Raw genomic sequence first — 54233 nt, 5'->3', positions numbered from 1 at the left:
TTTGGCGGCTTCGATCACAACGCCCAGACGCTCCGCGTCGTCGCTTCGCTCGAGCACCGCTATCCCGAGTTCGATGGGCTGAACCTGACCTGGGAGGCGCTGGAAGGAATCGTCAAGCACAACGGTCCGCTCACCGATCGCAGCGGCGCCCCGGCCGGACGCTATCGTGAGCACGGCATTCCCGTCGGGATAGCCGACTACATCAAGACCTATGACCTTGAATTGTGGAGCTTCGCCTCGCTGGAAGCGCAAGTCGCCGCAATCGCGGACGATATCGCTTACGATGCCCACGACATCGATGACGGCCTGCGGGCCGGCCTCTTCAATCTCGACGATCTGAAGGTGATGCCGCTCACCGCGGAGATCATTGCCGAGACTTCGGCGCACTATCCCGATCTCGAAGACGTCAGGCGCGGTGCCGAACTGGTGCGCGAGCTGATCTCGCATCTGATCGGTGCGGTGTTCACCGAGGCCCAGAGGAACCTTGCGGCGCTCAAGCCGCAATCGGCCCAGGATGTCCGGCAGCAGAGCAGGGCGCTGATCGCGTTTCCCGCCGAGGTCGCCGAGGAGGAAGCCGCCATCAAGGGCTTCCTGTATCAGCACATGTATCGCCACGAGCGCGTGATGCGGGTGATGGGGCAAGCGGAGCAGATCCTGTTCGACCTGTTCGCAAGGTATTTGAAGGAGCCGTCCGAACTGCCGCCTGAATGGCTGCTGGGCGCGGAGGCGGACAATGAGGGCGACCGGGCGCGCCGGATCGGCAATTTCATCGCCGGAATGACCGACCGTTTCGCTCTGACCGAGCACCAGCGGCTTTTTGACTCGACCCCGGATTTGCGTTAGGCGGCGCCCATGCCCCAGACCTCCTCATCCCTACATCTGTTCGCCGACGTGCTGGCGCGCGTGCACGCCGCCTGCCGCGCGCTCGCCGCGGAAGCCAATTGGCCCGAGGGCATCGATTTCTCGCGCGTCGTTGTCGAGCCGCCGCGCGATGCCTCACATGGCGACATGGCGACCAACGCAGCCATGGTGCTGGCGAAGGAGGCGAAGGCCAAGCCGCGCGATCTTGCCGAGAATATCGCCGAGCGGCTTCGTGCCGACACGCTGATCGCCAAGGTCGACGTCGCCGGACCCGGCTTCATCAACTTGACGCTGAAGCCAGCAGCCTGGGCCGAGGCGCTGCGGACGGTGCTGCGCGAAGGGGCCGATTATGGCCGTGTCCGCGGCGGCGCCAGAGTCAATGTCGAGTACGTCTCTGCCAATCCGACTGGGCCGATGCATGTCGGCCATTGCCGCGGCGCGGTGTTCGGCGACGCGCTGGCGAGCCTGCTTCAGTTCGCAGGTCACGACGTCACGCGCGAATATTATATCAACGACGCCGGCGCCCAGGTCGACGTGCTCGCGCGCTCAGCGTTCCTGAGGTATCGCGAGGCGCTCGGCGAGAACATCGGCGCCATTCCGGAAGGGCTCTATCCCGGCGACTACCTCAAGCCGGTCGGAGCGGCGCTGGCCAAGGAGCATGGCGACAAGCTCCTGGCGAAGAGCGAGGCCGAATGGTTGCCGACAGTGCGCGCCAAGGCGATCGGGATGATGATGGACGAGATCAAGGACGATCTCGCCGCCCTCAACATCCGCCATGACGTATTCTTCTCCGAGCGCTCCCTGATCGAGACCGGAAACAACAAGGTTGCCGAGACCATCGATTTCCTGAAGGCCAAGGGCGACATCTATGAAGGCCGACTGCCGCCGCCGAAGGGCGCGCCGGTCGAGGATTGGGAAGACCGTGAGCAGCTGTTGTTCAAGGCGACGGCCTACGGCGACGACGTCGATCGTCCGCTGATCAAGTCGGACAATTCCTACACCTACTTCGCTTCCGACATTGCCTATCACAAGAACAAGTTCGACCGCGGCTTTGCCGAGATGATCGACGTCTGGGGCGCCGACCATGGCGGCTACATCAAGCGCATGCAGGCGGCGGTGAAGGCGACGACGTCAGGCAGGGGGGCGCTCGACGTCAAGATCGTGCAGTTGGTGAAGCTGCTGCGCAATGGCGAACCGGTGAAAATGTCCAAGCGAAGCGGGGACTTCGTCACCTTGCGTGAGGTGGTGGATGAGGTCGGCCAGGACGCCGTCCGCTTCATGATGCTCTACCGCAAGAACGATGCGGTGCTCGATTTCGACCTTGCCAAGGTCATGGAACAGTCGCGCGACAACCCGGTTTTCTATGTCCAGTACGGCCACGCCCGCGGCCATTCGATCTTCCGCAACGCGCGCGCCGAGGTGTTCCCGGAGCTGCCTGAGGATACCGGTACTCGGATCGCCTGGCTCGGTGAGTCGGCGGTCGAGCGGCTGTCGGACCCGGTCGAGCTTGAACTTCTCAAGCGCCTCGCAATATATCCACGTGTGCTCGAAGCCGCCGCCGCGGCCCACGAGCCGCACCGAATCGCCTTTTATCTCTATGATTTAGCCAGCGAATTTCATGCACTTTGGACGAAGGGGCGCGATTTGCCCTATTTACGCTTCATTATCAATAATGATGCAGATCTAACGAAGGCGCGGCTGGCCATGGTCCAGGGCGTCGTCTCGGTCCTGGCATCGGGCCTCGCCATCCTCGGCGTCCATGCCCCGGACGAGATGCGGTAGTTTGGGGCGAACTACTTAAGGGGATTCGGGGGTAACCGGCAGAAGCCGGATCGCTTAGACTTGGTTGAAAGCCTTGTGGGTCGAAAGCCGTGCCTTGGTCGAGGGGCGCGCGGCTTTCCCGAAGGGACGCATCATCACGATGGCCGAACGATATCAGGACAGACCGTTTCCTTCCGATGACTATGGTCGCGGTGGCGATCAGTATGGGAAGGCGGAGAGCGATCCCTTGGCCGAGCTCGCCCGTCTGATCGGGCAGACCGATCCGTTTGCGGCGCAGGGACGGCCGGCTGCGCGCTCCCCGGCCGCGCCCACGCAAAGCTATGGGGAAGACGGGTACCGCCAGCACGACGACCGGCAGGACTACGCCGAGCAGGCCTCGCCGCCTGGGCCACCCTCATGGATGCGGCGCGCCAATGTGCAGCCGCAGCCGGCACCCGCGCCGGAGCCTGACTATCCCGTCTCGGTAAGCCCGGTTCATCCGCTACATCGCTATTCGGCCAGGTCCGCCGCGCCCGAACCTGTTCATCAGCCGCAGGCCTATCAGGATCACGGCCAGGAGAATCAGTCTTACCAGGATCAGTCCTACCAGGATCAGGCCTACCAGCAGCACCGTCCGTCTTACCAAGAGCAGTCCTATCAGGAGCCGTACGCGCCGGATCCTTCGCGCTACGATGATGCGCTCTACGGCCGCCTCGAGACAGGTGAGCAGGACTATCAGCGCGATCCGTCCTATCCGGACGATCCTTATGCGTTCCAGAGCGACTATCCCGAAGCCGAACTCGACGAGCCGAAGAAGCAGCGCGGCGGCATGATGACAGTCGCGGCGATCCTGGCGCTTGCCGTGGTGGGCACTGGTGCGGCCTTCGCGTACAAGACCTATATCGGCTCGCCCCGCAGCGGCGAGCCGCCGATCATCAGGGCCGACAATGCGCCGACCAAGATCGTGCCCGCGCCGAGCGATTCCTCGGCCAAGGTGCCGGACCGGATGGTCAGCGGTGACGGCACTGAGAAGATCGTGCCGCGCGAGGAAGCCCCGGTCGACGTCAACGCAAAGGCGGGCGGTCCCCGAGTGGTGTTCCCGCCACTGAACCAGAATGCGAACCCACCGTCTGTGGCGAGCGTCTCGCCGTCTGCAATTCCCGCGCCGAGCTCGGGAGCCGTCCCGAGCAATGGAACGTTGCCAAGCAATTCGCCGCGCCCGATCCGGACCGTGGCCGTGAAGGGAGACCAGACCGACAGCGCGCCACCGCAATCGGCTGCAGTCAAGCCGACGCCAGCGGCGCCGAAGCCTGTTGCTGCACCCGCTGTGCCGGCCACGCCGCGCAATCCGCCGACCTCGGCCAATGCCAGCGTCCATCAGCCGATGTCGCTGGCCCCGCAACCGGCGGCCGAGCCTTCGCAGAGGATGGCTGCGACTAGTCCGACTCCGCTCGCGCCCGCCAGCAGCGGCGGCGGCTACATCGTACAGGTCTCCTCGCAGCAGAGCGAGGACAGTGCCGCCGCGTCCTACCGCGTGCTTCAGAGCAAGTACGGCAACGTACTCGGCTCCCGCTCGCCGGTGATCAAGCGGGTCGACCTCACCGACAAGGGCAAGGGGATCGTCTACCGCGCCTTCGCTGGCCCGTACGCTTCGGCCGAGGAGGCGACGCAGGCTTGCAACAGCCTGAGGGCCGCCGGCTTGTCCGCCTGCTTCGTCCAGAGGAATTAAAGGCCGTTTCCTTGACCCCCTCGCGGGTCAGGGTTAATCGGCCGTCATGAGCACGCGGGCCTTCATTACCGGCGTATCCGGAACGGAACTCACCGCCGCCGAGCGGGAGTTTATCCGTGACCAGCGCCCGTGGGGCTTCATCCTGTTCAAGCGCAATGTCGCGACGCCGACGCAAGTCGCTGCGTTGGTTGCGGAATTGCGCTTTGTCGCGAATGCTCCCGACGCGCCTGTCCTGATCGATCAAGAGGGGGGACGGGTGCAACGGCTGGGCCCGCCGCACTGGCCGGTCTACCCGGCGGGCGCCACGTTCGCGGCCTTGTACGACACTGATTCGGCCCTCGGGCTTACCGCGGCGCGTCTCAGCGCACGGCTTATCGCGGCCGATCTCGCCGATCTCGGCATCACTGTGGACTGCCTGCCGCTGGCCGACGTGCCGGTGCCGGGCGCCGATGCGGTCATTGGCAACCGGGCCTACGGCACTGAGCCGGGCAAGGTCGCGGCTATTGCCCGGGCGGTCACCGAGGGGCTGGAGCAGGGCGGCGTGCTGCCGGTGCTCAAGCACATTCCTGGGCACGGCCGGGCCACCGCCGACACTCATTTCAAGCTGCCGACGGTCGACACGCCTCGGGCCGAACTGGAACGGACCGATTTCGCCGCGTTCAAGCCGCTCGCGGACCTGCCGATGGCCATGACTGCACATGTTGTGTTTAGCGCCGTGGACCCCGCCCATCCGGCGACGACATCTGCGACAATGATTGCTGACGTGATTCGCGGCGCAATCGGGTTCCAGGGTTTGTTAATGAGTGATGACGTGTCGATGAACGCGCTGTCGGGGAATATCGCCGAGCGGACCCGCGCCATCTTCGCGGCCGGCTGCGACGTGGCCCTGCATTGCAACGGCAACATCGAGGAGATGCGCGACGTCGCCGGCCAGGCACCCGAACTGTCCGGCAGGGCGCTGGAGCGCGCGAACGCCGCGCTTGCGGCCCGCAAGCCGCCGCAGCCGTTCGATCGGGCGGCCGCACGCGCGGAACTGGACGCATTGATCGCACGGGCAAACACGGCATCCGCATGACCGCAGAAATCCTATCGTTCGAAACCGGGCGGCCAGCAGAGCTCGCCGAGGGTGAGCCGGCGTTGGTGGTGGATGTCGAGGGCTATGAAGGGCCTCTCGACCTGCTGCTCGCGCTGGCGCGTCAACAGAAGGTCGACCTCGCCAAGATTTCGATCCTGGCGCTCGCCGACCAGTACCTTCACTTCATCGAGGCCGCGCGGAAGATTCGGCTGGAGCTGGCGGCTGACTACCTCGTCATGGCGGCCTGGCTCGCCTTCCTGAAATCGCGGCTATTGCTGCCGGAGCCGCCGAGCGCGGAGGGGCCGAGCGCGGAGCAGATGGCGACGGCGCTGGCCAACCGCCTGCGCCGCCTCGAAGCCATCCGCGAAGCCGCCAACCGGCTGATGAACCGGCCGCAATTGCAGCGCGACATCTTCCCGCGGGGCGAGCCCGAGCAGATCGCCGAGATCAAGCATCCGAAATACACGGCAACGCTCTACGATCTGCTGACCGCCTATGCCGCGCAGCGCCAGTCGCGCGTGCTGGCGAGCGTGCATCTGGCCAAGCGCACGGTGTGGTCACTTGCCGAAGCGCGCGCCACGCTGGAGCGATTGGTTGGCAGCCTCAACGAACAGGATGACTGGGGCGTGCTGGACGATTTCCTGATCCGACACGTCGCCGATCCGACGCAGCGGGCAACAGTGTTCGCCTCGAGCTTCGCCGCCGCGCTTGAGCTGGTGCGCGAAGGCCAGCTCGAGCTGAACCAGAAAGAGGCGTTTGCGCCGATCTATTTCCGGAAAGGGCGCCAAAAACCGGTCCTGGACGCAGCTCCTGCGCCTGATGCGCCGGTCGCCTAAGTGCAAGAAGGAGAATCTGCCATGGCAAGCCTGGCTGAAGTGCGCGTAGAAGAGGCCGAGCCGATGGAGAACGAATCCCAGGCGCGTCCGGAGGAATTGCGGCTGCTGGAAGCGCTGCTGTTTGCGTCGAGTGAGCCGCTGGATACCGCCACGCTGGCCAAGCGGATGCCGGAGGGCGTCGATGTCAAGGCCGCGCTCGAGCAGCTGCAGGCCGACTATGCCCTGCGCGGGGTAAACCTCGTTCGCGTCGCCAACAAATGGACCTTCCGCACTGCCGGCGATCTCGCTTGGCTGATGACCCGGGAGAGTACCGAGACGCGCCGCCTGTCGCGTGCCGCGATCGAGGTGCTGGCGATCATCGCCTACCACCAGCCCGTGACGCGTGCCGAGATCGAGGAGATCCGTGGCGTCGTCACCTCAAAGGGCACGCTCGACGTGCTGCTGGAGACCGGCTGGATCAAGCCGCGTGGCCGCCGCAAGACGCCGGGCCGTCCCTTGACCTTCGGAACCACTGAGGAATTCCTGTCGCAGTTCACCCTTGAACAGCTCGGCGATCTGCCGGGCCTGGAAGAGCTGAAGGGCACGGGTCTGTTGGATTCGCGCCTGCCGACCGGATTTAGCGTACCGACGCCGTCCGATGATCCGGCGCTGCGCGAGGACGAGGATCCGCTGGAACCAGGCGACCTCGATCTTGCGCTGGCGCCAGCGGTCGAGCCCGAGACCTCGCAGGAGCCGCCGGCAAGTGGCGATGAGGGAGCCGGCGAGGGTAGCAGCGAAGGTGGCACCAACGAGTGAGTCCCGGTGCTTTACGGCCCCTGCGACCGGTTAACACTAGCAAGATTGCGTAGTGCCGACAGCGAATTGGCGCCGCCTTGGTCCTTGTTTTTGAGACCTGCCAAGCCTAGGTTTCGGTGAAGATCGGCCGGGTCCCCGGCCATGCGCGTTTGGAGGGTTGCAGGATGGGTTCACTCAGCATTTGGCACTGGATCTTGGTGATCGCAGTGGTCCTGCTGCTGTTCGGCCGCGGCAAGATTTCGGATCTGATGGGCGACGTGGCGCAGGGCATCAAGGCGTTCAAGAAGGGCATGCAGGACGACGACAAGCCCGCAGACAAGCCCGAGCCGGCGAAGTCCATCGAGCACAATGGCGCGCCGACCGCGTCCCGGTCCGACGTCGGCAGCAAGGCCGTCTGAGCCGAAAGAGCACGCGAGACGTGGGTAGCGGCCCCGATCCTGCGCGCGAGGGATTGGGCCGGCTTCGGCTGGCGTGAACGGAAGACCTCATGTTCGACATCGGGTGGAGTGAACTGGTCCTGGTCGGGGTCGTGGCCCTGATCGCCATCGGCCCGAAAGAGCTGCCGGGCGTGCTGCGTATGGTCGGACAGTGGATGGGCAAGGCCCGCAAGATGGCCGCCGAATTCCAGGGCCAGTTCCAGGAAGCTATGCGCGAGGCGGAGATGGCCGACCTCAAGAAGAGCTTCGACGAGGTCAAGGAAGCCGCGACCGGCTTCACCAGCAACAATCCGCTCACCTCGCTCCAGAAGGACGTCAGCGACGCGCTTCGTGTTGATGCGCTGGACAAGCCGGCGGAGACGTCGACGACGACAGCCGTCGATCCGCCTTCGACGCCCACGACCCCGGAAGCGCCGACACCCGCGACCTTCATGGAAGCCGAGGCCCATGCAGCTGCGAACGAGCCGCTCGCGATCACTCGTGAGGTCGAACAGGCGGCGGTTGCGCAGGACACCGCACCATCCGAGGCAATCAAGGACGCCAAAGCGTCATGACCGACGCCGATATCGAGGCCAGCAAAGCCCCGCTGATGGACCATTTGATCGAGCTGCGTTCGCGGCTCATCAAGGCGCTGCTTGGCTTCGGCATTGCCTTCATCTTCTGTTTCTTCTTCGCCAAGCAGATCTACAACGTGCTGGTCTGGCCGTTCGTGTGGGTGGCGGGGCCCGAGAATTCGAAGTTCATCTACACGGCGCTGCTGGAATATTTCATCACGCAGCTGAAGCTCGCGCTGTTTGGGGCAGGCTTCATCTCGTTTCCAATCGTGGCGACGCAGATCTACAAGTTCGTCGCGCCCGGACTCTACAAGCACGAGAAGCAGGCTTTCCTGCCATATCTGGTCGCCACCCCCTTCTTCTTCGTGCTGGGCGCGGCGCTGGTCTACTTCGTCGTGTTGCCGATGCTGGTCCGCTTCTCGCTCGGCATGCAGCAGACCGGCAGCGACGAGACAGCACAGATCCAGTTGCTGCCCAAGGTCGGCGAATACCTGTCGCTGATGATGTCGCTGATCTTCGCCTTCGGCATCGCTTTCCAGCTTCCGGTGATTCTGACGCTGCTCGGGCGGATCGGCATCGTCAGCTCGACGATGCTGCGCGAGAAGCGCCGCTACTTCATCGTCTTGGCCTTCGTGATCGCAGCCGTGCTGACGCCGCCCGACGTGCTCAGCCAGTGCTCCCTCGCGTTTCCGCTAATGGCGCTGTACGAGGGCTCGATCCTCGCGGTGGCGATGGTGGAGAGGAAGGCGGCCGCCGCACAGGCTGCGACCGGTACCGACGTCTCGACGCCGGCCAATCCGGCGGAGTAGGGCGCTTTCGTCCGATCATCGCGCTGCTCCGCCATGATTCGTCATACCCGGGCTTGACCCGGGCATCCACGACTTGATCTAAGGCGGCAGACACGTGGATGGCCGGGATAGACCCGGCCACGACGGGAAAGCAGCCATGCACGACATCAAATCGATCCGCGACAATCCGCAAGCCTTCGACGCCGGCCTCGCACGGCGCGGTTTGAAGCCGATGTCGGCCTCGCTGCTGGCGATCGACGAGAAGCGGCGCGCGGCCATCCTCGCCTCCGAGCAGGCGCAGGCGCGGCGCAATGCGGCCTCCAAGGAGATCGGCGACGCCAAGAAGGCCAAGGACGAGGCGCGCGCAGCGAAGCTGATGGCCGAAGTGGCCGAGCTCAAAACCACGATGCCGCAGCTCGAAGCCGCTGCGAAGGCAGCCGACGAGGAACTGGCGAAAGAGCTGTCGGCAATCCCGAACATTCCTTTCGATGACGTGCCTGATGGGGTCGACGAGCACGGCAACGTCCAGCACCATGTGTTCGGTAAAAAGCGGAACTACAGCTTCGCACCGAAGCTCCATGACGATCTCGGCGCCGCGCTCGGCTACATGGACTTCGAGGCGGCCGCAAAGCTCTCTGGTGCGCGTTTCGTCGTGCTCAAGAAGGCGCTGGCGCGGCTCGAACGCGCCATCGGCCAGTTCATGCTCGACCTGCACACGACAGAGCACGGCTACACCGAGATCAATCCGCCGCTGCTGGTCCGCAATGAGGTGATGTTCGGCACCGGGCAGCTGCCGAAATTCGAGGACGATCAGTTCTGGGCGATCAAGGGCGAACTGCTCGCATCGCCGGACCATGAGCGGCTGAAGACGGAGCGCCTCGGCCTGATCCCCACCGCTGAAGTCTCGCTGACCAATCTTGCGCGCGAATCCATCCTCGACGAGAAGCAGCTGCCGATGCGCCTCACGGCGCTGACGCCGTGCTTCCGCGCCGAGGCGGGCGCTGCGGGACGGGACACTCGTGGCATGATCCGCCAGCATCAGTTCACCAAGGTCGAGCTGGTCTCGATCACGACGCCCGAGACCAGCAAGGACGAGCTGGAGCGGATGCTGTCCTGCGCCGAGCAGGTGCTGCAACGGCTCGGCCTGCATTATCGCGTGATGACGCTGTGCGCAGGGGACATGGGCTTCTCGTCGCAGAAAACCTATGACATCGAGGTCTGGATGCCCGGGCAGGGCGATGGCGGTATGTTCCGCGAGATCTCGAGCTGCTCGGTCTGCGGCGACTTCCAGGCCCGGCGCATGGATGCCCGCTCGCGCGGGCCGGACGGCAAGCCGCGCTTCGTGCACACGCTGAACGGCTCCGGCACCGCCGTCGGTCGGGCACTGATCGCTGTGATGGAGACATATCAGCAGGAGGACGGCTCGATCGCTGTGCCGGACGTGCTCCAACCCTATATGGGCGGCCTAAAGGTGGTCGCGCGCGAGTAGGGTTGCGAAGATTGGCCGGCCGGCTATCCTGCTGGCGCCTCAACGCGAACCCACCGTTCATGCCCTTGCACCGCGACATCTTCTGGGTCGGCCGACAATGGGCGGTGACTGGTGCCGGAATCCAGGCCATCGATCAGCGCCTTCGCGGTGTGCTCGACATCGCGATCGCGCGGCTCTGGGACGATGATCTCGTGCAGAGCCGACGGGCCAAGCCTGGTGTCAATGCTGCCGACTTCGACAAGGCGCTGACGGTGGCACGCGAACGCTTTCCGAAGGCGCCGGTGTCTGGTCCGGTCGTCGCCCAGCGGGGGACGCTCGGCGCGATCGAGACTCCCGTCGTAAGTCCTGTCGTGCCGGCGATGAGCCTGCGCGCGGAAGGCCGGCTCGCGCGCTTCCTGCCGCAATGGCGGATTCGTCGCTAGCGGGGATCGGGGGGAACCTGCCGCCCGGGCTCCGATCAGGCCGGTTTGCCTGATGGGCCACGGCCGGATATGACAGATCAAACGGCTTTTGTGGAAGCGATCTGGCGCATGCGCATTCTCTGCACCAATGACGACGGCATTCACGCCCCAGGGCTCAAGGTCGTGGAGGAGATCGCGCGTGCCTTGTCCGACGATGTCTGGGTGGTGGCGCCCGAGCTCGACCAGTCCGGCGTGTCGCACTCGCTGTCGCTAAACGATCCCTTGCGCCTGCGCGAAGTCGGCCCGCGCCACTTTGCTGTGCGCGGCACGCCGACGGACTGCGTCATCATGGGAGCCCGCCATATCCTGGGGGCCAAGCTGCCCGATGTCGTGCTGTCCGGGGTCAACAAGGGTCGCAACGTGGCCGAGGACGTGGTCTATTCCGGCACCATTGCTGGCGCGCTGGAGGGCACCATCCTGGGGCTGCCGTCGTTTGCGTTGTCGCAAGAGTTCAGCGTTGAGACCCGCGACCGGCCGCCGTGGGACACCGCGCGCAAGTTCGGACCCGACATCGTGCGCAAGGTGATCGCCGCCGGTGTTCCAAAGGACACGGTGATCAACGTCAACTTCCCGTCATGCGCGCCGGAGGATGTGCTGGGCGTCCGCGTCACGCGGCAGGGCAAGCGCAACCTCGGCTTCCTCAGGATCGACGAGCGCAGGGACGGCCGCGGCAATCCGTATTTTTGGATCGGCTTCGAGCGGACAGCAATGCTCGACACGCCCGACGCCGGCACCGATCTGGCGGCGCTGCGGGAGCGCTACGTCTCGGTCACCCCGCTCAGGCTCGACCGCACCAATGAGGCGTTTTCGGAGCAGCTCAGCGCGACGCTGAAATAGGCCTAGCCGCCGCGAAGCGCGGCTTCGATGGTCTTGCCGAGCGCGTCGAGCTGGAACGGCTTCTGAAGCGCCGGCCGGTCGCGGTACTGTTCGGGCAGGCCGGAGGAGCCGTAACCGGTGGCGAAGATGAACGGGCAGCCCTTCGCCATGATGACATCGGCCACCGGCGAGATGACCTTGCCGTTGACGTTGACGTCCAGAATTGCCAGGTCGAAATCAGTGGTCTGCGCCAGCCGCATGGCCTCGGCGATGTCGCCCGCTTCAGCGGCAACCTTGTAGCCGAGCTCCTCCAGCATATCCGCGACCATCATTCTGATCATGACCTCGTCCTCGACGAGGAAAACAGAGCGGCCCGAAAGCCCTGTCGCAGTCATAGGTGAGTCCTTGCCCATTCTCGCGAACGTTCGCAGATAACGATAAGTGACGCAATGCGCGTTTCGGCGAAGGCAAACCCGCAAATGGCTTAGCGCCTTGAAGGCCCGATTGTGGTCAAATGCCGGGCCGAAAGGCTAGCATGAGTTCCTGAGCCGGAACAAGATTCTCGCCTCGGGGTCTTGCGGCGCAGTGCGGCGTTCCGCCAGACGAGATGAGCAGCAGCAATGACGTCCCAGCACCACCCGCCGGAAAAGATGATGTTTCAGCTGACGCTGAGGCGTCGCGGCATCAGCGATCAGGCCGTGCTGCGGACGATGGAGGAGGTGCCCCGCGAGCTTTTCGTCGACGAAGCCGATCGTGACGGCGCCTATCGCGATAGCGCGTTGCCGATCGCCTGCGGGCAAACCATCAGCCAGCCTTTCGTCGTCGCCTATATGACCGAGCAGCTCCAGCTCCAGAAGCAGCACCGGGTGCTCGAGATCGGCACCGGCTCCGGCTACCAGGCTGCGGTGCTGTCGCGGCTCGCCGGCCAGGTGCTGACGGTCGAGCGCTATCGCAAGCTCGCCGATACGGCACGCGCCCGGCTTGAAAAGCTCGATTGTCACAATGTCGAGGTGATGCTCGGCGACGGTCTCAATCTGCCTCCCAACATTGGTCCATTCGATCGCATCATCGTCACCGCCGCGATGGATCAGATCCCGGAGAACCTGGTCGAGCGGCTGGAGGTCGGGGGTATCCTGATTGCTCCCGTCGGCCCGCATCAGGGCGTACAGACGCTGACCCGCCTGACCCGCACCGACACCGGGATCGAGCGCAAGGAACTCGTCGAGGTCCGCTTCGTGCCGGCGCTGCCTGGCGTCGCGCGTGAGCTGTAGAATCCGGGATCGGCTGCGCTGCCAACGTCTTATTGGGAGGGTTAAGCCGTTATTTACTCGGCGGGTGTTTACTTAAAACACCAGTTCTGTTGCGTACGAGTGAGTAACCATGTCCGCTGTCGCCGAGTTGCTTTACTCGCGCCGCGTGCCGCAGGTCGCGGTGCTGGCGCTGATCTCCTTCAGCTTTGCAGGATGCAGCGCCGACATGTCGTCGCGGCTGTCCCAGTCGAACTTCTCCAATCCCTTCGCCTCGGAATCCACGGGCTCGGTGCAGCAGGCCCCGCCGCCGCAGCGTGAGTTGCCGCAATATGCGCGGCCGCAGACGCAGCCTGGCTATCATCAATCGCAGCCTTTGCCAGCGCCGGCCGTAGCTGCGCCGCAATCCTATCCGGTCTCGTCGGGCGGGGGAGTCTCTGGCGGTGGGCGCGGGGTCAGCTCCTATGCGCCTCCGGCGCAGCCGCATCTGGAAACCACGGCCACCGTGCCGCCGCGCTCGGTTGCGGCGGCCCAGCCAGCCGGCGGAACCAAGATCATCGTCGGCACCAGCGATACGCTCGATGTGCTCGCCAAGCGCTACCGCGTCACCCCGCAGGCGATCCTTGCCGCCAATGGCTACAAGGGGCCGCGCGCGCTGTCGCCGGGCCAGCAGCTGATCATCCCGCATCCGGCGACGGCGCCTGCCGCGGCTCCCGTCACCGCCGCAGCCGCTACCAAGCCCGTTGCGGCCGTGGCTGCGCCGTCGAGCACCCATTTCGTCAATCAGGGCGACACACTCGCCAGCATTGCCCGCAAGAACCGTATCTCGACAGCTGAGCTCGCCCGCGTCAACGGCATCGATCCATCGGCAAAACTCAAGCTTGGCACCAGGCTGACCGTGCCCGGTGCCAAGACCGCGGCCGTCGCTGCGCCTGCGGCTCCGGTCGCAGCTGCGCCTGTTGCGGGAACGCTTCAGCCCGTCGCCGCCGCTCCCGCACCTGCCACCAAGATGGCCGCCGTCGCGCCGGTGCAGAGCGCGCGTTTGGCTCAGGCGACGTCCAATGTCGAAGAGAAGCCCGCCGAGACGCCTGCGAAGGCGGCGGAAGCTACCGGCGCGCTGCCGACCTTCCGCTGGCCGGTCCGCGGCAAGGTGGTCACGAGCTACGGCGCCAAGACCAATGGCAAATCCAACGACGGCATCAATCTCGCGGTGCCCGAGGGGACGCCGGTCAAGGCGGCTGAAGACGGCGTCGTCGCCTATTCCGGCAACGAGCTGAAAGGTTACGGCAATCTGGTCCTGGTTCGGCACTCCAACGGCTACGTCACCGCATATGCCCATGCGAGTGAGCTGTTGGTGAAGCGCGGCGATACCATCAAGCGCGGTCAGGTCATTGCCAAGTCGGGTCAATCCGGTGAAGTGGCGTCGCCGCAGCTCCACTTCGAGATCCGCAAGGGATCGAGCCCGGTTGACCCGCTTCAATTCCTGAACGGGGCGTGAGGCGCCGCAGTCTGTGGAGCGGACGATCCAGTGCTCCAGAGACAGTCATTGTGGAGCCGCGAGGCCGCAGCGTACTGGATTCCCGCTTTCGCGGGGAATGACAGTTGCAGGTTGTCGATCGCTGCTGCTAAGTCGCCGTCAGCTTCACGCCAAGCCGGCCCGCCAGCTCCTGCACGAACTGCCAGGCGACGCGGCCCGAGCGCGAGCCGCGCGTGGTGGACCATTCCAGCGCCTCGCGCTCCAGCGCTTCATCGTCAATCTTGATGCCGAAATGGCTGCAATAGCCGCGCACCATGGCGAGATATTCGTCCTGGCTGCAGCGATGAAAGCCGAGCCACAGGCCGAAGCGATCCGACAGTGAGACCTTCTCCTCGACCGCTTCACCGGGATTGATCGCGGTCGACCGCTCGTTCTCGATCATCTCGCGCGCCAGCAGATGGCGGCGGTTCGAAGTGGCATAGAGGATGACGTTCTCGGGCCGGCCTTCGATGCCGCCTTCGAGCACAGCCTTGAGGGACTTGTAGGAGGCATCGTTGCCGTCGAAGGAGAGGTCGTCGCAGAACACGATGAAGCGGAACGGCGAAGCGCGCAATTGGTCCATCAGCGCGGGCAGGCTCTCGATGTCCTCGCGGTGGATCTCGATCAGCTTCAGCCTGTCGGCCTGTTTGCGCTGCGCGTTGATGCTGGCGTGCGCCGCCTTCACCAGCGACGACTTGCCCATGCCGCGAGCGCCCCAGAGCAGCGCATTGTTGGCCGGCAGGCCGTTGGCAAAGCGCTCGGTGTTCTCCATCAGGATGTCGCGCATCCGGTCGACGCCCTTCAGCAGGAACAGCTCGACGCGGCTGACCCGCGGCACGGCAGCAAGCCGCCCGTTGGGATGCCAGACATAAGCATCCGTCCGTTCGAACGACTCGCGCTCGACGGCTGGTTTGCCCTGGGCGGAGAGGTGCGCCGCGATGGTCTCCAGCGCGCGGACGATGCGTTCCTGCGCAAGCTCTGGGGCTGCCTTGATCGCTTTGGAGGCTGCCGTGGGGCGTTTTGCCGCGACGCGGGCGGCCTTTCTGGCAGGGGTGCGGGGGCCTTTGCCGGCCGGGCTTTTGCTAAGGTTTTTGGGCATGTCCGAAGTTCCTGAGAACGCAGCCTTATCGGGCCTGACGGTCCGCCGCAAGGTGGCCCAAAAGGGCAGCCTGGCAGCGTTGCAATTGGGGCAATGGCCGCTATAGTCCGCGCGAATTTGACCGAACCGGTCGCCGTTGAGGGCCTGACCGGCTTTCCCCCGTTCTCACGAGGATCGTCCGAATGCTGATTACTCCTGCGTATGCCCAGGCTGCGGCCGCCGGCGACACCAACAGCATGTTGATGTCGCTGCTGCCGTTCGCCCTGATCTTCGTGATCATGTATTTCCTGATTCTGCGCCCGCAGCAGAAGAAGGTCCGCGATCATGCCGAACTCGTGAAGAACATCCGCCGCGGCGACACCGTCGTGACTTCGGGCGGCCTCGTCGGCAAGGTCACCAAGGTCGTCGATGACGACCAGATCGAGTTCGAGATTTCCGACGGCGTGCGCGTGCGTCAGATGCGCCAGATGATCTCGGGTGTGCGCGCCAAGGGCGAGCCGGCCAAGGAGTCGAAGGACAGCGCGAAGGAAACCGCCAAGGACGACGCCGCGTCGAAGTGAGCGCTTCCGCGAGCATCTCAAGTCTCCCGATCTGACAGGTCCAGTCGATGTTGTATTTCACGCGGTGGAGGGCGCTGGGGGTTATCCTGACGGCGCTGATCGTGTGCCTCTGCGCGGTCCCCAACTTCTTCCCCGAGGAGCAGGTCAAGACCTGGCCCGCCTGGGCGCAGCGCAGGCTCGTGCTTGGCCTCGACCTCCAGGGCGGCTCCTATCTGCTGCTTGAGGTCGACTCGGCCTATGTGAAAAAGGAGCGGCTCGATCAGGTCCGCGACGAGGTTCGCCGGACGCTGCGCGATGCCAAGATCGGCTTCACCGGCGGCGTCACTGTGCGCAACGACGCTGTCGAAGTTCGCATCACCAAGGAAACCGACGTGCAGCCGGCGCTCGCCAAGCTGCGCGAGCTGTCCCAGCCACTCGGCGGACTGATGGGCTCGAGCGGTCAGCGCGACCTCGAGGTGACCGATGCGGGCGGCGGTGTGATCCGCCTGACCGTTCCGCAGCCGGCGACACTTGATCGCCTGCGCAGGACCATCGAGCAGTCGATCCAGATCGTCGAGCGCCGCGTCAACGAACTCGGCACCGTCGAGCCGGTGATCCAACGCCAGGGCAACGATCGCATCCTGGTGCAGGTGCCCGGTCTTCAGGACCCGACGCGCCTAAAGGAGCTGCTGGGCAGGACCGCGAAGATGGAATTCCGGATGGTCGACACCTCCGTGCCGCCGGATCAGGCGCAGCAGGGCAGGGTGCCACCGGAATCCGAGCTCTTGATGAGCGCCTCGCCACCACCGACACCGTACGTGGTCAAGAAGCAGGTATTGGTCGCCGGCGGCGATCTGACCGATGCTCAAGCGAGCTTCGATCAGCGTACGGGTGAGCCGGTCGTCAGCTTCAAATTCAACACGTCGGGCGCCCGCAAGTTCTCGCAGGCTACGACCGAGAATGTCGGACTGCCTTTCGCGATCGTACTTGACAACAAGGTGATCTCGGCGCCCGTGATCCGCGAACCGATCACCGGCGGCCAGGGCCAGATATCCGGCAATTTCACCGTGCAATCGGCCAACGATCTCGCGATCCTCTTGCGCGCCGGCGCGCTGCCGGCACCGCTGACGGTGGTGGAGGAGCGCACGGTCGGTCCGGGCCTGGGCCAGGACTCCATCGAGAAGGGCGAGCTTGCGGCTTACGTCGGCTCGATCCTCGTCATCATTTTCATGCTCCTGACCTATCGGCTCTTCGGCGTGTTCGCCAACATCGCGGTGGCCATCAACGTCGCCATGATCTTCGGCCTGCTGTCGTTGCTCAATGCCACGCTGACGCTGCCCGGCATCGCCGGCATCGTGCTCACCGTCGGCATTGCGGTCGACTCGAACGTGCTGATCTACGAGCGTATCCGCGAGGAGTTGCGCGGTGGCCGCAACGCGATCTCGGCGATCGATGCCGGCTTCAAGCGGGCGCTCGCGACCATCCTCGATTCCAACATCACCACCTTCATCGCTGCCGCGGTGCTGTTCTACATCGGCACCGGACCGGTCCGCGGCTTTGCCGTGACGCTCGGCATCGGCATCATCACCACGGTGTTCACCGCCTTCACCCTGACCCGGCTGATCGTGGCCTGGTGGGTGCGGTGGAAGCGGCCGCAGAGCGTGCCGATCTAGGAGCCTGATCGTGACTCACACCGTTCTCATCGGGCTCGGCGTCCTCATTGCCATTCTCACCGTGGTCTCGGCGCTCGGCCTGCTGCCGTCCCTGCGCATCGTCCCGGACGATACGCATTTCGACTTCACGCGATTCCGTCGCATCAGCTTTCCGATCTCGGCGGCGCTGTCGATCCTCGCGATCGTGTTGTTCTTCACCCACGGGCTGAATTTCGGCATCGACTTCCGCGGAGGAACGCTGCTGGAGGTCAAGGCCAAGTCGGGCGCCGCCGACATCGCGGCGATGCGCACGACACTGGATTCCTTGCGTCTCGGCGAGGTGCAGTTGCAGCAGTTCGGCGGACCCGAGAACGTCTTGATCCGCGTCGCGGAGCAGCCGGGCGGCGACGCCGCCCAGCAGGAGGCCGTGCAGAAGGTGCGCACCGCGCTCGGCGATTCCGTCGAATATCGCCGCGTCGAGGTGGTCGGCCCGCGTGTCTCCGGCGAATTGCTGGCCTTCGGCATGCTCGGCCTGATGCTCGCGATCCTCGGGATCCTGATCTATCTCTGGTTCCGCTTCGAATGGCAGTTCGCGCTGGGCGCCATGATCGCCAACGTGCACGACATCGTGCTGACGATCGGCTTCATGTCGATCAGCCAGGTCGATTTCGACCTGACCAGCATCGCCGCGCTGCTGACCATCCTGGGCTATTCGCTCAACGACACGGTCGTCATCTACGACCGCATCCGTGAGATGCTGCGGCGCTACAAGAAGATGCCGATGCCGCAGCTGCTCAACGAGTCCATCAACTCGACGCTATCGCGCTCGATCATCACTCACGTCACGGTGACGCTGGCGCTGCTCGCATTGCTGTTGTTCGGCGGTCACGCCATCCACAGCTTCACTGCGGTCATGATGTTCGGCGTGGTGCTGGTCGGTACCTACACCTCGATCTTCATCGCGGCCCCGATCCTGATCTATCTCGGCGTCGGCGAGCACCGCGAGGATGCTCCCGACACGGCTGCGCCGGCTAAGAAAAGCAAGGCATGATCCGAACCTCGCGCCCTCGCAGGAGTTTGCGAGGGCAGTAAGCCCATTCGGACGAAGCTCATGGCCGGCGATCCAAACGCTCCGCATTTCCCGCGCTCGGCGCCCATCGAGGCCTACGGCAAGGGCGGTTTCGCTTTCGCCGGCATGTCGCATCGGGGCTCGCTGCTCTGCCTGCCCGACGCGATCTGGGCCTGGGATGTGACGGACCCCGAAAAGATCGACCGCTACTCGCTGGATCGGGTCTTCGCGGCCGCCAACAGCATTGACACGCTCCTGGTCGGCACCGGAACCGGGCTGTGGCTGCCGCCGCCGGAACTGCGTCACGCGCTCAAGGCGGCGAGGGTGGTGCTGGACACGATGCAAACCGGGCCTGCCGTGCGAACCTACAACATCATGATCGGCGAACGGCGGCGGGTGGCCGCCGCGCTGATCGCCGTGCCATGAGCCGCCCGGCACCGCCAGCCGACTCCGCCGCCTTCTGCGCCGATCTCGTGCGCAGCCATGACTTTCCGCACTATGCCGCGACCTTGTTCGCGCCGGCCGCCGAGCGTCGCGCGCTGCTGGCGCTGTACGCCTTCAACGTCGAGATCGTCCGCGTTCGCGACCAGGTGAGCCAACCCCTGCCCGGCGAGATCCGCCTCCAATGGTGGACCGACATGCTGTCGGGCCATGTCCATGGCAGCGCCGAGGGCAATCCCGTCGCAGCCGAGCTGCTCCACGCAATCCACGATTTCGACCTGCCCGTCGAGCCGCTGTCGCTGCTTGCCGACGAGCATCAGTTCGATCTCTACAACGATCCGATGCCGACCATGGCTGCGCTGGAGGGCTATCTGGCCGCGACCTCGTCGGCGCTGTTCGGTCTGGCGGCGCGGGTTTTGGCACCGCCGTCGGAAGTGGTCGAGCATCTCGCCCGTCATGCCGGACTGGCGCAGGGCATCGTGCAGGTCATCGCCAATTTGCCGCGCGATGCCGCGCACCGGCAATTGTTCCTGCCGCAGCAGCTCTTGGAGAAGCACAATTGCAGCATGGAGGATGTGTTCGCCGGCAAGGATACGCCTCAACTCCATGCGGTGCTCACGCAGCTCTCGGGAGAAGCCCGGCAGCACGTGACCACGGCTTCCTCGCTGCTGACGCAGGTGGCGCCGTCCGTGCGGCCGGCGTTCCTGCCGCTGAGCCAGGTGCGGGCCGATCTAAAGCGCCTGTCGCATCCTGGGCGCAATCCGTTTACGCTGCAGCCGCCGTCCCGGTTGCGCACCCTCTGGACCTTGTGGCGCGCCTCGCGATCACGTGAGTTTACCAAATAGCGGCTGGCTTATCGCCTCAGCCTGCCAAATGCTCTATGCTGTCCCATGGCTGAGTTGTCCCAAAGCACGTCATCCGGTCTCAGCGGCTTTCCGGTCGCACCCGGCGACATTCATGCCGCCGCCGAGACGATCCGCGGCGCCGTCGTCGAGACGGCCTGTAGCCATAGCCGCACGCTGAGCAGCATCTGCGGCTGCGACATCTGGCTGAAATTCGAGAACCTCCAGTTCACATCTTCGTTCAAGGAGCGCGGCGCGCTGAATCGACTCACCGCGCTGGCGCCGGAAGAGCGTGCGCGGGGCGTCATCGCGATGTCCGCGGGCAACCATGCGCAGGGCGTCGCCTATCACGCCAGGCGGCTCGGCATTCCCGCCACCATCGTCATGCCGGTCGGCACGCCCATGGTGAAGATCGAGAACACCCGGCATCACGGCGCCGAAGTGGTGGTCACCGGCGCGACGCTGGAAGAGGCGGCCGCCTTTGCGCGAAGCCACGGTGAAGCGCGCAGCATGATCTTCGTCCATCCTTACGACGATCCACTCGTCATTGCCGGGCAGGGCACGGTCGGGCTGGAAATGCTCAAGGCGGTGCCGGAGCTCGACACGCTGGTCGTCCCGATCGGCGGCGGCGGGCTGATCAGCGGCATTGCGATCGCCGCGAAGGCGATCAAGCCGTCGCTGCGGATCTTGGGCGTCGAGGCCTGGCTCTATCCCTCGATGTACAACGCCATCCATGGCGGCAATTTGCCGGTGCGCGGCGACACGCTCGCCGAAGGCATCGCGGTGAAATCGCCGGGTAAGATCACTACGGAAGTGGTCCGCCGCCTCGTCGACGACATTGCGCTCGTCAACGAAGCCGAGCTCGAGCGCGCGGTCGCGACACTGATCTCAATCGAGAAGACAGTGGTCGAAGGCGCCGGAGCCGCCGGCCTCGCCGCGCTGATGTCCGATCCGTCCCGCTTTGCCGGTCAGAAGGTCGGCCTCGTGCTCAGCGGCGGCAATATCGACACGCGGCTGATCGCCTCCGTCCTCACCCGCGAACTGGCGCGCGAAGGGCGGCTGACGCAACTGTCCCTCGATATTCCTGATCGCCCAGGGCAGCTGGCAGCCGTTGCCGCGCTGCTGGCCGAAGCCGGCGCCAACATCATCGAGGTCTCGCACCAGCGGACCTTCTCCGACCTTCCGGCAAAGGCGACGCTGCTTCAACTCGTCATCGAGACCCGCGATGGCGCTCATCTCGATGACGTCATGGCCAGACTCAGCGCGTCCGGATTGAGCGCGCGCTGCACCTGAACCGCTCGCCGGCCATTCACTATCGCGACGCCAGAGCCGCGAGATGACCGATCAGCCGATCGATCTCGGCTTCCGTATTGTAGTAATGCGGGGAAGCGCGCACGAGCGGCGGCAGAGCCCGGTGCTCGGCATCGATGCGGGTGCTTGACGGGTCTGACGCGCCGATCGTGATGCCCGACGCCGCGGCGCTACGAACAATGGTGTCGGCCTCGTACCCCTCCATCGTGAAGCTGACGATGGCACCCGGCGCGCGTCCGAGGTCGCGAATGGTGATGCCGCGGATGGAGGCGAGGCCATCACGAAGGCGGCCCGCCAGCAGGCGACAGCGCTGCTCGACGGGACCCATGCCGATGTCGAGTGCATAATCGACGGCAGCACCGAGGCCAAGCCGGGCCGCGTAATTGTTCTCCCAGGTCTCGAATCGACGGGCATCGTCCCGCAGCCGATAGGCGTCCCGTGCGACCCAGGGCGCCGCAAAGTGGTCGATCATTGGTGGTTCAAGCTGCTGCAGGAGCGCCCGGCGGACGTAGAGGAAGCCAGTCCCGCGCGGGCCACGCAGGAATTTACGCCCGGTGGCCGACAGCATGTCACAACCGATCGCATCGACGTCGACCTCCATTTGCCCAACGGCTTGGCAGGCGTCGAGCAGATAGGGAATGCCGTGCGCTCTCGCGATCTTGCCGATCGCGGCTGCGGGGTTGACCAGCCCGCCATTGGTCGGAACCCAGGTGACGGCGATCAGCTTCACGCGCTCATCGATCATCCGTTCGAGCGCGTGGGCGTCGAGCTCGCCGCTGGCATCGCTGGGCACGACGTCGATCGTCGCGCCGGTTCGTTTCGCGACCTGTAGAAACGCGACATAGTTGGCGGCGTATTCCGCCTCGGCTGTCAGGATGCGGTCGCCCTCGCAAAACGGCAGCGCGTAGAACGCCATCTGCCAGGCAACCGTTGCATTCTCCATCAGCGCGATCTCGTCGGGGGCGGCATTGAGCAGGCGCGCCACCGAGCCATACACAGCGTCGAGCCGTTCGGACTCCTGGTCGGCTGCGGCATAACCGCCGATTTCGCTTTCGAGATCGATGTGCCCCTTCAGCGCCGCGACAACGGGCGCCGGCATCAGAGCCGCGCCGGCGTTATGCAGATACGCAAGCCGCGCTGTGGCAGGCGTGTCATCGCGTACCCGGCCGATGTCGATCATTGGCGCCTCCGCTTCTGACGATCCTCGTCCTGAATTATGCGCGTCCAGGTATGGGAGCAAGACGGGGCCAGGTTTGGCCTCAAATGCAGAGGCTGAGCAGCTTGATGTGGCAGCTGCTGGATTTGGGCTTGCTTGCCGGAGCAGCCTCGCGTTTCACCGCGACCAGCGGCTCCTTGTCCTTCTTGCCCTTACCCTTGCCCTTGCCCTTCGGCTCGTAATCGCCGGCAATCACCATGGCCCAATAGGTTCGTTTGCCGCTGGCATTCTTAGCGCTGGCAATGCCGACGCGGGAAGCCTTGTGCAGCAACAGGTTCTTGCGGTGCCCCGACGAGTCGATCCACTGTCTCAGCGTCTTCTCGAAACTATCGTAGCCGTAGGCGATGTTCTCGGCGGCGCGGCCCGCGCCAGCCGGTGCGACACGGCGGTTGAACGGGCCGAGCGCGTCATGGCTAAGTTCGTCCTTGGCCGCCATCGCGCGGGCCTGGTCCATGGCGATGCGATCGAGCGTGGCATCGCGGACGACGCGAACCTCACCATGCGTGAGGCGGAAGTTCGAGATCAGCTCGGCCGGGGAGTCCGCCAGCGCGGGCGCGCCTGTCAGCAGCAGAAGGCCAGCGATCATTCCCCCAAGCACACGATGCATTACGATCCCCCGAACGCCCATGTTCTTTGCCGGCCCTGCGTTGTCTGAACGCTTCTCGATCGCCAATGTGGACGCTTCAAGGCACGGGCCGTACTAGCTGGTTGGCAGGTTCGCTTCGAAATTGAAGCGGTCGCGCAGGTTCTTGCGCTGCTCGAGGATGTCCTTGAGGAAGGCACGGTCCTGGTCGTTCTTCATCATTGGCTCGATCAGATCGAGCTGGTTCATGGCGACCAGCTGAAGAACCTCGGTGCGCGGCTTGCCGCTGGTATCGCGCGGCAGGGCGTGGACGACCTGGATGTGTTCCGGCGGTTTCGGGCCCTTTGCGGCTACGAGCTCGCTGCGGAGCTCGCCTTCGAGCGCGGCTTGATCGGCTTCGACGAAGGCATAGAGCCCGACACCGGAACGGCGGTCGGCGAAGGCGACGATGGCGGTATCGCGCACCGCGGGGTTCCTGCGGATCAGCTCTGCCAGCACGGGCGCGTCGTTGACCAGCCGGCGGCCGCCGCCCTCGCGATCGGTGAAGTTGAACAGGCCGCGGGTGATTGCGCGATAGACCTTCTTGCCGGTGGCGAGCCACAGGCTCGCGGCGAACGATTTCTTCGCCAGGATCTTCCGCTCCCGCGGAGTCAGCGCCTCCGGCGCGTAGGAGCGCTTGTGCTTGAGGAGATGGCGGAGATCTTCGTAGGCCAGGATTCGATAGAGTCGACCGCGGCGATCAAAGCACGCGGCGAGCTGGAAGTCGGTGACATAGGCTCGGCCGTCGCGCCCGACCAGCCAGTTCTGCTCCTTGGCCAGATCGTTGTGGCAAATGCCGGCGCGTCGCAGCCGGCGCAGCACGGCCTTGGCGGAGCGGAAATAGGCGAGATCGCCATGCGGCTTTGCCAGATGCAGCGCAACGCCGTCGACGAAGCCCCGCACGAGCGCGCGGCGTCCGGTCCATAGCAGCTCGGGACCGGCATCAAGGCCCTTGGCACGAACCAGCGCGCGCTTCTCGCGGGCGAACAGATGGCGTGCCAGCAGGAACGACCACCATGGCACCTCGTCGAGCCGGCGCAGCACCGCATCGACCTCGCCGGTCTCGGTGCGGAAGCGGCCGCGCTCGACTGTCGAGAACACGTCGCGCTTGAGCAGCACGCCCTCGGTCCATCGCGCCGAGAGTGCCGCGGCGTCGTCTTCAGGGAGGCTCATCGAGAACTCATGCGGCGGCGGCAAAGCGCAGGTGATCGGCGATCCAGCGATCGAGATCGGCAAGCGCCCGTGCGCTCAGCGCCTGCTTCTTGGCCACCGTCTTCTCGTTGCCGCGCAACCGCGTGCCGTCCGGCTTCTTCGTCGGCGCAGTCGCAAGCGGCGGAAACAGCCCGAAATTGATGTTCATCGGCTGGAACGAGCGCGCGCCCGGCTCGATCGTCTCGATATGACCGCCTGTGATGTGGCCGAGCAGCGATCCCAGCGCCGTCGTGCCCGGCGGGCCGACGAGCGTCTCGCCCCGTGCGTCGGCGGCGGCGTAGAGGCCTGCGATCAAGCCGACGCTGGCGGATTCCACGTAGCCCTCGCAGCCCGTCATCTGACCGGCGAAGCGCAGCCGTTGCTGTGCGCGCAGACGCAGTTCGCCATCGAGCAGTTTTGGCGAGTTGAGGAAGGTGTTCCGATGCAGGCCGCCGAGGCGGGCGAACTCGGCCTTCTCCAGCCCGGGAATGGTGCGGAAGATGCGCTGCTGCTCGCCGTACTTCAATTTCGTCTGAAAGCCGACGATGTTGTAGAGCGTGCCGAGCTTGTTGTCCTGGCGTAGCTGAACGACCGCGTAAGGCTTAGTGGTCGGATCATTGGGATTGGTCAGGCCGACGGGCTTCATCGGACCGTGGCGCAGCGTCTCGGGGCCGCGCTCCGCCATCACTTCGATCGGCAGGCAGCCGTCGAAATAAGGCGTGTTGGTCTCCCATTCTTTGAACTCGGTCTTCTCACCCGCGATCAGCGCCGCAATGAAGCCGTCATACTGCTCCTTGGTCATGGGGCAGTTGATGTAGTCGGCGCCGGTGCCGCCGGGGCCGACCTTGTCGTAGCGCGACTGGAACCATGCCACCGACATATCAATCGACTCGCGGTAAACGATCGGTGCAATCGCGTCGAAGAAGGCGAGCGCGCTCTCGTCCGTCAGTTCACGGATCGCGTCGGCAAGCGGTGCAGAGGTGAGGGGCCCGGTCGCCACGATGACGTTGCTCCAGTCTGCCGGCGGCAGGCCGGCGATCTCGCCCCGGGCAATCTCGATCAGGGGATGATCGTTCAGAGCCTTGGTCACGGCCGCCGAGAAGCCGTCGCGGTCAACGGCCAACGCGCCGCCAGCAGGCACCTGGTTCGCGTCGGCCGCTCGCATGATCAGCGAATCGAGCCGGCGCATCTCCGCGTGCAGGAGGCCGACGGCGTTGTTGGCAGCGTCGTCCGAACGGAATGAATTGGAGCAGACGAGCTCGGCAAGCCCATCGGTGCGGTGCGCCTCGGTCATGCGAGTCGGCCGCATCTCGTGCAGCACGACGGGCACGCCAGATTTGGCCACCTGCCAAGCAGCTTCGGAACCGGCGAGGCCGGCACCGATGACGTGTACGATGTTGGATTGGGGTCCTGTCATGGGGCGGACAGGTAGCGCTTTTCGACGGGGAGTGGAATCGCCGAGATCGAGTTTTCTGCCACCAGATGCGACAACGCCCGCACGAGGCGGGCGCTATCGGTTCGTCCAGTGAAGGGGGCTGAACGGCATCAGCCCTGATACTGACCGGCGGCAACGCGCGGGATGTCCGAGCGATCAAGGCCGATATCGGCCAGCTCGCGATCGCTGAGCTGTGACAGCTCGGCAACATTGCGCTGATAGTCCCGGAAAGCCTGGATCATGCGGATGAGCGAGAGCAGCATTGGTAGTCTCCTGTAGTTCGATTCAGCTCTTGCCGGAGCCTCATCGTTGAAGTGAATATAGATGGGAGTGGTGCACTGCGAAAGTTCCGATGTTGCGATGCAGCTAGGCGAAGAACGCATAGCGCGAGTAACCGACGATTAACCGGAGGGCACTCCCACCCAAAGCTTGCCTCAAAGAGCGTCAGCTTAGTGATAAATATCCGTAACATCACGGATTTACGTCGGACAATTGATCTTGATCATCGCAGAAATGATCTGCTTGTAGACGGCCTGTCGGGGCGGCTGATCAGCTCCTAGACTCAATTCTTACCTGCGTGATTCGCATGAGAAAAATGAATTTAAATTCATTAATTGAGGGCGGCCAGTATTGAAGCTCCGATTCACACCCATGGCGCGGGCGCTGCCGAGCGAATGGTTTGCGGCGGGACGCTTGGAGGTAATACGGTGCGTCTCGCCCTTGTGGAGTTAGGGGGCGCGTGCAAGCTGGGCTGCGAAATAGGCGATGGTCCTGGAGTAGACCTCGCTCTTGTTCCACTGCTGCAGGACAGCAAAGTTCGGACTGCCCGGCTGCCAATCCTTTCCTCGCTGCCAACCATAGCCGGCGAGATAATTGGCGGTGGAGGCGAGCACGTCGGGCGCGTTGTGCAAGAGGTCGCGCTTGCCGTTGCCGTCGAAATCGACGGCGTATTTCATCCAGGATGACGGCATGAACTGGGTCTGGCCGAGTTCGCCGGCCCAGGCGCCCTTCATGTCGGCAGGCGCAAGATCGCCGCGCTGGACGATGCGCAGCGCATCCATCAACTCGGCGCGAAACATCTCGGAGCGCCGGCAGTCATAGGCAAGTGTTGCCAGCGAGCGGATCGTTGCGAACTTGCCGGTGTTGACGCCGAAATCGGTCTCGAGACCCCAGATCGCAACGAGGATCTCGCCGGGTACACCATAGGTCTGCTCAATGCGCGACAAAACGGAGCCGTACTGCTTCATCCTGTTCGAGCCGCGCTGCAGGCGTGGCGGCACCATGCGGCCTGAAAACTCGTCGAAGCTCTGGGCGAAGACCTTTTGTGATCGGTCACGGTTAAGCACGCTCTCATCGAGCGTCACGCCGGCCAGCCCGGCGTTGATCGCCTGTTGCGAAATGCCTTTCGCCGCGGCGTCGGTTCTGAAATCCGCAAGCCAAGCGTCGAAATTGCCCGAACCGCAGGCGACGGCGGCCAGAGCTGGCTGGGCGGACAGGATTGAGGCGGAGAGGGCGAGGGCAGCAAGAGCGAGACGAGAAATCGTCGAGGTCATTCGAGCAAATGGATTCCGTGAAGCGATCTGACCGGCGGACGCAATCTCGGTCGGAACCGCGGCCAAAGCAAGGCGCGCGACAGGGGAAGATCCTGCCCAGGCCGGGGCCAGGGCAGGGTCGCATGTCACGATATCGTCAGACGTCGATCCGGTTGCGCCAAGGGAAGAGGTTGGCCGGGAAGTCGGCGGCCGGTTTGCGCGGACGATGCGGCGGGGGCGGCACCGGATTTGCGCCCGGCTCTGAGACGATCACCTTGCGGTAGAGATGCCAAGTGGCATGCCCGAGCAGAGGGACCACGACGGCGAGTCCCAGAAATGCCGGAATGGTGCCGAGCGCGAGCAGCACCGCCACGATCAAGCCCCACGCCGCCATCGGCACCGGGTTTCTTGCAACGACGCGCAGCGACGTGCTTATCGCCTCGAACGCGCCGGCATGACGATCGAGCATCAAGGGGAACGATACGACGCTTACGCACAGCGCAGCGAGCGCGAACAGGAAGCCGGTGCCGCAGCCGACCACGATCAGCCACCAGCCCTGCTCGGTTGTCAGGACGCGCGTCAGGAAATCCGAGATCCCGGCCGCGCCCTCGTAGCCGAACGCCGCGATGTAGATCGCCTGCGCGGTCGCGACCCAGGTCACGAACAGAGCGAGCAGCAACGTGCCGACGCCGAGCATCGCACCGAATGAAGGCGAGCGCAGCACATCCATGGCATCCCAGGCGCTGGCAGATTCGTAGCGCTCGCGCCGGCTGGATAGCTCGTAGAGTCCGAGCGCAGCGAACGGCCCAATCAGCGCGAATCCGGCCGCCAGAGGAAACAACAGCGGCAGCACCGAATAGCCCATCACAACGCGGGCAAGCACGAGGCCGAGCACTGGATAGATCACGCAGAGGATGATGGCGTGGCTCGGAACAGCCTTGAAGTCTTCCCAGCCTCGCCTGAGCGCGTCGTGGAGATCGGACAGCTGGATGGTTCGGATCACCGGTCCAGCCGCATCGGAGGGCTGGGCCATCGTGGGGACATTGCCCTGATAGAGTGTGGCCATGGTCGCTAGCTCCCTTCGCGGCCCGGTCCTGCGCCGGTAAACAACGCAAGCGACCGCTCTCTTGAATGATCGCGATCCCGACCAGGCGCGAATTCCGGATGGCATCGCGAGCTGAACCGCAAGCATACTCCTAACTCCGAGTCCTGTCCCTCACGCTTGGGTGAATTCGATGCCGCGGCGCAACTACGACGGCGTCATTCTGTCGTCATTTCGCCGCAGATAAGCTGATGCTGCTGATGTTCGCCGAACTTCGCGGGCGCAACGCAGTCACTTCGTGTATGAGTGCCACTCAAGGCCCTTCCAACGGATCCTTTTCGGGGAGCAGACATGAGCATTTTCGGGAAAATCATGGGCGCGATCTTCGGCGGCCCATCGGCCTCCGCCGCGCCCGCCGGTGGCGCCGCTTCGCCCAGCGCGCCCGCAGGGACGCCGGGCGCTTCGGCGCCCGCCGCCGCGCCCATGCCCGCGGTCGACGTGGCTGCAATCGTCGACAAGGCGGCAGCTGCACACAAGGGCGAGAAGCTGGAATGGCGCACCTCGATTGTCGACCTCATGAAGGCACTCGACATTGATTCCAGCCTCGCTGCGCGCAAGGATCTTGCCAAAGAGCTGGGCTACAGCGGCGACATGAACGACTCGGCCAGCATGAACGTCTGGCTGCACAAGCAGGTGATGTCCAAGCTCGCCGCCAACGGCGGCAAGCTGCCGCCCGAGATCAAGCACTGACCCATCGTCGCCGGAAGGGCCCGCGATCTCGCGGGCCCTTTTGCTTTCAGGCGACCAGATCCGCATCCTCCGGATGCCGATCGATATAGTCGACGACGAAGCTGCAGCCGGCGATCACTTTCCTGCCGTCGCACCGGATCAGGTCCAGCGCCCCCTTGACCAATTCGGACCCGATACCGCGGCCGCGCAGCGCGCGCGGCGTTTCGGTGTGGGTGATGATCACGGCCGAGGGCGTCAGACGATAATTGGCGAAGGCCACGTCACCCCCGACATCCAGCTCGAAGCGGCTTCTGTCCTTGTTGTCCCGTACCGATGCGGTCATGCAAGATCCTTCCGAAATCCAGATTGACACCTGATCTAGGGGGCAAATTCCGCTCTTGCCAAGGTGAGACCAAGGAGATTGGCGCTGACGAGACATCCGCAAGTGCGCGCCGTTGCAACGCAGCGCAATATGCACTTCTCGCTCCGCGGCCCGATGAATTGACCGTAAATATTCCTCCATGTCGCTCTTGCAAGGCGAACTACGGTTCCCACGTCGTGGATTAGACATACGCCCGAATACGGCTGGCAGGGTCGTTACACATTCGGAGTGATCGCCGGCCGCAGACGTATGCTTCTTTTGCAGGAGGGTACGATGTCGGACTTTGGTTTCCTGAAGACTCATCGGACATGGGAAGACTGGTGCGGGATGCTGGTCGGCGCGCTGATCGTGGTTTCGCCGTGGTTTCCCGTGCAGGATCAGGCGGCGATCGCCGGAAATCAGACGGCGGTTCTGAATACGATCGCGGTCGGTCTGGTCGTGTTTGGCGTCAGCCAGCTCGAGTACGTCGCCTTGCAGCGATGGCAAGAGGTGGCGACAATTCTCGTCGGACTTTGGCTCATCGCCTCGCCCTACGTGATCGGCTATTCCGGTGACGGCTTTCTCCGCGTCTATCACACGGGCCTCGGTGCGGTGGTGGTGCTGCTCGGATTGCTCCAGCTGTGGCAGGACTGGGACCTGACTGACCAGGACATGCTCAAGCATGGACAATAGGCCGGCGCTCTCGCAGGCTCGCCGCCCACGGGCGGCAGGCCCGCTCGCTCGCGTTTAATCGGCCGCTTTGGCGAGCCTGGAATCCTCGGGCCGTGGCTGCGGGCGGAGGCAGCCCTGGCAGATGACCAAGGAGCGGTTGACCCTGGCGTCCTGCTCGGCCTCGATGCCGTCCTGCGCCTGCCACCATTCCTTCGAATAGGGCTGAACGCCGGCTTGCATCCTGTTGTGCGCGGAGCGCGCAGCGGTCCGCGTCGCTTGCGCGGCAGGGCGCGGCCGATTGGGATCTTGCCCGGCGCCATCCCAAGCATAGCGCGCAGGCTTGAAAGCGGGGTTCTTGACCAGAGGCGCCTGCGGAGTCGCGGCACATCCGGCGAGCGCCAGCGTGAACAGGAGAATGACGGGCGCTTTGATCATGAGATGCACTCTGTACGCGGGGGACCGATGAAGGGTGCGTCGATCATGCTTAAGATTTCCTGAACGATTGCGGTCGTAGTTGCGACCAACGCCAATGCGATATCTGATCCTCTTGCTCACCTTGGTCGTGACTTGCGCGCGCGGACGACGCAACGCCGTTCAATCCGGCCGACTATCCGCCTGGCGTGCAGAAGGCGGTCCGCTACGCCAACGAGGAATGCGACAGCCAGGAGGGCGGCGAAGTGACTTTCGCAGCGAACACCGTGCGCAAGATCGATCTGACCGGCGACGGCCGCGTGGACTACATCGTCGATTTCCAGGACACCAAGTGCGGCGATCGCGAGACGACCTATTGCGGAACTGGCGGCTGTGTCGTGAAGATCCTGGTGACACTGCCCGACGGCGGCGTACGCGAGGTGTTCGAAGGCCATGTGCTCCGCTACAAGATCATGGGCCCGCCGATGAAGCGCGGCGCTGGGCGCATCGTCCGGTTCGATCTGCACGGGAGCTTTTGCGGGGGCTACGGCGCGCAGGCCTGCCAGAAGACGAAGGCCATCACGGCGACGCCGTTTGCCTTCGAGCAGCCGTAGGAAGCCGGAGGGAGCCGGCCTTGCAGGGACGCCGGCGTTGGCGATAAATGGGCTGCAATGAGCGGGTGGCTCGCGTGTCGCCCCATCGTCGAAGAGGAAGCCCGATGCAGCCCTTGCGTATGTCCCGACGCGTCATGAATCTCGCCTACATGCTGACGCAGAACGCGCGGCGGCACGCATCGCGCCCCGGCTTCGTCTGGGGCGACAAGTCCTGGACCTGGCGCGAGATCGATGCACAGGTCTCGGCACTGGCAGCCGCGCTTGCGGCGCGCGGCATCGCCAAAGGCGATCGCATTCTCGTTCATTCCAAGAACGGCGAAGAGATGTTCGTTTCGATGTTCGCCGCGTTCCGGCTCGGCGCAGTCTGGGTGCCCACCAATTTCCGCCTGATGCCCGACGAGGTCAGTTATCTCGCGCAGGCCTCCGGCGCCAAAGCGTTCCTGTGCCATGTCGATTTTCCCGAGCACGCTGCGGTCGTGAAGGGCGGCGCATTGGAGTTCACCTGGAGCATCGACGGCAAGGCCGCGTTCGGCGAGCGATCGGTGGCTGACGCGATCGCCTCGCAGCAGGATGCTGCCGTGGAGAACGTCGCCGTCGAGCACGACGATCCCTGCTGGTTCTTCTTCACCTCGGGCACCACCGGCCGCTCAAAGGCGGCGGTGCTGACCCACGGCCAGATGGGATTCGTCGTCACCAATCATCTCGCCGATCTCACGCCGGGGGTGACGGAGCAGGATGCCTCCCTGGTGGTGGCGCCATTGTCGCACGGCGCCGGCGTCCATCAGCTGATGCAGACCGCGCGTGGCGCACGCACCGTGCTGCTGCCGACCGAGAAGTTCGACATCAACGAGGCGTTCCGCCTCATCGAGGAGCATCGCGTCAGCAATCTCTTCACCGTGCCGACCATCCTGAAGATGATGGTCGAGCATCCCGCCGCCGACAAACACGACCATTCCTCGCTGCGTCACGTCATCTATGCGGGCGCTCCGATGTATCGCGAGGACCAGAAGGTGGCGCTGAAGAAGCTTGGCAACGTGATCGTGCAGTATTTTGGGCTGGGCGAGGTCACCGGCAACATCACCGTGCTGCCGGCGGCGCTGCACGATCCCGAGGACGGCCCGCACGCCAAGATCGGAACCTGCGGCTTCGAGCGCACCGGCATGCAGGTCTCCATCCAGGACGACGAGGGCCGGGAGCTCCAAGCAAACCAGAGCGGCGAGATCTGCGTCATCGGGCCAGCGGTCTTCGCGGGCTACTACGACAACCCCGAGGCCAATGCGAAGGCGTTTCGCAACGGCTGGTTCCGTACCGGCGATCTCGGCCACATGGACGAGGAGGGCTTCGTCTACATTACCGGGCGCGCTTCCGACATGTATATCTCGGGCGGCTCTAACATCTATCCGCGCGAGATCGAGGAGAAGATCCTGACGCATCCCGCGGTCGGCGAGGTCGCCGTACTCGGCGTGCCCGATGCGACCTGGGGCGAGGTCGGAGTCGCCGTTTGCGTTGCGCGCGAAGGCGCGAAGCCAGTGAGCGAAGCGGAGATGGCGGCGTTCCTGTCGCCGAAGGTGCCGCGCTACAAGATGCCGAAGCGGTTTTTCTTCTGGGAGGCGCTGCCGAAATCCGGTTACGGCAAAGTACCCAAGCGCATGGTGCGTGATGAACTCGAAGCGCGCGGGCTGCTCGATCTCAATGAAAAGCAGGCGGGCTGAGCGAAGGGAATGCGGAGCATCAAGCAGCCCGGCTTGCCGTCCCCCGAACGCGTTCAATGGGTGGAGGCGAGGGGACGCGCGTTCACGTTCACGCTTCAAGCCGGCCTGCCGCTGCTCGAGGCTGCGCTGCGCGGCTTCGCCGCCGAGGGTTTTGCGGGCGGCGTGCTGAACTTTCGCCGCGGCGCGCTCGGACCGTTCGCCTATGTCATGCCGGCGCTGTCGAAGACCGGCGAAAACGCGGCATTCTACAGCGACACGTTCCGGCCAAAGGGCGTGACGCGCGTGCGGCTCGGCAGCATGACGCTCGGCATGCGCGACGGCGCGCCGTTCTTTCATTGCCATGCGCTGTGGACGGAGGCGGACGGTAAGACAAGCGGCGGTCACATGATGCCGGATGAGACCGTCGTCGCCGAACCGTTCGAGGTCGAGGCTTTCGGCATCGATGGCGCGATGTTCACGGCCGAACCCGATCCCGAAACCAATTTCAAGCTGTTCGGGCCGGTGTCGGCCGAGAGCACCGGCGCTCCGACGACGAGCCGTGCGTTTGCCATGCGGCTGCGTCCGAACCAGGACTTTGCCGGCTGCTTGGAAGATTTTTGCCGGGCGCGCGGAATTGCACGCGCCAGGATCCGCGGCGGTGTCGGCTCGACCATCGGCGCTCGCTTCACTCATGGTGGAGTAATTGAGCCGTTTGCGACCGAGCTTGCGGTCAAGGCCGGCACGATAGCGCCGGGCAGCGCCGGCGCGCTTGAGGCCATCCTCGATGCCGCCCTGATCGACTATACCGGCGGCATCGCCGAGGGCTGCCTGATCCGCGGGGACAATCCGGTGCTGATGACGATGGAACTGGTCTTGGAGGTGGTGGATTAGGTCACAGCCTGGGCTTGCCGTTCTCCGCGGAAACCACTTCCTCAGGATCGTTGTTCCTGATATGTTCCTGTGACCGGACGAGGCAAAGGGAGGGCTGGAGATGCGAGGGCGACAGCGGGACATCAGGCTGCCGGCTCCCTATCTTCGGCGCGTCTGGCTCGACCGCACGCTGGTCCCCGACTGGGAAACGTATCCGTACTGCCTTCCGATCTTCCGCCAAGAATTCGATCTGAGCTTCGACACCGCGATCACCATCATCGTCGGCGAGAACGGCACCGGCAAATCGACCATCCTGGAGGGCATTGCAGCGCTCGCCGGTTATGACGACGCCGGCGGGGGCAAAGGCTATCGCGCGGTCGATCATTCCAGTGCGCGCGAGATCATGGGCGGGGAGTTGTCGGCCGCGCTTCGCGCCGGGTGGGTGCCGAAGATCACCAACGGCTGGTTCTTCCGCGCCGAGACTTTCTTCTCCGTTGCGCGATATCTCGACGAAGTCTCCGACATGCCGCCCGATTTTCTGTCCTACTCCCACGGCGAAGGCTTTCTGCGCTTCTTCCAGGAGCGATGTCAGAAGCAGGGCATCTTCATCTTCGACGAGCCGGAATCGGCGCTGTCGCCCGCGCGCCAGATGGAGTTCTTGAAGCTGCTGCACCGCATGGACACCTCCAGGAATTGTCAGGTCATCATGGCGACACATTCCCCGATGCTGATGGCCTATCCCAACGCGCGGCTTCTGCAGTTGACAAAGCATGGACTTGAACCCGTGACGGTGGAGGAGACGGATCACTACCGCCTGATGCGGGAGTTCTGCGCAGATCCCCGTGGGTTCGTAGAAGCGACGCTGGCCGAGTGATGGCGCAGTCGGCGGCCGCTCTCTCCGTCGTCATTGCGAGCGGAGCGAAGCAATCCGGGTTCTTTCCGCGGCGACGACGGCTAGGGCCTCGCCACAACCGTGCCACGAACAAGTCTCCCCAGAGTCCAAAAATGCGCTACGATGATCTCAGCGCGCCCCAAGTCGCGCAGATCGAAGGATGAGGAAACGACATGAGGATGAGAAGCGGAGCGGCGATCGCCGGGGTGGCGGCGCTGGTGGTTGCGGGGATGACTCTGACGGCTGCCTTTGAACCGGTTCGGGCCCACGGGCCGACACGGCAGAAGGTACGGGAAGCCATCGAGATCAATGCTCCGCAGGAGAAGGTCTGGGCCGCGATCCGCAATTTTCAGGACATGAGCTGGCTTCCACCCGTCACCAAGACCACGGGCGAAAAGGGCAACGAGATCGGCGCGACACGGACGCTGACCCTTGCGGGCGGCGCGACGGTCGAGGAGGAGCTCTATAAATACGAGCCCGACATGTTGAGCTATTCGTATCGGATCACCAAGGTGGACGTGAAGGTGTTGCCCGTCACCAATTATTCCTCGACGTTGACGGTGTCGCCTGCATCCGATGGCAAGGCGAAGGTGGAATGGGCCGGCGCGTTCTACCGCGGCTATCCCAACAACGATCCGCCGCCGGAGCTGAACGACGAGGCTGCCAAGGCTGCAGTGAGCGGGCTGTACAAGGCCGGGCTCGAGGCCCTCAAGAAGAAGATCGAGAGCGGTAGCTGATCGTGCGCGCGCTGGCTCTGGCGGCGCTAGCCGCCGGCCTTGGCGGCCTTGCGCTCGGCACTGCAGTCGCCGAAGAGGCGTTCGTCACCAACCAGCTGAGCGATGATCTGATGGTGGTGGATCTCGCGACGTCGCGCAGCGTTGCGACGATCCCGATCGGCGGCAAGCCGGCGGGCGTGGCCGTCAGCACAGACGGGCGTTTTGCCTATGTGACGAGTCCCGACGCCAAGGCGGTGACGGTGGTGGACGCGGCCGCGCGGCAAGTCACGGGGCGGATCGAGGTCGGCGGCGGACCGCTCGGCATTGCCGTCGCACCCGATGGCCGTACCGCCTATGTCGCCGACTGGTATGCCGCTGCGGTGCGGGTGATCGATACGGCCTCGCGCAGCGTCACGGCCAGCATCGCAGTCGGCGCCTCGCCATCGGGCCTCGCGGTGACGCCGGATGGCGAGCTGCTGCTCTCGGCCGACCGTGACGACGACAGTGTCTCGGTGGTGGACACCGCGACGCGCCAGCGCAAGGCCATAATCAAGGTCGGTACGCGCCCGTTCGGCATCATCATCGACGCCGATGGCAGGCGCGCCTATACCGCCAATGTCGGCTCCGACGATGTCTCGGTCATCGATATAGCGGAGGCCCGCGAAATCGGCCGTGTACCGGCAGGGATGCGCCCCTATGCGGTGGCGCTGACGCAGGGCCGCGGCTTCGTCACCGACCAATATGGCGGCACCGTCACCGTGTTCGACTTGGCGAGCTTGAAGCCGATCAAGCGCATCAGTGTCGGCGATTATCCCGAAGGCATCGCGGCAACCGCGGACGGCAAGCGCATCATCGTTGCCTGCTGGGAGAGCAACACGCTCAGCATCATCGATGCGGCCGAACTGAAAGTCGTGGGTGAGATCAAGACCGGCGACGGCCCGCGCGCGTTCGGGGTGTTTTTGCGCAGGACCGAGTAGTTCGTCAAAACCCGCGGCGACTTTCCCAAAGGGGCCCAAATCGGCCGATGCAGGGCCTCAAGCTGGATAGGGCTGGGGTTGATGGAGCGATGAAGGAGCGGCCGCGCGCAAGCGTGGGGCGTTTTCGAACGGTGCGGCTGCCGGGTCTCAACCCAGAACCATTCCGCCAAAGCTCAATTGACGTTCTGCGCCTCTGACACGGCGTCCTCTGGCGCACCCCGATCGGTCCAGTCCGGCGGCAAGCCGATCCGTTCTCCGACGAGGCCGGCCAATCCCGGCGCTCGGCCGAATGTCTCGCAGATCGCTTCCTTGGGCGCGCCACCGAGCGAGGCGCTCAATCTGTCGGCGGACGGAGGCGCTGGGACCTTCCCGAACGGACTCTCCGCGGTCACCAAAAACCTCCCGAAATCGCTTCCGAAAGCGTCGGCAAGATCATAGGCGTCGCCATCGCTCGATACACGCGGAGAGCTGGTGAAGGAATTCGCCCCGCGCGCCCAGATCATGGCCGCCTGTTGGTTGCCGCTGCGATCGCGGGCCTCGGCCTCGACGGACAGGCTCCCAAGTCCAATTGGAAGCCGCGGCACCGGAATGGGCACGCCGGGAGCAACGATGGACGGCACAACGCTCGCGACCTTGGAGACGCCCGCTGCCGTCGCATCGGTCGGCGCAATGTGTGTGATGATCGCGCGAACATTCAAGTCCGCAGCCTCCGTGGTGGCCACGATCCGGAAGCGCTCGCTCAGCGCAAGACACATCGATCTGTTGACCGCATTCTTGATCAGCGTGCGCTGCTGCTGCGAGAACGGCCGGCTCGCCGCGGCTGCCGTGAAGGCGGTCGGCTCGATGCGAGCCGTCTTCGCTGCGAGAACATCGGCCTTGCTGATCCGGAGCTGCGACTTCGTCAGCAGACCATCGGACGGCGTAAGATTGTCGTATGAGGCGAGCGACCCGGCGCGTTCGAGCGGGGCGGCCGCGCAACCGGCCGCCATCAAGTTCAAGACTGCTACCGCGGGCCATCTCATGGCGAGGAAACGAGATCGGTCGCTCCCTGGGCCATGCGCCGGGAATGCGCGGCGGGCAGGGGAGAAGGTGCGGCCCCCGGCGCCGACGCCAGCAACGGCTGCCAAGTGACATTCCAGCGCGCCAGCGTTGCCCCGTTGCCTTCGAAAACCAGGTCGAGAAAGGCCAGACTGAGCTCGGCGGTCGCGAGCTTGACTTTGGGGTTGAGAGCCGGACCACCCGTGAAGGCGCGATCGGTGAAGACGCTGTGCGAACCACCTTCGAACACGGCGAGCAGCTTTCGCGGTGTGGCGATGGCGTTGAAGACCTTCAACCGGTCGGCAGCGGGCGAGTAGTATCCGGGAATCTGAATGACGTCGTTCGTCGCCGTCACATGAAGGGTTGGAACGGTGATCCTGCTCAGCACCGAGGCAAGATCGGACTCGCCATAGAATGGAGGGGCCGAGATGACGATGGCGGCTCCAAAGCGCGGGTCCCGGGCCTCCACCCATCTCCCTTCGCGCATCACGCGGGCGCCAACGGCAACAAGAGCGGTGTTCGCTCCATATGAATGCCCCGCCGCTACGACGCGCCGGCGATCGACGTGGGCGCCATAGGGACTCGACAGCATGCGATCCAGGGCGAAGCGCAGGTCCAAGGCTCGCGCCAGCGCCTCGCTCTCATGGGCGGCTCGCTGCAAGCGGTCCACGACGGCGAGGGGATTGCCCGCCCAGAGCGACGAATCGCTGCCCGCATGCTGGACATGCAAGCTGGCAATGCCGCGGGCCGACCAATATCGCCCCAGATAGCTGTAGCCGCGGCGAGAGCCACCGAGGCCGTGGGAGAACACGATGAGCGGCACACGCGATCCCGGCGCGGCATCCGTCGGCCAGTGCAGGCGCGCCGGAACGGGCCGCGAACGCGCGGGATCGGCCCAGTCGAAATCGATGAAAGCGGGCGGAGCGGACTGCGCTTGCGCTGGATGTGCGGTGAGCGCCGCTGTAACCGCGGCTGCGAGCAGCATGGTGCCGAGGCGCCGTCGCGTCATATTTTCAGGAGCGATTGCTTCGCCGGCGCTGCGCGCAGATCGAACATGCCGAGAGGGAGTGTCGCCGCCCGACCGGTTCACCATGAATGCACCTTGCTCAAAGTCTCACCGAGTGTAAGTTTAAATTGCACTTAGTGTAATTTTGCAAACTGGTCGATTTCATGGCAGAAACGGGCGATGAAAAATTCGCCCCGAAAGGAGGAAGGCCTGCGCGAACGGAAGCGGCGCGAAACGCAGCATCGTATCGCCGAGCAAGGCCTGAAATTGTTCCTGACCAAGGGCTACGACGCCACCACGCTGGACGCGATCGCGGAGGCGGCGGGGATCTCGCGGCGGACGTTCTTCTACTACTTCAAGTCCAAGGAAGAGATCCTCCTGGCCTGGCAGGACGGCGGGTTCAGCGAGACGCTGCGTGCCGCCGTGCTGGAGCAAACGACCAGGCAGTCGCCTCTCGATGCCGTGAAGAGCGCCTTGCTGGACCTGACGGCCCGCTTTCAGGTCGACTACAAGCAGACCAAGGTGATCGAACGCGTGATGTCTGCGAACGAGGCGCTTCGCATCCGGCAGCAGGCGAAATACGTCGAGAAGGAAGAAGCCGTATTCGAGGCGCTGCGCCAGATGTGGGCGCAGCCCCATCGCCAGGCTGCGCTGCGCGTGGTCGCTATGATGTCGGTTGGAGCGCTGCGCCTGGCGATCGACAATTGGAATCGCGACCAGGGCAAGCGACCTCTGGCCACCCACGTGAAGGAGGCTTTTGCGTGCCTGGACAAGGAAATCGGAGGAGGGGCGTCGCGCAAGGCTGCCGGTCGATCCGGCGAGTGAGCTAGTGCCGGGCCGGGTGGCGGGATCCCACCTTGGTCCATGCGGGGCCTCGTGCTCGAACCGCAAGCCGCCTTACGCCGACAGATGCTCTCCAGGATTGATTCTCCATCGAGAGATGCACGGCAGGAAGCGGAAACATTTGCAATGGACAATAAATGGGTCGAACTCGCGGTGGCGTGGCTGCCGTTCGTGCTTCTGATCGGGTTCTGGTTCTGGTTCTCGCGACGAAACGGCATGCAGGCGCGCGGATCGTCCGGTGCGACCTTGATCGAGCTTTACGAGCAGCAGGTGGCCGAGACCCGGCGGATGAACGGCTTGCTGGAGCGGATCGCGGTCTCGATGGAGAAGCACGATCCGCCCCGCGGCAGCTAAGCCTGCATGGGATTTCTGGCACCGATCAGGGCCGGCGCGATGTCACTGATCTGCTCGAACACATGGTCGGGCCGAAGCGCTTGCAGCGCCGCGGGTGCCGCATAACCCCAGCACACTGCACCGCAAGCGATCCCGACGGCCCGCGCGGCGTCGATGTCACGAACCTCGTCGCCGATCGAAATCACCCGGGCAGGCGCGACGCCGGCGCGGCGGATGACCCTGCGGAATTTCGCGGGCTTGCCGAACAACGAAGCCGCGCAGTCGAAATGTGAAAACAGCGCCGCGGCGTCTCCGAGCTTCTCGCGCGCGTTGGCTTCGCTGTCGGAGGTCACGAGCGCCATCTGCACGCCGTTGTCGGCGAGCATCCGCAGCATCGCCTCGACGCCCGCAAACAGCGAAATCTCGCCAGCTGCCTCCGCCTTCAGCCGCCGCGCATGCCGCGCAATCGCCGGCAGCTTCCACAAGGGCACCTTGAGCCGGGAAAGGATTTCGCGGCTCGAGGCATGCCGCAGCTCCTCGATGTCCTCTTGCGCGACGCGGCGAAAATTGAAGTGATCGGCGACGTCGTTGATGGTGCGCAGGAACCACGGGAAGCTATCGGCGAGGGTGCCGTCGAGGTCGAAGATGGCGAGGGAGTAGGGCGGGTTGGCCTTGTTCATTCCATCCTATGCGCGCCGATGGCTCGCCCTATTTCGCTACCTACTCCGCCGCCTCGCTCGCCGCACGCCTTCGCTTCGGCTTCCGCGCTTTCTCCAGCACCGGCGCCAGGAACTTCCCCGTATAGCTGCGCGGCGCCTTCGCGATGTCCTCGGGCGGGCCCCACGCCACGATCTCGCCGCCGCCGTCGCCGCCTTCGGGGCCGAGGTCGATGACCCAGTCGGCGGTCTTGATGACTTCGAGATTGTGCTCGATGACGACGACGGTGTTGCCTTGCGCCACCAACTCGTGCAGCACCTCCAGGAGCTTCTTGACGTCGTGGAAGTGCAGGCCGGTGGTGGGCTCGTCCAGGATGTAGAGCGTGCGGCCGGTGGCGCGCTTGGACAGCTCCTTGGCGAGCTTGACGCGCTGGGCTTCGCCGCCCGAGAGCGTCGTCGCCTGCTGGCCGACATGGATGTAGTCGAGGCCGACGCGGTGCAGCGTGTTGAAGGTCTCGCGCACGCGCGGCACTGCCTTGAAGAACTCGGCGGCTTCCTCGACCGTCATGTCGAGCACGTCGGCGATGCTCTTGCCCTTGAACAGCACTTCCAGCGTCTCGCGGTTGTAGCGCTTGCCCTTGCAGACGTCGCAGGTGACGTAGACGTCGGGCAGGAAGTGCATCTCGATCTTGATGACGCCGTCGCCCTGGCACGCCTCGCAGCGGCCGCCCTTGACGTTGAAGGAGAAGCGACCCGGCTCGTAGCCGCGCGCTTTCGCCTCCGGCAGGCCGGCGAACCATTCGCGGATCGGCGTGAACGCGCCGGTATAGGTCGCCGGATTCGAGCGCGGGGTGCGGCCGATCGGCGACTGGTCGATGTCGATGATCTTGTCGATGTGCTCGAGGCCTTCGATGCGATCGTGCGGCGCGGCGCCTTCGCTGGCGTTGTTGAGCTTGCGGGCGATGGCGCGATAGAGCGTGTCGATCAGCAGCGTCGACTTGCCGCCGCCGGAGACGCCGGTGACGCAGGTGAACAGGCCGAGCGGGATCTCGGCGGTGACGTTCTTGAGGTTATTGCCACGCGCGTTCACCACCTTGATGGTGCGGCGATGGTTCGGCGGGCGCCGCTCCGGCACCTCGACCTCGAGTTCGCCGGTGAGATACTTGCCAGTCAGCGATTTCGGGTTGCGCATGATCTCGGCGGGCGTGCCTTCGGCGACGATGTTGCCGCCATGCATGCCGGCGCCGGGGCCGATGTCGAGCACGTAGTCGGCGAGGCGGATGGCGTCCTCGTCATGCTCGACCACGACCACGGTGTTGCCGAGGTCGCGCAGCCGCTTCAGCGTATCGAGCAGGCGCGCGTTGTCGCGCTGATGCAGGCCGATCGAAGGCTCGTCCAGGACGTAGAGCACGCCCGTCAGACCCGAGCCGATCTGCGAGGCCAGGCGGATGCGCTGGCTCTCGCCGCCCGACAGCGTGCCGGAGGAGCGGGACAGCGTGAGATAGTTGAGGCCGACGTCGAGCAGGAAGGTGAGGCGCTCGCGGATCTCTTTCAGAATGCGGCCGGCGATCTCGTTCTGCTGCTTGTTCAGCGTATCAGGCACGCCTTCGAACCACTCGCCGGCCTTCTTGACCGACAGCTCCGAGATTTCGCCGATATGCTTGCCCCCGATCTTGACGCAAAGTGCCTCCGGCTTGAGCCGGAAGCCCTTGCAGCCTTCGCAGGGTACGTCGTGGAAATATTTCGCCAGCTCCTCGCGGGCCCACTCGCTCTCGGTCTCGCGATAGCGGCGGTTGATGTTGGTGATGACACCCTCGAACGGCTTCTTGGTGTCGTAGGAGCGAACGCCGTCTTCGTAGGAGAACTTTATCTCGTCCTCGCCGGAGCCGTAGAGAAGTGCGTCTCTCGTCTTCTTCGGCAGATCCTTCCACTTGGTGTCGAGCGTGAACTTGTAATGCTTGCCGAGCGCGGTCAGCGTCTGCACGTAATAGGGTGATGACGATTTGGCCCAGGGCGCGATCGCGCCCTTGCGCAGCGTCAGATCCTTCTCGGGAATGACGAGGTCCTCGTCGACATGCTGCTCGACACCGAGGCCGCCACAGGCCGGACAGGCGCCATAGGGATTGTTGAACGAGAACAGGCGCGGCTCGATCTCGGGGATGGTGAAGCCCGAGACCGGGCAAGCGAATTTCTCCGAGAACAGGATGCGCTCGGGGCCGCTCTTGTCGTGGATCTTCGCCGTCTTCTTTTTCTCTTCCGCGGGCGCGGTCGCGGGTGCATCGGCGAACTCGATGACGGCTAGGCCTTCGGCGAGCTTCAGCGCGGTCTCAAAGCTTTCCGCGAGGCGCTGACCGATATCTGCGCGCACGACGATGCGGTCCACCACGACGTCGATGTCGTGCGGGAATTTCTTGTCGAGCGCCGGCGCCTCGCTAAGCTCATGGAAGGTGCCGTCGATCTTGACGCGCTGAAACCCCTTCTTGAGCCATTCGGCGAGTTCCTTGCGGTACTCGCCCTTGCGGCCGCGCACGACCGGAGCGAGCAGATAGAGGCGGGTGCCTTCCGGCAGCGCCAGTACGCGGTCGACCATCTGCGAGACAGTCTGGCTCTCGATCGGCAGGCCCGTGGCCGGCGAATAGGGTATGCCGACGCGCGCCCAGAGCAGGCGCATGTAATCGTAGATCTCGGTGACGGTACCGACGGTGGAGCGTGGGTTCTTCGAGGTGGTCTTCTGTTCGATCGAGATCGCCGGCGACAGGCCGTCGATCTGGTCGACGTCCGGCTTCTGCATCATCTCCAGGAACTGGCGGGCATAGGCCGACAGCGATTCGACGTAACGGCGCTGGCCCTCGGCGTAGATGGTGTCGAAGGCGAGGGAGGATTTACCGGAGCCCGACAGGCCCGTGAACACCACGAGCTTGTCGCGGGGAATCTCTACGTCGATATTCTTGAGGTTGTGCTCGCGCGCGCCGCGGATCGTAATTGCGCGCAGGCTGGAGCCCGCGTTCTGTTGTTGGCGCTTCGCCTTGATCACTTCGTCCATCCCGCTGGTCCTCAAGGAAGCCCAAAGACGCGCAATCGCGCCAAGGGAAAGGCGCGCTTCGCCCGGAACCGGATCGGCGCCGATGGGTATGTCAGCGAACGTAGGAAGAACGACAGAGGATTTCCAGTGCGACTTGCGAATCGTCAACGGATTGTTGGCGCGCTGGCGGCATCTGGCAGCAGGGACTTTCGGAGCTCTAACGGGCAAAACAAAAAAGGCCGGCGCAAGGCCGGCCTTTCGTGACGATGTGACGTCGGTCGTGATCAGTACTTCGCGACGACCGGGCCGCCGAAGTGATAGTTCACGCCGACCTGCACGGTGTGAAGGTTGAGCGTGCCGCTGGGAACGGTACCCGAGAAGTAGGTCTCGCCGCCGAGGCTGCGATAGAGGTACTCGCCCTTGACCGACCACTGCGGAGCAAAGAACGCCTCGACACCCGCGCCAACGGTCCAGCCGGAGTGAAACTTGCTGTCGGAAATCGAGGCAGCGCCCAGGGTGGCGGTGACCTTGTTGTCGATCCAGGCGTAACCGCCGGTGCCGTACAGCAGCACGTTGTTGACGGCCCAGCCGATGCGACCGCGCACGGTGCCCATCGCGTCGGTCCTCGAGGACACCGAAGCGGGGACGCCGCCGACGCCGGCGACGAAAACGGTGCCAGCCGCCGAGGCGCTGACGTCTGCCCAGGCGCCATCGGCCTCGAGGCCGAACACGACGTTGCCGGCCTGCCAGTTGTAGCCAGCGGTGCCGCCGACGAAGCCGCCCTGCATCTTCGGGTCGCCCGAAGAGGCTTCCCAGGCGCCGCCGCCGACGATACCGAGATAGAAGCCCGTCCAGTTGTAGACGGCAGCGGCCGGAACCATCGGAGCCTTGGTATAGGGGCGAGCCGCGAGATCAGCAGCCGAAGCAGGAGCTGCCAGGGCGAACAAGCAGGCCGAAGCCAACAAAACCTTTTTCATTTTCAACTTAATCCCAGTACCAGTTTCTGTTGTTGCCTTCCGTGACCGGAAGGGAGCGGACTCAACGGCCCAACTGGCGCTGCATTTACACCATCAAAGCTGCAAGTTGTGTCTCCGAAAAGCCACAACGTCACAAAAGGTGATGGTTACTGACCCATTACCCCGAGCGAGCTGCATCCAAACGACAAAGGCCGGCGCGAGGCCGGCCTTCGATCGTCACGCGCGATTCGCGCTATCAGTACCTCGGAGCGGGCGCGCCCCAGTTGAAGTGATAGTTCACGCCAGCCTTGACCGTGTGAACGGTGTCGGTCCACTCGGAGCGGTTCGCGGCAACAGCCGGAGCGGTGTACTGCAGCGTGCTTGTGCCGAAATCGATGTAGTTGTACTCGACCTTGGCGGACCAGTTCGGGGCGAACATGTATTCCGCGCCGGCGCCGACGGTCCAGCCCCAACGCCAGTCATTCCGCACGACACTGCCGACGAGAGGAACATCATAGCGATGCTGCAGGTCGCCAACGGCGGCACCGCCACTGACAAAGAACAGAGCGGGACCGGTCGAATAGCCGAGACGGCCCTTGATATCGCCGAAGCTGCGGATCTTCGTGAAGTAGGTGTCGCCTAGGCCGGCATTGATTTCCGCCGAACGGCCGCTGATATCAGACCAGTGATAGTCGCCCTCGATGCCGAAAACGACCGGGCCCGACTGCCAATTATAGCCGAACACGCCACCGACGAAACCGCCGCTGATGTCGTAGTTCTGAGTTCCTGCGAAGCCCGGGCCGTTCGGAAGGAGGAAGAACGTCTCGTCGCTGTCGCCCCAGCCGCCACCGCCCTGAATACCAGCATAGAAACCGGTCCAGGTGTAGATCGGCGCGGGCGCAGCCACCGGCGCTTTCGTGTACGGACGAGCGGCGAGATCCGCCGCGTTTGCCGGAGCAGAGAGGCCCAGCGCAGCGGCCCCAAATGCAATTACTAAGGTCTTTCTCATTTCCTAAAGCCCTCCAAAGTTGTCCGCTTCTTGCGAGATCCCCGAAGCGGTTAAGCGCGATGCCCATAACGTCCAAGTCCGAGTCAACCGTAGCGCGATTTGGTGATCGAGTCCGTCTCCGAAATGCAACAGTCCCTCACGATCGTGAGCCAGCTAAGTAGATGATGTTCATTAAGTTTCGTGCTGTCACGGGAACCGCAAAAAGTTCCATCGGGTTCCCCGCCCGCCTCAAATTTTTCGGCAGAGTTCCATTCCAGGTTGTTCCATCGATTTTCTGGAACAAATCTAGAACAGGCGAGGAATTGGTGCTATATGTGGGGATAACCTGCGGTGCGACGGGCCGATCCGGGGCCGCGAGCGTATAGGGTCGCCTCAACGAGGCGCAGAGGAACGCGGGCAGCGGGACTCGCCCTATTGAAATTCAGTGGCATTCGGAGTGGAGAGCGGCGATGGCGGGAAGCGTCAACAAGGTCATTCTGGTTGGAAATCTCGGCAAGGATCCTGAAATCCGCCGGACCCAGGACGGGCGGCCGATCGCAAATCTGAGCATCGCCACCTCGGAGACGTGGCGTGACAAGAACACCGGCGAGCGCAAGGAGAAGACCGAGTGGCATCGCGTCGTGATCTTCAATGAAGGGCTTTGCAAGGTCGCCGAGCAGTATCTGAAGAAGGGCGCGAAGGTCTACATCGAGGGCGCGCTGCAGACCCGCAAGTGGACCGACCAGAGTGGCGTGGAGAAGTATTCTACCGAAGTCGTGCTCCAGGGCTTCAACTCGACCCTGACAATGCTCGACGGCCGCGGCGGAGGAGGGGGCGGCAGCTTCGGCGATGAGCCCGGCGGCGATTTCGGCTCCTCCGGTCCCGTCAGCAGTGCGCCGCGCCGGCCGGTTGCAGCCGGCGGCGGTCGCAACAGCGACATGGACGATGATATCCCGTTCTGAGAACGCGGACCGCACAGCCAAGGCGCACCGTCTGGTCGGCTGCTTAGCGTGTCGTGGCAGCAATTCGTGTTGATCGGCGGCGGGCTCGGGTTTTCCGGGCCCGCTTCATGTTTGAAGCGAGCTTGAGTTGCGTCCGGCAAGCAGGCTGACGGTTCGTCGCGCCATTGAGCAGGGGAGGCGATTCCGGGCCTCTCGGGAGCGGGGTTCGTAAGGGCCTAAGTTGTTGGAAAAATAGGCGGAAAAATCGCTTGCAGGGACATGCGCGAGGGTGGTTATCACAGGCCCGATGCGCTATATGATTCCCAGATAAACCTCACCGGATTTCCCCTTGGCTGACGACGACGACAAGCCCGGCGACCAGCCGGCGCAACCCTCGGATATTCGCCCCGTCTCCATCTTCGAGGAGATGAAGAAGTCCTATCTCGACTACGCCATGAGCGTGATCGTGGCGCGGGCGCTGCCCGATGCGCGCGACGGTCTGAAGCCGGTGCACCGCCGCATCCTGTACTCGATGAACGAGCAGGGGCACACACCCGACAAGAAGTACGTCAAGTCCGCCCGCGTGGTCGGCGACGTCATCGGTAAGTACCACCCGCACGGCGACCAGTCGATCTACGACGCCATGGTCCGCATGGCGCAGGACTTCTCGATGCGGGTGCCGCTGATCGACGGCCAGGGCAATTTCGGCTCGGTCGACGGCGATCCGGCGGCCGCCTATCGTTACACCGAAGCGCGCCTGACGAAGGCGGCGCTGGCTCTGCTGGCCGACATCGACAAGGATACCGTCGACTTCCAGCCGAACTACGACAACAACGAGACCGAGCCGTCGGTCTTGCCGGCCAAGTTCCCGAACCTTCTGGTAAACGGCGCGGGCGGCATCGCGGTCGGCATGGCGACCAATATCCCGCCGCACAACCTCGGCGAGGTCATCGACGCCTGCGTCGCTCTGATCGACAACCCTGCGCTCACCATTGACGAACTCATCAACATCGTGCCGGGACCTGACTTCCCGACCGGCGGCGTCATTCTCGGCCGCGCGGGCATCCGCGCCGCCTATCACCTCGGTCGCGGCTCGGTCGTCATGCGCGGCAAGGTCGCGATCGAGACCATCCGCAAGGAGCGCGAGGCGCTCATCATCACCGAGATTCCGTACCAGGTGAACAAGGCGACGATGGTCGAGCGCATCGCCGAGCTGGTGAAAGAAAAGAAGATCGAGGGCATCGGCGACCTGCGCGATGAATCCGACCGCGAAGGCTACCGCGTCGTCGTCGAGTTGAAGCGCGACGCCGTGCCGGATGTGGTGCTGAACCAGCTGTACCGATTCACGCCGCTGCAGACGAGCTTCGGCGTCAACATGGTGGCGCTCGACAGCGGCCGTCCGCGGATCATGCATCTGAAGGACCTGCTGACGATCTTCGTAGACTTCCGAGAGCGAGTCGTCACGCGGCGCACCAAGTACCTGCTCGCCAAGGCGCGCGATCGGGCGCATATCCTGGTCGGTCTCGCGATCGCGGTCGCCAATATCGACGAGATGATCCGCGTCATCCGGAGCTCGCCCGACCCGACCGCCGCCCGCGACACTCTGATGTCGCGCGACTGGCCGGCCCGAGACGTCGAGGACATGCTGACGCTGATCGACGATCCGCGCCACCGCATCAGCGCGGACGGCACGATCCGGCTGTCGATGGAGCAGGCGAGGGCCATTCTCGACCTGCGCCTGCAGCGTCTCACCGCGCTCGGCCGTGATGAAATCCGGGAGGAGCTCGACAAGCTCGCCGGAGAGATCGCCGATTATCTCGACATCCTTCGGTCGCGCGAACGCGTGCTGGGCATCATCAAGACCGAGCTCGCCGAGGTGAAGGCGGAGTTCGCCACGCCGCGCCGCACCGTGATCATGGAGCAGGAAGGCGAGGTCGAGGACGAGGACCTGATCCAGCGCGAGGACATGGTCGTCACCGTGTCGCACGCCGGCTACGTCAAGCGCGTGCCGCTGTCGGCCTACCGGGCACAGCGTCGCGGCGGCAAGGGCCGCTCCGGCATGCAGACCCGCGACGAGGATTTCGTGTCGCGCCTGTTCGTGGCCTCCACGCACACGCCGGTGCTGTTCTTCTCCTCACGTGGGCAGGTCTACAAGGAAAAGGTCTGGCGCCTGCCGATGGCGGCACCGAACGCGCGCGGCAAGGCGCTGATCAACATCCTCCCGCTCGAGCAGGGCGAACGGATCACCACCATCATGCCCTTGCCCGAGGACGAATCGACCTGGGCTCAGCTCGACGTGATGTTCGCCACGACAGGCGGCAACGTCAGGCGCAACAAGCTGTCCGATTTCGTCGACGTCCGCCGCTCCGGCATCATCGCGATGAAGCTCGACGACAACGAGGCGATCGTCGACGTGCAGATCTGTACCGAGCGCGACGACGTGCTGCTGACGGCGGCCGGCGGCCAGTGCATCCGCTTCCCCGTTACCGACGTGCGCGTGTTCACCGGGCGCACCTCGATGGGCGTGCGCGGCGTCGCGCTCGGCGAGGGCGACAAGGTGATTTCGCTGGCGATCCTCCGTCATGTCGAGACCACGTCGGATGAGCGCTCGGCGTACCTGAAGATGCGACGTGCGGTGGCGGGCGAGGCTGCGGTGGAAGAGGCTCCGGCCGATGCCGAGGCCGAGGAGACCTCAGGCAGCTTCCAGCTGTCGCAGGAGCGTTATGCCGAGATGTCGGCGCAGGAGCAGGTCGTGCTGACGGTTTCCGTCAACGGCTATGGCAAGCGGACCTCGTCCTACGAGTACCGCACCACGGGCCGCGGCGGCAAAGGCATCGTTGCCATGAGCGTCAACAATCGCAACGGCAACCTGGTTGCGTCCTTCCCCGTGGAAGAGGCCGATCAGATCATGCTGGTTACGGACAAGGGGCAACTGATCCGCTGCCCGGTCGAAGGCATCCGCATCGCCGGCCGCTCGACCCAAGGCGTCATCGTGTTTGACACCGCCGAGGACGAGCACGTGGTGTCGGTTGAGCACATCACCGAAGAGGCGGAGAGCAACGGCGCGAACGGGGAGTAGCGTTCGCCCGCAGCTCGGATTGCGCTCCGCTCAAGCCGGGCTAAGCACCGCTCAGCGGATGCGGCGTGGTCAGACCCGGCTACGGGGTGCGATCCGCGGTGACGAGACGGGCTTCGCGGATGTTGGCCTTGGTGCCGGCGCGACGCAGGCACGAGGCCTCGAAGTTCGGCCATGCCTGATGCGAGCAGTCCCTGCCAATGGCGCGGACATCGAGCCGGTCGCCCTTGGCCAGCGGCTGCGGCACGCTGGCTTCGACCTTCGGGGCAAAGCCGGGCAGGAGGGTGAGAGCCGCGGCGACACACGCAGACAGAGCGATCGCTGAAAGAGTCTTGAGCATTGACGGTCCCCTGTGATGCGGCCGCTCACGCCCGGTGTGCGGCCCGTCATTCGTTAGCTGGATTAGTAACCATGGCCAGTTTCCGGACGTCTTCGCCGATGCGGGAAATGGTTTCGTTTCTGCGCCGTTTTGTTTCGTGGCTACCCCGAGGACGAAACAATCCGGCCGATCCGACCAGGGTTTGCCGACTATCCGACAGGGAACCCGGCCGGCTTGCCGGGGCGGCCCGGGCGCGGTAGGACGGATGCCATGTCGCGCATCGCCTTTTACCCAGGTTCCTTCGACCCCATCACCAACGGCCATCTGGACGTGGTCCGTCACAGTGTGCCGCTGTGCGACAAGCTCGTTGTCGCGATCGGGGTCCACCCCGGCAAGAAGCCGCTGTTCTCGACCGAGGAGCGGCTGAAGATGCTTCATGACGTCTGTGGGCCAGTGGCGGCCCAGGCCGGCTGCGTGCTCGAAGCCGTCACATTTGACGATCTGTCGGTCACCGCGGCGCGCAAGCATGGCGCAACCATCATGATCCGTGGCCTGCGCGATGGCACCGACCTGGATTACGAGATGCAGCTCGCCGGCATGAACGAGGCGATGGCGCCCGAGGTGCACACTGTCTTCCTGCCCGCTTCTCCCGCGGTTCGCCCGATCACCGCCACTTTGGTGCGCCAGATCGCTGGTATGGGCGGAGACGTCTCGGCCTTCGTCCCGCCGCTGGTTGCTGCACAGCTCAAGGCCAAATTCGCCTGATGTGGCGCTATTCCTGTTGTCTCTGATCCGGAGTTATCATGATCCGAATTCTCGCAGTCCTTGCCGCGCTTGTATTCGCGGTGCCGGCGGTGGCGCAGCAATTGCCGGCAAATCTCGACAAGGCCAATGCCATCGTCATCGACAGCACCAAGGGCCGCATCGTCATCAAGCTCAGGACCGACATCGCCCCTCAGCACGCCGAACGCATCAAGCAGCTCGCGCGCGAGGGATTCTACAACAACGTTCCGTTTCACCGCGTCATGGACGGCTTCATGGCGCAGACGGGTGATGGTCAGAACGGCAACGGCACCGGCGGCTCGAAATACCCGAACCTGAAGCAGGAATTCTCCAAGGTTCATTTCGCCCGCGGCATCGTCGGAATGGCGCGGCGCGGGGACAGCGTCGACAGCGCCAATTCGCAGTTCTTCATCATGTTCGCCGACGGCGGCAGCCTCGATGGCCAGTACACGGTCATCGGTGAGGTCGTGCAGGGCATGGACGTCGTTGACAAGCTGAAGAAGGCACCTCCCGGCTCACCCGGCGGCAGCGTCACCGATCCAGACAAGATGGTGAAGGTGCAGGTCGCATCCGACATCAAGTAGGCGCAGGCCGTGGCGCGCCGCCGCGGCAGGCTCATGCTGGTTGCCGCGATGCTGCTGCTTGGCATCCCCCGTCCGGCCGCCGGGGACGCGCAGGTCAACACCATCCAGGACATCTTCCGGCATCTGCGCACCTGCTGGAGACCGCCGTCGCCCACCAGGGCGCGCCCACTCGACATCACCGTCGTCGTGAGCTTTAACCGCTCCGGAAACATTCTGGGCCATCCGAGGATTACCTATGAATCTGCGGAGGCTTCCGACAATGACCGGCTGCAATACCGGATCGCGGTGATGGAGGCGTTGCAACGCTGCACGCCGGTGCCATTTACCGATGCAATGGCCGGCGCCGCAGCGGGGCGTCCATTCGCCATCCAGTTCCGCAGCCGCAAGACGTCGCCCGACAAGACTTCACCCCAAACGCAAGAGAGACGAGCATGAGCGTCACCGAAAACACCCTGATCCTCGAGACCACGCAGGGCCCCGTCACGATCGAGATGCGGCCTGATCTGGCTCCCGGCCATGTCGCGCGCATCAAGGAGCTGGTCCGCGAGGGCTTTTACGACGGCATCGTCTTCCATCGTGTGATCGAGGGCTTCATGGCGCAGACGGGCTGTCCGCACGGTACCGGCACCGGCGGCTCCGGCAAGAAGCTCAAGGCTGAGTTCAACAAGGAGCCGCATGTGCGCGGTACCGCCTCGATGGCCCGCGCTGCAAACCCGGATTCCGCCGACAGCCAGTTCTTCATCTGCTTCGACGACGCCCGCTTCCTCGACAACCAGTACACGGTCTGGGGCAAGGTCACCGAGGGCATGGAGAACGTCGACAAGATCAAGCGCGGCGAGCCGGTGATGAATCCGGACAAGATCGTCAAGGCGCGGATGGCCGCGGACAAGGAATAGTCATCCGTCATTCCGGGGCGATGCGCAGCATCGAACCCGGAATCTCGCGCCACAATCTCGGGATTGCCGGATCGCCGCGCCTGGGGCGCCGGCGGTCCGGATGACTGTGGTATTGAGACATGCGCACCGATCTCTTCGATTTCGATCTGCCCGCCGAGCGCATCGCGTTGCGCCCGGCGAGCCCGCGCGATTCCGCACGGATGCTGGTCGTGGAGAACGGCGCGTTGCACGACCAGGCGATCGCCGACCTGCCGCAATGGCTGAAGCCGGGCGACCAGCTCGTCGTCAACGACACCAAGGTGATCGCGGCGCAGCTCAAGGGCCGCCGTATCGGCCGCGAGACCGAGCCCAAGATCGAGGCGACGCTGATCAAGCGCCTCGACGGCTCGCGCTGGCAGGCCCTGGTCAAGCCGGCGAAGAAGCTCACAGCCGGCGATCGCATCCGCTTCGGCAACGAGGGCAAGGTCTGCCTGCTGGGCCATCTCGACGCCGAGGTCGAAGCCAAGGGCAGCGAAGGCGAGGTGACGCTGTCCTTCTCGTTCCACGGGCCGGCGCTGGATCAAGCCGTCGCCGATCTCGGCAGCCCGCCGCTGCCGCCCTACATCGCCTCCAAGCGCACACCCGACGATCAGGATCTCGCCGACTACCAGACCATGTTCGCGTCCAACGAAGGCGCGGTGGCCGCGCCGACCGCGGGGCTGCATTTCACGCCGGCATTGGAGGAGGCGTTGTGCGCGCGCGGCGTCGGCATCAATCGCGTCACGCTGCATGTCGGGGCAGGGACGTTCCTGCCGGTCAAGGTGGACGACACCGAAGGGCATAAGATGCACGCCGAGTGGGGCACGATCTCGGCCGAAACGGCGGAGCGGCTCAACGCCGCGAAAAAGAATGGCAACCGCATCATCGCCGTCGGCACCACGTCATTGCGGCTGCTCGAGAGCGCAGCGCGCGAGGACGGAACGATCCAGCCATTCGCGGCGGAGACCTCGATCTTCATCACCCCCGGCTATCGCTTCCGTGCGGTCGACGTCCTCATGACGAATTTCCATCTGCCGAAGTCGACGCTGTTCATGCTGGTGTCGGCATTCTCAGGGCTGGCGACGATGAAGGGCGCGTATGCGCACGCCATCACGACCGGGTATCGGTTTTATTCGTATGGGGATGCGTGCTTGTTGTTTCGGGCAGCGCCGTAGGGTGGGTTGGCCGTAGGGCGTAACCCACCCCTGTCAGTCTTCGCGGAAGCAGAAGAGGTGGTGCGCCAGCGGACTACGCTTCGCGTAGCCGCGGCCATTCACCCACCCGCCTTCCGTTATGCCATCACCCGCTGCGGCAGCAGCTCCGCGATCTGCACCGCGTTCAGCGCCGCGCCCTTGAGCAGCTGGTCCGCCGCCACGAACATCGAAATCGAGTGCCCTGAGGGATCGCTGAGATCCTTGCGGATGCGGCCGACCAGGACGTCGTCTTGGCCCGAGGCGTCGATCGGCATCGGGAAGTAGTTCTTGGCGCGGTCGTCGACCACCTTCACGCCGGGCGCCCGGGCCATCATGGTGCGGACCTGGTCCTCGCTGATCGGCTTCTCGCATTCGAAGGTGATGGCTTCGCAATGGGCGCGCAGTACGGGCACGCGCACGCAGGTGACGCCGATCGCGATCTTGTCGTCCTCGAAGATCTTGCGAGTTTCCTTGATGACCTTGGTCTCTTCGTCGTTGTAGCCGGTCTCGGGATCGACGGCCGTGTTGTGGCTGAAGAGGTTGAAGGCGTAGGGGTGCAGCATCACCGTGGGCGTATAGACCTGCCCGTTGAGATTGGCCCGGGTGGATTCGACCAGCTCGTCCATCGCGGCGGCCCCGGCGCCGCTCGCGGCCTGGTAGGTCGAGATGATCACGCGCTTGATGCGGTTCTTCTGGTGGATCGGCCACAGCGGCACCAGTGCGGTGATCGCGGCGCAGTTCGGGTTGGCGATGATGCCCTTGTGGTCGCGGATGCGGCGCGCGTTGATCTCGGGGATCACCAGCGGCACGTTCGGATCCATGCGGAATGCGGAGGAGTTATCGACGACGACGGCGCCAGCCTTGACCGCTACGGGCGCGAACTTCCTGGAGATGCTGCCGCCGGCCGAGAACAGGGCGACGTCGACGCCCTCGAACGAGCGCTCGGTCAATTCCTCGATGACGATCTCCTGCCCGCGGAACGATACCGCCTTGCCGGCGGAGCGTGCGCTGGCGAGCGCCTTGAGCTTGCCGACGCGGAAGCCGCGCTTGTCCATGGTGGCGATGAATTCGGCGCCCACTGCACCAGTGACGCCGACAATCGCGACGACGGGATCGTTACTCACTTTGTCCTCCATTGCTTTGAAATCAAGACAACAAAAAAGCCCCGGACCATCGAGCAGGCTGTGTGGAAACGATTGGAGGCTCCGGGTAACCGGGGCCTCTTTTGCTTCAGGTGCTTTCAGGCTGCGGCGGTTTTGATGTTGATGGCGCGGAGGATGTTGTAGGCGAGG

General features: G+C 64.5%; 56 protein-coding genes (1 of these 56 running past the window's edge). 37 read left to right on the top strand and 19 right to left on the bottom strand.

Annotated features, from left to right (window positions below; all coding sequences use genetic code 11):
• The 12 genes from ASG57_RS23375 to surE form a co-directional block, all read left to right on the top strand.
• Window positions 1-843, top strand: the 3' portion of a protein-coding gene (locus ASG57_RS23375; protein ID WP_057197625.1) for a deoxyguanosinetriphosphate triphosphohydrolase. It extends 354 nt beyond the left edge of the window; the window shows 843 of its 1197 coding nt (coding positions 355-1197); its start codon lies off the left edge, out of view; the stop codon is at window positions 841-843.
• 9 nt (window positions 844-852) lie between these two features.
• Window positions 853-2643 (top strand): arginine--tRNA ligase, encoded by a 1791-nt coding sequence (gene argS, locus ASG57_RS23370; protein ID WP_057197623.1) that lies wholly within the window; start codon window positions 853-855, stop codon window positions 2641-2643.
• Between the two features lie 139 nt (window positions 2644-2782).
• On the top strand, window positions 2783-4351 hold the full coding sequence (locus ASG57_RS23365; RefSeq protein WP_024342682.1) for an SPOR domain-containing protein: 1569 nt from the start codon (window positions 2783-2785) through the stop codon (window positions 4349-4351).
• Window positions 4352-4397: 46 nt separating this feature from the next.
• Window positions 4398-5426, top strand: a complete 1029-nt coding sequence (gene nagZ / locus ASG57_RS23360; protein WP_024342683.1) for a beta-N-acetylhexosaminidase — start codon at window positions 4398-4400, stop codon at window positions 5424-5426.
• A complete protein-coding gene (locus ASG57_RS23355) occupies window positions 5423-6262 on the top strand; it encodes a segregation and condensation protein A (RefSeq protein ID WP_024342684.1) in 840 nt (279 codons plus the stop codon). Before nagZ ends, ASG57_RS23355 begins: the two co-directional genes overlap by 4 nt.
• A 21-nt stretch (window positions 6263-6283) precedes the next feature.
• Complete coding sequence (scpB, locus tag ASG57_RS23350; RefSeq protein WP_024342685.1) at window positions 6284-7057, top strand: SMC-Scp complex subunit ScpB; 774 nt, start codon at window positions 6284-6286, stop codon at window positions 7055-7057.
• A 164-nt stretch (window positions 7058-7221) separates the two neighbouring features.
• On the top strand, window positions 7222-7455 hold the full coding sequence (locus ASG57_RS23345) for a twin-arginine translocase TatA/TatE family subunit (RefSeq protein ID WP_024342686.1): 234 nt from the start codon (window positions 7222-7224) through the stop codon (window positions 7453-7455).
• 89 nt (window positions 7456-7544) lie between these two features.
• Window positions 7545-8048, top strand: coding sequence for a Sec-independent protein translocase protein TatB (gene tatB, locus ASG57_RS23340; protein ID WP_024342687.1), 504 nt, complete (start codon window positions 7545-7547; stop codon window positions 8046-8048).
• A complete protein-coding gene (gene tatC / locus ASG57_RS23335) occupies window positions 8045-8857 on the top strand; it encodes a twin-arginine translocase subunit TatC (RefSeq protein ID WP_024342688.1) in 813 nt (270 codons plus the stop codon). Before tatB ends, tatC begins: the two co-directional genes overlap by 4 nt.
• 136 nt (window positions 8858-8993) lie before the next feature.
• Window positions 8994-10325 carry a serine--tRNA ligase gene (gene serS, locus ASG57_RS23330; protein ID WP_024342689.1) on the top strand — a complete coding sequence of 444 codons (1332 nt, stop codon included), beginning with the start codon at window positions 8994-8996 and terminating at the stop codon, window positions 10323-10325.
• A 59-nt stretch (window positions 10326-10384) separates the two neighbouring features.
• Complete coding sequence (locus tag ASG57_RS23325) at window positions 10385-10747, top strand: hypothetical protein (protein WP_024342690.1); 363 nt, start codon at window positions 10385-10387, stop codon at window positions 10745-10747.
• A gap of 108 nt (window positions 10748-10855) precedes the next feature.
• Window positions 10856-11623: a 5'/3'-nucleotidase SurE gene (gene surE / locus ASG57_RS23320; RefSeq protein WP_024342691.1), complete on the top strand. Its 768-nt coding sequence runs from the start codon at window positions 10856-10858 to the stop codon at window positions 11621-11623.
• A gap of 2 nt (window positions 11624-11625) precedes the next feature.
• Here surE and ASG57_RS23315 read toward each other — a convergent pair whose 3' ends face one another.
• Complete coding sequence (locus ASG57_RS23315) at window positions 11626-11997, bottom strand: response regulator (RefSeq protein WP_024342692.1); 372 nt, start codon at window positions 11995-11997, stop codon at window positions 11626-11628.
• A gap of 225 nt (window positions 11998-12222) precedes the next feature.
• Between ASG57_RS23315 and ASG57_RS23310 the strand changes: the two genes are divergently transcribed.
• On the top strand, window positions 12223-12873 hold the full coding sequence (locus ASG57_RS23310) for a protein-L-isoaspartate(D-aspartate) O-methyltransferase (RefSeq protein WP_024342693.1): 651 nt from the start codon (window positions 12223-12225) through the stop codon (window positions 12871-12873).
• 109 nt (window positions 12874-12982) lie between these two features.
• Complete coding sequence (locus ASG57_RS23305) at window positions 12983-14347, top strand: peptidoglycan DD-metalloendopeptidase family protein (protein ID WP_057197621.1); 1365 nt, start codon at window positions 12983-12985, stop codon at window positions 14345-14347.
• A gap of 127 nt (window positions 14348-14474) precedes the next feature.
• On the opposite strand, the gene ASG57_RS23300 is transcribed toward ASG57_RS23305, so the two are convergent.
• Window positions 14475-15464 carry an ATP-binding protein gene (locus ASG57_RS23300; RefSeq protein ID WP_057197619.1) on the bottom strand — a complete coding sequence of 330 codons (990 nt, stop codon included), beginning with the start codon at window positions 15462-15464 and terminating at the stop codon, window positions 14475-14477.
• Window positions 15465-15646: 182 nt separating this feature from the next.
• Here ASG57_RS23300 and yajC point away from each other — a divergent pair, with 182 nt between their 5' ends.
• The 6 genes from yajC to ASG57_RS23270 are packed head-to-tail and all read left to right on the top strand — an operon-like array spanning window position 15647 to window position 21300.
• Window positions 15647-16024, top strand: a complete 378-nt coding sequence (yajC, locus tag ASG57_RS23295) for a preprotein translocase subunit YajC (RefSeq protein WP_024342696.1) — start codon at window positions 15647-15649, stop codon at window positions 16022-16024.
• Between the two features lie 47 nt (window positions 16025-16071).
• Window positions 16072-17676: a protein translocase subunit SecD gene (gene secD / locus ASG57_RS23290; RefSeq protein WP_024342697.1), complete on the top strand. Its 1605-nt coding sequence runs from the start codon at window positions 16072-16074 to the stop codon at window positions 17674-17676.
• A gap of 10 nt (window positions 17677-17686) precedes the next feature.
• Window positions 17687-18706 (top strand): protein translocase subunit SecF, encoded by a 1020-nt coding sequence (gene secF, locus ASG57_RS23285; protein WP_024342698.1) that lies wholly within the window; start codon window positions 17687-17689, stop codon window positions 18704-18706.
• 60 nt (window positions 18707-18766) lie between these two features.
• A complete protein-coding gene (locus ASG57_RS23280) occupies window positions 18767-19150 on the top strand; it encodes an Mth938-like domain-containing protein (RefSeq protein ID WP_024342699.1) in 384 nt (127 codons plus the stop codon).
• Window positions 19147-20010: a phytoene/squalene synthase family protein gene (locus ASG57_RS23275; protein ID WP_057197616.1), complete on the top strand. Its 864-nt coding sequence runs from the start codon at window positions 19147-19149 to the stop codon at window positions 20008-20010. The genes ASG57_RS23280 and ASG57_RS23275 overlap by 4 nt, the downstream gene beginning before the upstream one ends.
• A gap of 45 nt (window positions 20011-20055) precedes the next feature.
• Window positions 20056-21300, top strand: coding sequence for a threonine ammonia-lyase (locus tag ASG57_RS23270; RefSeq protein WP_057197614.1), 1245 nt, complete (start codon window positions 20056-20058; stop codon window positions 21298-21300).
• Between the two features lie 19 nt (window positions 21301-21319).
• On the opposite strand, the gene ASG57_RS23265 is transcribed toward ASG57_RS23270, so the two are convergent.
• From ASG57_RS23265 to ASG57_RS23240, 7 genes are all read right to left on the bottom strand, one after another.
• Window positions 21320-22498 (bottom strand): aminotransferase class V-fold PLP-dependent enzyme, encoded by a 1179-nt coding sequence (locus ASG57_RS23265; RefSeq protein ID WP_024342702.1) that lies wholly within the window; start codon window positions 22496-22498, stop codon window positions 21320-21322.
• Window positions 22499-22577: 79 nt separating this feature from the next.
• Window positions 22578-23141 (bottom strand): CAP domain-containing protein, encoded by a 564-nt coding sequence (locus ASG57_RS23260; RefSeq protein ID WP_024342703.1) that lies wholly within the window; start codon window positions 23139-23141, stop codon window positions 22578-22580.
• A 93-nt stretch (window positions 23142-23234) separates the two neighbouring features.
• Window positions 23235-24329: a serine/threonine protein kinase gene (locus tag ASG57_RS23255; RefSeq protein WP_057197637.1), complete on the bottom strand. Its 1095-nt coding sequence runs from the start codon at window positions 24327-24329 to the stop codon at window positions 23235-23237.
• 7 nt (window positions 24330-24336) lie between these two features.
• On the bottom strand, window positions 24337-25764 hold the full coding sequence (trmFO, locus tag ASG57_RS23250) for a methylenetetrahydrofolate--tRNA-(uracil(54)-C(5))-methyltransferase (FADH(2)-oxidizing) TrmFO (protein ID WP_024342705.1): 1428 nt from the start codon (window positions 25762-25764) through the stop codon (window positions 24337-24339).
• 128 nt (window positions 25765-25892) lie between these two features.
• Window positions 25893-26045, bottom strand: a complete 153-nt coding sequence (locus ASG57_RS36980) for a DUF1127 domain-containing protein (RefSeq protein ID WP_007590701.1) — start codon at window positions 26043-26045, stop codon at window positions 25893-25895.
• Between the two features lie 465 nt (window positions 26046-26510).
• Entirely contained in the window at window positions 26511-27335 is an 825-nt protein-coding gene (locus ASG57_RS23245) for a lytic murein transglycosylase (protein ID WP_024342706.1), read from the bottom strand.
• A gap of 136 nt (window positions 27336-27471) precedes the next feature.
• A complete protein-coding gene (locus ASG57_RS23240; protein WP_024342707.1) occupies window positions 27472-28380 on the bottom strand; it encodes a DUF2189 domain-containing protein in 909 nt (302 codons plus the stop codon).
• 327 nt (window positions 28381-28707) lie between these two features.
• Here ASG57_RS23240 and ASG57_RS23235 point away from each other — a divergent pair, with 327 nt between their 5' ends.
• A complete protein-coding gene (locus ASG57_RS23235; protein ID WP_024342708.1) occupies window positions 28708-29106 on the top strand; it encodes a DUF3597 domain-containing protein in 399 nt (132 codons plus the stop codon).
• Between the two features lie 46 nt (window positions 29107-29152).
• Here ASG57_RS23235 and ASG57_RS23230 read toward each other — a convergent pair whose 3' ends face one another.
• Window positions 29153-29428 (bottom strand): GNAT family N-acetyltransferase, encoded by a 276-nt coding sequence (locus ASG57_RS23230; protein WP_057197612.1) that lies wholly within the window; start codon window positions 29426-29428, stop codon window positions 29153-29155.
• Between the two features lie 312 nt (window positions 29429-29740).
• Between ASG57_RS23230 and ASG57_RS23225 the strand changes: the two genes are divergently transcribed.
• On the top strand, window positions 29741-30139 hold the full coding sequence (locus ASG57_RS23225; RefSeq protein ID WP_024342710.1) for an SPW repeat domain-containing protein: 399 nt from the start codon (window positions 29741-29743) through the stop codon (window positions 30137-30139).
• Between the two features lie 54 nt (window positions 30140-30193).
• On the opposite strand, the gene ASG57_RS23220 is transcribed toward ASG57_RS23225, so the two are convergent.
• Window positions 30194-30553 (bottom strand): hypothetical protein, encoded by a 360-nt coding sequence (locus ASG57_RS23220; protein WP_024342711.1) that lies wholly within the window; start codon window positions 30551-30553, stop codon window positions 30194-30196.
• A gap of 185 nt (window positions 30554-30738) precedes the next feature.
• On the opposite strand from ASG57_RS23220, the gene ASG57_RS23215 reads away from it, so the two are divergent.
• The 6 genes from ASG57_RS23215 (at window position 30739) to ASG57_RS23190 (ending at window position 36289) form a co-directional block, all read left to right on the top strand.
• Entirely contained in the window at window positions 30739-31143 is a 405-nt protein-coding gene (locus ASG57_RS23215) for a hypothetical protein (RefSeq protein WP_230646803.1), read from the top strand.
• A gap of 104 nt (window positions 31144-31247) precedes the next feature.
• Window positions 31248-32855 (top strand): acyl-CoA synthetase, encoded by a 1608-nt coding sequence (locus ASG57_RS23210; RefSeq protein ID WP_024342712.1) that lies wholly within the window; start codon window positions 31248-31250, stop codon window positions 32853-32855.
• 9 nt (window positions 32856-32864) lie between these two features.
• The gene (locus tag ASG57_RS23205; protein ID WP_057197610.1) at window positions 32865-33725 is read left to right on the top strand and encodes a PCC domain-containing protein; all 861 of its coding nucleotides are present in this window, start codon (window positions 32865-32867) and stop codon (window positions 33723-33725) included.
• Window positions 33726-33825: 100 nt separating this feature from the next.
• Entirely contained in the window at window positions 33826-34578 is a 753-nt protein-coding gene (locus ASG57_RS23200) for an AAA family ATPase (RefSeq protein WP_057197608.1), read from the top strand.
• Window positions 34579-34769: 191 nt separating this feature from the next.
• Entirely contained in the window at window positions 34770-35333 is a 564-nt protein-coding gene (locus ASG57_RS23195) for an SRPBCC family protein (RefSeq protein WP_057197606.1), read from the top strand.
• 2 nt (window positions 35334-35335) lie between these two features.
• Window positions 35336-36289 (top strand): YVTN family beta-propeller repeat protein, encoded by a 954-nt coding sequence (locus ASG57_RS23190; RefSeq protein ID WP_057197604.1) that lies wholly within the window; start codon window positions 35336-35338, stop codon window positions 36287-36289.
• A gap of 173 nt (window positions 36290-36462) precedes the next feature.
• Here ASG57_RS23190 and ASG57_RS23185 read toward each other — a convergent pair whose 3' ends face one another.
• The gene (locus ASG57_RS23185; protein ID WP_230646804.1) at window positions 36463-37278 is read right to left on the bottom strand and encodes a DUF3313 domain-containing protein; all 816 of its coding nucleotides are present in this window, start codon (window positions 37276-37278) and stop codon (window positions 36463-36465) included.
• Window positions 37279-37307: 29 nt separating this feature from the next.
• The gene (locus ASG57_RS23180; RefSeq protein WP_057197601.1) at window positions 37308-38336 is read right to left on the bottom strand and encodes an alpha/beta hydrolase family protein; all 1029 of its coding nucleotides are present in this window, start codon (window positions 38334-38336) and stop codon (window positions 37308-37310) included.
• 177 nt (window positions 38337-38513) lie between these two features.
• Between ASG57_RS23180 and ASG57_RS23175 the strand changes: the two genes are divergently transcribed.
• Together ASG57_RS23175 and ASG57_RS23170 are read left to right on the top strand one after the other, a co-directional pair.
• A complete protein-coding gene (locus tag ASG57_RS23175; protein ID WP_057197599.1) occupies window positions 38514-39158 on the top strand; it encodes a TetR/AcrR family transcriptional regulator in 645 nt (214 codons plus the stop codon).
• A gap of 144 nt (window positions 39159-39302) precedes the next feature.
• Complete coding sequence (locus tag ASG57_RS23170; RefSeq protein ID WP_057197597.1) at window positions 39303-39530, top strand: hypothetical protein; 228 nt, start codon at window positions 39303-39305, stop codon at window positions 39528-39530.
• On the opposite strand, the gene ASG57_RS23165 is transcribed toward ASG57_RS23170, so the two are convergent.
• The 4 genes from ASG57_RS23165 to ASG57_RS23150 form a co-directional block, all read right to left on the bottom strand.
• On the bottom strand, window positions 39527-40189 hold the full coding sequence (locus ASG57_RS23165) for an HAD-IA family hydrolase (RefSeq protein ID WP_057197594.1): 663 nt from the start codon (window positions 40187-40189) through the stop codon (window positions 39527-39529). The two genes, ASG57_RS23170 and ASG57_RS23165, sit on opposite strands and share 4 nt — an antisense overlap.
• A 40-nt stretch (window positions 40190-40229) precedes the next feature.
• The gene (gene uvrA / locus ASG57_RS23160) at window positions 40230-43208 is read right to left on the bottom strand and encodes an excinuclease ABC subunit UvrA (RefSeq protein ID WP_024342722.1); all 2979 of its coding nucleotides are present in this window, start codon (window positions 43206-43208) and stop codon (window positions 40230-40232) included.
• Window positions 43209-43471: 263 nt separating this feature from the next.
• A complete protein-coding gene (locus tag ASG57_RS23155) occupies window positions 43472-44164 on the bottom strand; it encodes an outer membrane protein (protein ID WP_057197593.1) in 693 nt (230 codons plus the stop codon).
• Between the two features lie 235 nt (window positions 44165-44399).
• Entirely contained in the window at window positions 44400-45152 is a 753-nt protein-coding gene (locus ASG57_RS23150; RefSeq protein ID WP_024342724.1) for an outer membrane protein, read from the bottom strand.
• Between the two features lie 449 nt (window positions 45153-45601).
• Here ASG57_RS23150 and ASG57_RS23145 point away from each other — a divergent pair, with 449 nt between their 5' ends.
• Together ASG57_RS23145 and gyrA are read left to right on the top strand one after the other, a co-directional pair.
• Window positions 45602-46093: a single-stranded DNA-binding protein gene (locus tag ASG57_RS23145; RefSeq protein WP_024342725.1), complete on the top strand. Its 492-nt coding sequence runs from the start codon at window positions 45602-45604 to the stop codon at window positions 46091-46093.
• A gap of 328 nt (window positions 46094-46421) precedes the next feature.
• On the top strand, window positions 46422-49151 hold the full coding sequence (gene gyrA / locus ASG57_RS23140) for a DNA gyrase subunit A (RefSeq protein ID WP_057197591.1): 2730 nt from the start codon (window positions 46422-46424) through the stop codon (window positions 49149-49151).
• A gap of 79 nt (window positions 49152-49230) precedes the next feature.
• Here the strand turns inward: gyrA and ASG57_RS23135 are convergent, their stop codons facing one another.
• Window positions 49231-49488 (bottom strand): hypothetical protein, encoded by a 258-nt coding sequence (locus ASG57_RS23135; RefSeq protein WP_024342727.1) that lies wholly within the window; start codon window positions 49486-49488, stop codon window positions 49231-49233.
• A 249-nt stretch (window positions 49489-49737) separates the two neighbouring features.
• On the opposite strand from ASG57_RS23135, the gene coaD reads away from it, so the two are divergent.
• The 5 genes from coaD to queA all read left to right on the top strand — a co-directional run bounded on the left by coaD (window position 49738) and on the right by queA (window position 52923).
• On the top strand, window positions 49738-50232 hold the full coding sequence (coaD, locus tag ASG57_RS23130) for a pantetheine-phosphate adenylyltransferase (protein WP_024342728.1): 495 nt from the start codon (window positions 49738-49740) through the stop codon (window positions 50230-50232).
• A 38-nt stretch (window positions 50233-50270) separates the two neighbouring features.
• On the top strand, window positions 50271-50834 hold the full coding sequence (locus ASG57_RS23125; RefSeq protein WP_057197588.1) for a peptidylprolyl isomerase: 564 nt from the start codon (window positions 50271-50273) through the stop codon (window positions 50832-50834).
• Window positions 50835-50843: 9 nt separating this feature from the next.
• A complete protein-coding gene (locus tag ASG57_RS23120) occupies window positions 50844-51269 on the top strand; it encodes a UCP034077 family protein (protein ID WP_057197586.1) in 426 nt (141 codons plus the stop codon).
• Complete coding sequence (locus tag ASG57_RS23115; protein ID WP_024342731.1) at window positions 51266-51730, top strand: peptidylprolyl isomerase; 465 nt, start codon at window positions 51266-51268, stop codon at window positions 51728-51730. The genes ASG57_RS23120 and ASG57_RS23115 overlap by 4 nt, the downstream gene beginning before the upstream one ends.
• Before the next feature lie 119 nt (window positions 51731-51849).
• A complete protein-coding gene (gene queA / locus ASG57_RS23110; RefSeq protein ID WP_057197584.1) occupies window positions 51850-52923 on the top strand; it encodes a tRNA preQ1(34) S-adenosylmethionine ribosyltransferase-isomerase QueA in 1074 nt (357 codons plus the stop codon).
• Between the two features lie 116 nt (window positions 52924-53039).
• On the opposite strand, the gene ASG57_RS23105 is transcribed toward queA, so the two are convergent.
• The gene (locus ASG57_RS23105; protein WP_057197582.1) at window positions 53040-54077 is read right to left on the bottom strand and encodes an aspartate-semialdehyde dehydrogenase; all 1038 of its coding nucleotides are present in this window, start codon (window positions 54075-54077) and stop codon (window positions 53040-53042) included.
• Between the last annotated feature and the right edge of the window lie 156 nt (window positions 54078-54233).

This window comes from Bradyrhizobium sp. Leaf396 (genome assembly GCF_001424605.1).
Taxonomy (GTDB): domain Bacteria; phylum Pseudomonadota; class Alphaproteobacteria; order Rhizobiales; family Xanthobacteraceae; genus Bradyrhizobium; species Bradyrhizobium japonicum_C.
Note: the sequence above shows the minus strand (reverse complement) of the source record. Positions and strands in the feature narration are given on the sequence as shown.

What these genes read in the sequence shown, in the direction of transcription:
- argS (WP_057197623.1), top strand. Translation starts at nt 853, where the DNA reads ATGCCCCAGACCTCCTCATCCCTACATCTGTTCGCCGACGTGCTGGCG.
- ASG57_RS23365 (WP_024342682.1), top strand. Translation starts at nt 2,783, where the DNA reads ATGGCCGAACGATATCAGGACAGACCGTTTCCTTCCGATGACTATGGT.
- nagZ (WP_024342683.1), top strand. Translation starts at nt 4,398, where the DNA reads ATGAGCACGCGGGCCTTCATTACCGGCGTATCCGGAACGGAACTCACC.
- ASG57_RS23355 (WP_024342684.1), top strand. Translation starts at nt 5,423, where the DNA reads ATGACCGCAGAAATCCTATCGTTCGAAACCGGGCGGCCAGCAGAGCTC.
- scpB (WP_024342685.1), top strand. Translation starts at nt 6,284, where the DNA reads ATGGCAAGCCTGGCTGAAGTGCGCGTAGAAGAGGCCGAGCCGATGGAG.
- ASG57_RS23345 (WP_024342686.1), top strand. Translation starts at nt 7,222, where the DNA reads ATGGGTTCACTCAGCATTTGGCACTGGATCTTGGTGATCGCAGTGGTC.
- tatB (WP_024342687.1), top strand. Translation starts at nt 7,545, where the DNA reads ATGTTCGACATCGGGTGGAGTGAACTGGTCCTGGTCGGGGTCGTGGCC.
- tatC (WP_024342688.1), top strand. Translation starts at nt 8,045, where the DNA reads ATGACCGACGCCGATATCGAGGCCAGCAAAGCCCCGCTGATGGACCAT.
- serS (WP_024342689.1), top strand. Translation starts at nt 8,994, where the DNA reads ATGCACGACATCAAATCGATCCGCGACAATCCGCAAGCCTTCGACGCC.
- ASG57_RS23325 (WP_024342690.1), top strand. Translation starts at nt 10,385, where the DNA reads ATGCCCTTGCACCGCGACATCTTCTGGGTCGGCCGACAATGGGCGGTG.
- surE (WP_024342691.1), top strand. Translation starts at nt 10,856, where the DNA reads ATGCGCATTCTCTGCACCAATGACGACGGCATTCACGCCCCAGGGCTC.
- ASG57_RS23315 (WP_024342692.1), bottom strand. Translation starts at nt 11,997, where the DNA reads ATGACTGCGACAGGGCTTTCGGGCCGCTCTGTTTTCCTCGTCGAGGAC.
- ASG57_RS23310 (WP_024342693.1), top strand. Translation starts at nt 12,223, where the DNA reads ATGACGTCCCAGCACCACCCGCCGGAAAAGATGATGTTTCAGCTGACG.
- ASG57_RS23305 (WP_057197621.1), top strand. Translation starts at nt 12,983, where the DNA reads ATGTCCGCTGTCGCCGAGTTGCTTTACTCGCGCCGCGTGCCGCAGGTC.
- ASG57_RS23300 (WP_057197619.1), bottom strand. Translation starts at nt 15,464, where the DNA reads ATGCCCAAAAACCTTAGCAAAAGCCCGGCCGGCAAAGGCCCCCGCACC.
- yajC (WP_024342696.1), top strand. Translation starts at nt 15,647, where the DNA reads ATGCTGATTACTCCTGCGTATGCCCAGGCTGCGGCCGCCGGCGACACC.
- secD (WP_024342697.1), top strand. Translation starts at nt 16,072, where the DNA reads ATGTTGTATTTCACGCGGTGGAGGGCGCTGGGGGTTATCCTGACGGCG.
- ASG57_RS23280 (WP_024342699.1), top strand. Translation starts at nt 18,767, where the DNA reads ATGGCCGGCGATCCAAACGCTCCGCATTTCCCGCGCTCGGCGCCCATC.
- ASG57_RS23275 (WP_057197616.1), top strand. Translation starts at nt 19,147, where the DNA reads ATGAGCCGCCCGGCACCGCCAGCCGACTCCGCCGCCTTCTGCGCCGAT.
- ASG57_RS23270 (WP_057197614.1), top strand. Translation starts at nt 20,056, where the DNA reads ATGGCTGAGTTGTCCCAAAGCACGTCATCCGGTCTCAGCGGCTTTCCG.
- ASG57_RS23265 (WP_024342702.1), bottom strand. Translation starts at nt 22,498, where the DNA reads ATGATCGACATCGGCCGGGTACGCGATGACACGCCTGCCACAGCGCGG.
- ASG57_RS23260 (WP_024342703.1), bottom strand. Translation starts at nt 23,141, where the DNA reads ATGCATCGTGTGCTTGGGGGAATGATCGCTGGCCTTCTGCTGCTGACA.
- ASG57_RS23255 (WP_057197637.1), bottom strand. Translation starts at nt 24,329, where the DNA reads ATGAGCCTCCCTGAAGACGACGCCGCGGCACTCTCGGCGCGATGGACC.
- trmFO (WP_024342705.1), bottom strand. Translation starts at nt 25,764, where the DNA reads ATGACAGGACCCCAATCCAACATCGTACACGTCATCGGTGCCGGCCTC.
- ASG57_RS36980 (WP_007590701.1), bottom strand. Translation starts at nt 26,045, where the DNA reads ATGCTGCTCTCGCTCATCCGCATGATCCAGGCTTTCCGGGACTATCAG.
- ASG57_RS23245 (WP_024342706.1), bottom strand. Translation starts at nt 27,335, where the DNA reads ATGACCTCGACGATTTCTCGTCTCGCTCTTGCTGCCCTCGCCCTCTCC.
- ASG57_RS23240 (WP_024342707.1), bottom strand. Translation starts at nt 28,380, where the DNA reads ATGGCCACACTCTATCAGGGCAATGTCCCCACGATGGCCCAGCCCTCC.
- ASG57_RS23235 (WP_024342708.1), top strand. Translation starts at nt 28,708, where the DNA reads ATGAGCATTTTCGGGAAAATCATGGGCGCGATCTTCGGCGGCCCATCG.
- ASG57_RS23230 (WP_057197612.1), bottom strand. Translation starts at nt 29,428, where the DNA reads ATGACCGCATCGGTACGGGACAACAAGGACAGAAGCCGCTTCGAGCTG.
- ASG57_RS23225 (WP_024342710.1), top strand. Translation starts at nt 29,741, where the DNA reads ATGTCGGACTTTGGTTTCCTGAAGACTCATCGGACATGGGAAGACTGG.
- ASG57_RS23220 (WP_024342711.1), bottom strand. Translation starts at nt 30,553, where the DNA reads ATGATCAAAGCGCCCGTCATTCTCCTGTTCACGCTGGCGCTCGCCGGA.
- ASG57_RS23210 (WP_024342712.1), top strand. Translation starts at nt 31,248, where the DNA reads ATGCAGCCCTTGCGTATGTCCCGACGCGTCATGAATCTCGCCTACATG.
- ASG57_RS23205 (WP_057197610.1), top strand. Translation starts at nt 32,865, where the DNA reads ATGCGGAGCATCAAGCAGCCCGGCTTGCCGTCCCCCGAACGCGTTCAA.
- ASG57_RS23200 (WP_057197608.1), top strand. Translation starts at nt 33,826, where the DNA reads ATGCGAGGGCGACAGCGGGACATCAGGCTGCCGGCTCCCTATCTTCGG.
- ASG57_RS23195 (WP_057197606.1), top strand. Translation starts at nt 34,770, where the DNA reads ATGAGGATGAGAAGCGGAGCGGCGATCGCCGGGGTGGCGGCGCTGGTG.
- ASG57_RS23185 (WP_230646804.1), bottom strand. Translation starts at nt 37,278, where the DNA reads ATGGCGGCCGGTTGCGCGGCCGCCCCGCTCGAACGCGCCGGGTCGCTC.
- ASG57_RS23180 (WP_057197601.1), bottom strand. Translation starts at nt 38,336, where the DNA reads ATGACGCGACGGCGCCTCGGCACCATGCTGCTCGCAGCCGCGGTTACA.
- ASG57_RS23175 (WP_057197599.1), top strand. Translation starts at nt 38,514, where the DNA reads ATGAAAAATTCGCCCCGAAAGGAGGAAGGCCTGCGCGAACGGAAGCGG.
- ASG57_RS23170 (WP_057197597.1), top strand. Translation starts at nt 39,303, where the DNA reads ATGGACAATAAATGGGTCGAACTCGCGGTGGCGTGGCTGCCGTTCGTG.
- ASG57_RS23165 (WP_057197594.1), bottom strand. Translation starts at nt 40,189, where the DNA reads ATGAACAAGGCCAACCCGCCCTACTCCCTCGCCATCTTCGACCTCGAC.
- uvrA (WP_024342722.1), bottom strand. Translation starts at nt 43,208, where the DNA reads ATGGACGAAGTGATCAAGGCGAAGCGCCAACAACAGAACGCGGGCTCC.
- ASG57_RS23155 (WP_057197593.1), bottom strand. Translation starts at nt 44,164, where the DNA reads ATGAAAAAGGTTTTGTTGGCTTCGGCCTGCTTGTTCGCCCTGGCAGCT.
- ASG57_RS23150 (WP_024342724.1), bottom strand. Translation starts at nt 45,152, where the DNA reads ATGAGAAAGACCTTAGTAATTGCATTTGGGGCCGCTGCGCTGGGCCTC.
- ASG57_RS23145 (WP_024342725.1), top strand. Translation starts at nt 45,602, where the DNA reads ATGGCGGGAAGCGTCAACAAGGTCATTCTGGTTGGAAATCTCGGCAAG.
- ASG57_RS23135 (WP_024342727.1), bottom strand. Translation starts at nt 49,488, where the DNA reads ATGCTCAAGACTCTTTCAGCGATCGCTCTGTCTGCGTGTGTCGCCGCG.
- coaD (WP_024342728.1), top strand. Translation starts at nt 49,738, where the DNA reads ATGTCGCGCATCGCCTTTTACCCAGGTTCCTTCGACCCCATCACCAAC.
- ASG57_RS23125 (WP_057197588.1), top strand. Translation starts at nt 50,271, where the DNA reads ATGATCCGAATTCTCGCAGTCCTTGCCGCGCTTGTATTCGCGGTGCCG.
- ASG57_RS23115 (WP_024342731.1), top strand. Translation starts at nt 51,266, where the DNA reads ATGAGCGTCACCGAAAACACCCTGATCCTCGAGACCACGCAGGGCCCC.
- queA (WP_057197584.1), top strand. Translation starts at nt 51,850, where the DNA reads ATGCGCACCGATCTCTTCGATTTCGATCTGCCCGCCGAGCGCATCGCG.
- ASG57_RS23105 (WP_057197582.1), bottom strand. Translation starts at nt 54,077, where the DNA reads ATGGAGGACAAAGTGAGTAACGATCCCGTCGTCGCGATTGTCGGCGTC.